Raw genomic sequence first — 56,792 nt, 5'->3', positions numbered from 1 at the left:
TCCCGGTCGAGACCTTGATCTGACTCGCTGTCCCCCATCACTACGTGGGGGGCGGGGGGGTTGACTCAACGCGGGGAGATTTTTCTCGGGAAGTTTCACAACTACCCGTGGGCGCGGGCGCGATGACGCGCGACCCGCTCCCGGTTGCCGCACGCCTCGCTGGAGCACCAGCGGCGGCGGTACCCCCGTGATGTGTCGAGATACACACGGCGGCACCCCTCCCCCTGGCACTGGCGCAGCCGGGCGCGGGTGACGGGGTCGGTGAGCAGGTCGACGGCGTCGCGGGCGACGGCCGCGAGGAGGGCGCCGCAGTCGGGCGGTCCGGCCAGGGCCCGTACGAGGCCGCCCGCTTCGCCGCGTACGGCGCGGGGCACCGGGGGCGGCGGGGCGGCGAGGGCGTTGAGGTGGTCCAGCCGGGGGGCGGCGTACCGCCCGTGGCCGGCGAGCTCGTCGCGCACCAACCGGTCGATGTCGCCCGCCAGTTCCGCGAACCGTTCCGCCCACCGCCCGTCGACCCCGTCCAGCGGTGTCCCCGCCGGTACGAGTCCGGCGGTGACGAGCCACCGGGCGAGCCGCCCCGCGTCGGGCGGCGGGTCGGCCACCGGGCCCGTCACGCCCATCAGATCCATCAGGTCCAGGCAGAGCCGCCCGGAGTGGAACCGCCATGCCACCATGCGTCCCAGAGTGCCCGCCCGCGCCCGCGACGGGAAGCCCGCCCGCGCGGCGGCACGCACGGAACACGGACGCCCTCGCCGAGTCCGGGCGCCGGCCGGGACGCGCACCGGGAGCACGACGCGCACCACGCCCGCGCCGGTCCTACGCGTCGGCGTACTTGGCGTCCGCCCCCGGGTCCAGGGCCAGGCGGTAGCCGCGCTTGACGACCGTCTGGATGAGCTTGGGGGCGCCCAGGGCCGAGCGGAGCCGGGCCATCGCGGTCTCCACGGCGTGCTCGTCGCGGCCGGCGCCCGGCAGGGCGCGCAGCAGGTCGGCGCGGGAGACGACCCAGCCGGGGCGGCGGGCCAGCGAGTGGAGCAGGGACATGCCGGCCGGCGGCACCGGGCGCAGCTCGCCGTCGACCAGGACGGCGTGGCCCCGGATCTCGATGCGGCGCCCGGCCACCGGCAGGGTCCGTGCCCGTGAGGGCAGTTCCTGGCACAGCAGCTGGACCAGTGGGCCGAGCCGGAAGCGGGCCGGCTGGACGGTGTCGATGCCGTGCGCCTGGAGCGGCAGGGCGGTGACCGGTCCGACGCAGGCGGCCAGCACGTCGTGGCGCAGCGCGTCGAGCAGTTCGGGCAGCAGGCCACGGTCCTGGGCGCGGGCCAGCAGCGAGGCGCCGGCCGGGGCGCTGGTGAACGTCAGCGCGTCCAGGGACCGGCCGACGGTCGCGTCGATGAGCCGGTCCAGGGGCGCGAGGTCCTCGGGCGGCATCCACCGGTAGACGGGGACCACCACGACCTCGGCGCCCGCGGCGCGCAGCGCCTCGACGAAGCCGGGCAGCGGCTCGCCGTGCAGCTGGAGCGCGATGCGCCGACCGGTCACGTCCTGACCGAGGAGCCGGTCCAGCACCTCGGCCATGGAATCGGAGACGGGCGACCACTCCTCGGTAAGCCCGGCCGCCCGTACCGCGCCCTTGACCTTGGGGCCCCGGGCGAGGACCTGCGCGCCGCGCAGCCGGTCGAGGAGCTCCTCGCCGTACCCCCAGCCGTCGGCCGCCTCCAGCCAGCCCCGGAAGCCGATCGCGGTGGTGGCGACCACGACGTCCGGGGCGTGGCCCACGAGGGCCTTGGTGGCGTCGAGGAGCTCGGCGTCGTCGGCCAGCGGCACGATCCGCAGCGCGGGGGCGTGCAGGACGGCCGCGCCGCGCCGCTCCAGCAGCGCGCCCAGCTCGTCCGCGCGGCGGGCCGCGGTGACGCCGACGGTGAACCCGGAGAGCGGGCCGTGGGAAGCGTGCTCGTGCTGGTGCATGACATCAGAGACTGGCAAGGATCCGTGTCGGTCTCGGTTCACCGGGGTTTCTCCCCCGTTACGTACCGCGCCGTCGCGTGCCACGTCCCTCACACCTCGGAGTAGCTGAGCCGCCGCTCGGCGGGCACCTCCACCGGGCGGCGAAGGTATACCGCCCAGGTGACGGTGAGGCAGGCGGCGTAGAAGAGGAGGAAGGCGACGAAGGCGGCGGTGCCGGTGCCGGCGGTCTGGAAGGACTGCCGGAAGGCCAGGTTGATGGCGAGCCCGCCGACCGCGCCGACCGCGCCGATCAGGCCGATCGCGGCGCCGGAAAGGCGGCGTCCGTACGCGGCGGCCTCCTCGCCCTCCAGGCCGATGGCGTGGGCCTTGGCCTGGAAGATGGCGGGGATCATCTTGAACGTCGAGCCGTTGCCGAGGCCGCTGAGGACGAACAGGGCGATGAAGCCGACGAGGAAGACGGTGAGCGACTCGGTCACGGAGGCGTGGACGACCACGCCGGTCGCGGCGGCCATGGCGACGAAGGTCCCCACGGTGATGCGGGCGCCGCCGTGCCGGTCGGCGAGGGAGCCGCCCAGGGGCCGGATCAGGGAGCCGAGCAGCGGCCCGATGAAGGTGAGGGACGCGGCCTGGAGCGGCGTGCGACCGAACTGGGTCTGGAGCACCAGGCCGAAGGCGAAGCTGTAGCCGATGAACGAGCCGAAGGTGCCGATGTAGAGGAACGCCATGATCCAGGTGTGGGCGTCCCTGACGGCCTCCTTGACGGCGCCGGTGTCGTTCTTCACGGGCGCCAGGTTGTCCATGTGCAGCGCGGCGCACACGGCGGCGACCACGATCAGCGGCAGGTAGATGCCGAGCACGACGCGCGGCTGGGCCGCCCCGGCCGTACCGATGACGAGCAGGCCGATGAGCTGGACGACGGGCACGCCGATGTTGCCGCCGCCCGCGTTGAGGCCGAGGGCCCAGCCCTTCTTGTGGAGCGGGAAGAAGGCGTTGATGTTCGTCATCGACGACGCGAAGTTGCCGCCGCCGACTCCGGTGAGGGCGGCGACCAGCAGGAAGGTGGTGTACGACGTGCCCGGTTCCATCACGGCGTACGCGGCGCCCGTGGGGAGCAGGAGCATCAGCGCGCTGAAGATGGTCCAGTTGCGGCCGCCGAAGCGGGCGACGGCGAAGGTGTACGGGATCCGGATCACGGCACCCACCAGCGTCGCCACCGCGATGAGGGAGAACTTGCCGGCCGGGTCGATGCCGTACTCCGGTCCCATGAACAGGACCATCACGGACCACAGCGACCAGATGGAGAACCCGATGTGCTCGGAGAAGACGGAGAAGAGCAGGTTGCGCTTGGCGATCCGCTCGCCCTTCTCCCGCCAGAAGGTCTCGTCCTCGGGGTCCCACCGCTCGATCCACCGGCCGCCCATCGCGTACCTCCACTGTGCTGTCGGTCCTGAATCCCGTCAGGACCGACGCTAGGGAGGATGCGTTTCAGCCCGGTCATGTGAGGTGACCGGGCTGAAACCTTGCGCTCACCCGACGCTCGGGCTCACTGTGAGCGGCGCGCCTTCTTCGGGGCGCCGTTCGGCCAGAGCCGGGGGCTGCGCTTGGCGGCGACGTCCTCCAGCCACCCCACAGTCATGATCATCAGGCCGATGAGCGGGAAGACCACGATCAGCATGAGCACGGTGTACGCGCTCTCGATGTAGCCGGAGTAGGTGGGCCAGACGCCGGGGATCCGGAACAGCAGGTCGATGACCGGGATGGTGGCCATGATCAGCAGGTTGTGCCAGAGGTAGATCGTCACGGCCCGGTTGTTGGCGAGGGTCACCAGGGTGTCCCACCCGGCCAGCTTCCCGGGCAGTTCCTTCCAGGACGGCGAGTACTGGAGCAGGATCACGCAGAAGCCGAACGACCAGGTGGCCTGGGCGAGCGGGATGTCGTTGAGGTCCCAGCCGTCCGGGCCGAGGTGCCCGGACGCCCACCACAGCCCGAAGGCCATGATCAGCGTGGACCCGGACACCGAGATGTACCGGGGGACCTTCTGGAAAAGGCCCTCGTTGTGCGCGAAGCCCAGCACCCAGCAGGAGCCGTAGCAGGCGAAGTCGGTGACGGCGTTCCCGGTCTCGCCGGGGATCTTGATCAGGCCGGTGCCGACGATCGCGGTGAGGCCGAGCGGGGCGAGGAGCGTCACCCACGGCAGCTTGCGGAACGCCCGCAGCAGCAGCGGCGAGGCGATCACGAACCACAGGTAGGCGCGGATGTACCAGAGCGGTCCGGCGGCCTGCACGGCCCAGGTGTCCTCCAGCAGACCGGCCTTGTCACCGCTGTGCCAGGGGTAGGGCGGAGCGCCGATCGGGAAGACGTAGGTGGCCAGCTTGGCGAACCACCACAGGCCCTCCTCCTTCAGCGGCTTCCAGCCGAAGTAGAACATGATCGGTACGACGGTGAGCGAGAACGCCCACATGGGCGGCAGCAGCCGCCGGACGCGGCCCCGGATCACGCCCCACGCGGGCCGCGACAGCGAGCGCGCCATGAGCGAGCCGGCCAGCGCGAACATCACGCCCATGGAGGGGAAGAGGACGGTCAGCCAGGCCCAGCCGAAGATGTGGTAGACGATCACGCGGACCAGGGCGATGGCGCGCAGCAGGTCGAGGTAGCGGTCGCGGCCGGGACGCGCCGCCGCCGGGGCGGGGCCGCCCGCGACGGGCGCCTTGTGCCGCGCGCGCGGTATGCCGCCGGTGGTCTCCGGCGCGGTCATGGTCGCCGTACCGGCGCCGGACGCGTCGGCGTCGTACGCGGCCGATCCCGTACCGGGGCCCGGTGCGGTGCCGAACGCGTCGGCGCCGGAGCCGTACGGGCCGGGCCCTCTGCCGGGGCCCGGTGCGGTGCCGAACGCGTCGGCGCCGGAGCCGTACGGGCCGGGCCCCGGGAAGGGGGTGTCGTCCGGCGGGCGGTTGCTGGGGGGCGTCATGCGACAGGACTCCGATCGTCACCGCTGCGCCGCTGGCTCGGTATGGAGCCGGGCGCCTCCACCACACCGGTCCGGCGCAGCTTCTGCCAGCGCAGCCGGCCGCCGGTGAGGGCGGTGATCCAGGACTGGAGCAGCACCACGTACATGAGCTGCCGGTACAGGAGCTGCTGGAGGGGCAGCGAGATGAGGTGGACCATGCGCTCCCGGTCGAGCCGGAAGGCGTACGCGGCGCACACGGCCTGGATGGCGAGGACGCCGAGCCAGGCGACGACCGTCTGGCCGGTGGGGCCGAAGACCAGGCCGTACAGCAGGAACACGTCGATGAGCGGCGCCAGCAGCGGGAACAGCACCATGAACAGCGACACCAGCGGCAGACCGACCCGGCCGAACCGGCCGGACGGGCCGCTCTCGATCAGGGCGCGGCGGTGCTTCCAGATGGCCTGCATGGTGCCGTACGACCAGCGGTAGCGCTGGGACCACAGCTGCTGCACGGACTCCGGGGCCTCGGTCCAGGCGCGGGCCTTCTCCGCGTACACCACGCGCCAGCCGTCGCGGTGCATGGCCATGGTGATGTCGGTGTCCTCGGCGAGGGTGTCCTCGCTCATGCCGCCGACCCGGTCCAGGGCCTCGCGGCGGAACGCGCCGACCGCACCGGGGATGGTGGGCATGCAGCCCAGCAGGTCGTACATCCGGCGGTCGAGGTTGAAGCCCATCACGTACTCGATGTGCTGCCAGGCCCCGATGAGGGAGTCGCGGTTGCCGACCTTGGCGTTGCCCGCGACGGCGCCGACGCGCGGGTCGCCGAACGGCTGCACCAGCTCGCGGACGGTGGACGGCTCGAAGACCGTGTCGCCGTCCATCATCACGATGATGTCGTAGCGGGCGTTCCGGATTCCGTTGTTGAGCGCCTCGGGCTTGCCCGAGTTGACCTGCCGCACCACGCGGACGTTCGGCAGCCACATGTTCTCGACGATGTCGGCGGTGCCGTCCGTGGAGCCGTCGTCGATGACGATGACCTCGATCGGGTGGTCACTGGCCATCAGGGAGCGCACGGTGTTCTCGATGCACTCCTTCTCGTTGTACGCGGGGACCAGCACCGTGACCGGCTCGGTGACCGGGGCGCCCCAGGTGAAGCCGCGCCGGCGCACCTTGCGGGCGTGCGCGGAGGACAGCAGCAGCATCAGGCCGAAGCGGCCGATGACGAGGACGCCGATGACGGCGAGGCCGCCGACCAGCACCGTGGTGGTGTGCTCGGAGACCGCGACGGCGGTGACCCAGGCGTTGCCCTTCCACAGCTCGAAACCGGTGACCGGGGTGTGGGCGCTGGGCGCGCCGAGCGCCTCGGTGAGGACCGTGAACTCGTACCCGCGCTTCTGCATCTGCGGCAGGAAGCGGTCGAGCGCCTCGACGGTCTGGGAGCGGTCGCCGCCCGAGTCGTGCATCAGCACGATGGAGCCCTGGGTGCCCCGGGGCGTGGCGCGCTTGATGATCGCGTCGACGCCGGGGCGCTTCCAGTCCTCGGAGTCGGTGTTGTTGAAGGCGGTGATGTAGCCGCGGGTGCCGATGTACTGCGTGACCGGCCAGGACTCGTTGTCCAGGGCGTCGGAGAACGACGAGTACGGCGGGCGGAACAGGGAGGTGCGCACGCCGGCGGCGCCGGCGATGGCCAGCTGGTTCTGGGACAGCTCCCAGTCGATGCGGTTCTTCGTCTGGAAGGAAAGGTCGGGGTGGTTGAAGGTGTGCAGGCCGACCTCGTGGCCCTCCCTCACCATCCGTTCGACCAGGTCGGGGTAGCGCGAGGCCATGGTGCCGGTGACGAAGAAGACGCCGTGCGCGTCGTATTCCTTCAGCTTGTCCAGGACGCGCGGCGTCCAGACCGGGTCCGGGCCGTCGTCGAAGGTGAGGACGAGCTTCCGGTCGGGCACGCTCAGCGCCTTGGGGGCGTCCGGGTCGCGCGCGTCGATGACCGGTCCGCCCTTGAGGATGTCCTCGGGCACCCGGTCGTAGGAGACCGGAGGGCGGACGCGGTGGTCGGCGAGGATCTCGCTGTGGACGTAACCGCGCAGCATGAGCATCGCGAGGAGCGCGACCAGAAAGAGCGAGGGCAGCAGATAGCGCATGGGCAGCCTGCGCCGGCGGACGCGCCTCTGCTTCTGCGCGCGCCGCCTGCCGGGGGAAGTCATCTATTGTGCGCCTTCCGCGGCCATTTGCTGGCCGCCGCTGTCTCCGACCGGCGGGTCGGTGGGTTCTTCCGTCGGGGGCGTCGGGGGGGTGTCCGTAGGATCCGGATCCGGCGTCTCGGGAGGGGTGACGGGCGGCGGCGGCTGGGTGGTTCCGCCGTCGGTGGGCCGGTCGGGGATGGGCCGGTCGGCGGGCTTCTCGTCGACGCCGGTGCCCGCTGCGGTTCCCGGGCTGGGCGTGGCGTCCGGTGCGGACGACGCGCCCGGGCGGGGGGCGGTGGGCACGCCCTGGGTGCCGCCGTCGACGGGCTGCGGGATGACCGCGCCCGTGGAGTCGGTGGGCGCGGGGGCGCCGGGTACGGCCCCGGGGGTGCCGTTGGAGGGCGTGTCGCTGCCGCTGGGCGCGGGCTCGACCTGGACGGTCTCGGTCTTCTTCTCCTCGGCGGGGCCGGGTATGAGCAACCAGGGGGCGGAGGAGTTGCCGCCGATGACGGAGACGACGAGCGTGATGGCGTACACCGCGCACGCGGTGGCGAGCACCCAGCCGAGCCGGCGGAACTTCTTGCTGCGGCGGCCGCTCTCGTCGACGAAGACCGGTCTGTCGGAGGGCTCCTGGTCCGCCGGACCGGGCCGCGCGGCCGAGGGCGGCGCGGAGGCGGCGGGCGGTACGGGCGCGGAGGTGCCCGTGGGTATGGTCATGGTCACGGCGGGGAGCTGGGCGGTCCGGGAGTCGGCGTCCCCGGCGGTGGCGAGCCCGGTGTCCAGGCCGTCCAGGCCGAGCGCGTCGGCCCGGTAGGCGATGGTCTCGTCCTCGTGGCCGGGGGCGGCGGCGGGGTACCCGCGGCCGTCGGTCGGGGGGGCGAAGTCCTGGGTCGCGTACCCCTGGCCGGTGGCGTGGGCGGGATCCATGGCGAAGTCGCTGTGGTCGCCCGGGTAGCCGGCCGGATGGCCGTGGCCGTCGGTGTGGGGGTGCGTGCCCGCGGGCTGGTAGCCGTGGCCGTCGGCCGGGTGTCCGGGAACACCGGCATGGTGGCCGGCGTCCTCGCCCCGGCGGCCGAACGCGTCGAAGCCGCCGGGCTGGACGGTGCTGCCGTGTGGCTCGTTCTGGCGCCCGTCCCAGGCACTTTCTCGCCAATTGTCCACTGCTGTACGCACATCCCCCACTGAACGGACCTTGGTGCGTACACGAACCATTTGGGTACTCGCACCGCACCGGGCCCCCACCCTGCCGGAGCGCCCCATCTTCACTGCACCCGGACAATGAATGTAGCGCACGCCTGTGACACCAGGGCTTATGGTTCATTGATTCGGGCACATGTGCGTCAAATCACCCTCGGTGAGCCACGCGTCGGCGGGTCTCTCCAGCCACCCCTCGGCCTCGGCCAGCGCGGCCGCCGCTCCGCGCAGCGCGGCGACGCCGGGGTGCTTCAGACCCTTGCGCCACACCAGTGAAACGGGTGAGAGCGGCACCGGGTCCACCAGCGGCCGGAGCACGCAGCCGGGCATGGCCGGAAAGTCCACGGCGACCAGGACCGGAGAGCGAGTTTTGGCCATGACCCGGCGGAACTCCTCGAACCCGATCGCCACCGGGGCCGGCGGGGCGACCCTGATGCCGCGCCCGGCGAAGAGCCGCTCGGCCAGGTCGGTCCACTCCCTGGTGGCGGGGTTCCCGGCGCCCGCGTACACGGACTCCCCGGCGAGTGCGTCCAGCTCCACCTCCGGCCGGCCGGCCAGCGGGTGGTCGTCCGGCAGCAGCACGGCCATCGGCTCCCACCGCACGGGCTGGGCCGACAGCCGGGCGCGGACGGCGGGCGGCAGCCCGGCGAACCGGCCGAAGGACACGTCCAGCCGTCCGGCGAGGATCTCCGCGGCCGCGCCGGTCAGCCCGCTCTCGTAACGGGCCATCAGCTCGCACTCCGGAGCCAGCTCGCGGGCCCGCGCCAGGACCCGGCCGCTGATCATGCCGTCGGTGTTGAGGTCCACCAGCAGGGGCCGCGCCCCGTCGGCGAAGGCGGCGCCCAGTTCGTCGTACGCGGCCAGCACGCCGTGCGCGTACGGCAGCAGCCGCTCCCCGTCCGCCGTGAGCAGCACCTGGCGGGTGGTGCGGGTGAACAGCTCGGCGCCCAGCTCCCGCTCCAGGCGCCGGATGTCCCGGCTGAGCGCCTGCTGGGCGACGTACAGCCGGGCGGCGGCGCGCGTGAAGTGCAGCTCCTCGGCGACGGCCACGAAGGAGCGCAGGAGCCGGGGTTCGAGATCGTGGGGCACGGGCCGAATTTACAACCAGGGTGCGTCAATGGGCCCCCAGGAGGTGTTGGACCGGCGACCGCCGGCGGCACGAGGCTGACCGCATGCCGCAGACCAACAGCGCCCCACCGCTCGCCCTGACCGCCGAGTCCCCCGTCCTCGCCCCCCGCTACCACGAGCCGGCGCCCGCCCCCGGGCCGCGCCGCGAGCCGCGCGGAACGCCGCCCCGCGAGCCGCGCGGGACACTCGCCTCCTACCGCCGCCTGTTCGCGACGCCGGGCGCCCGGGCCTTCACCGCCGGGAACCTCGTGGCGCGCGTCCCCATGGGCATGTTCAGCGTGAGCGCGGTCATCATGATCGCCGGGGAGTACGGCTCCTATGCCCTGGCCGGCGCCGTCACCGCCACCGGGCTCGCCGCCACCGCGCTCGTGGCGCCGTTCACGGCCCGCCTGGTCGACCGGTACGGGCAGGCGCGGATCGCCGTGCCCGCCACCGCGCTCGCCGTCCTCGGGTCGCTGGCCCTGCTGGTGTGCGTGCACCGGCACGCGCCCGCGTGGACACTGTTCGCCGCCTACGCCGCGACCGCGACGACGCCGAACACCGGCGGCATGTCCCGCGCCCGCTGGGCGCACCTGCACCGCGACGACCCCGCCGCGCTGCACACCGCGAACGCCTTCGAGCAGGCCGTCGACGAGCTGTGCTTCATGGTCGGCCCGGTCCTCGCCGCGTTCCTGTGCGCCGCCCTGTTCCCGGAGGCCGGCACCCTGACCGGCGCGGTCCTGCTGCTCACCGGGGTGCTGCTGTTCGCGGCGCAACGCGCCACCGAGCCGCCCGTCGCGCCCCGCGCGGGTGGCGGGGGCACACCGCTGCGCACCCCGGGCATGCCGGCCCTGATGGCGGTGTTCCTGGCGACCGGCGCGGTCTTCGGGTCCATGGAGGTCGTCACGCTGGCGTACGTGGACGGCCCCGCGGCCGGCCCGCTGCTGGCGCTCCAAGCGGCCGGGTCGTGCGCCGCGGGTCTGGTGTACGGGTCGGTGTCGGTGCCCGGGGGCGACGTGCGGCGCCGGTTGCCCGGCTGCCTCGCCGCGATGACCGCCCTGATGGCGCTGCCGCTGCTGTCGGCGGCCGGTACCGGCTCGCTGCTCGCGCTGGGGGGCGCCCTGCTGGTCGCGGGGATGGCCACGGCGCCGACCATGGTGACGGGCATGTCGCTGGTCCAGCGCCTGACGCCGCCGGGACAGCTCAACGAGGGCATGACGCTCGCGGTCACCGCCCTGCTCGGCGGCATCGCGGCGGGCTCGGCGACCGGCGGCTGGGTGGCCGAGCACGCGGGCGCCACCGCCGGGTACGCCGTCCCGGTCGCGGCGGCGGCCCTCGCCCTCGTCCTGGCGGCGGGTGCGGGTACGACGAAGGCCCGGCTGCCGTGACGGCTGCCGGGCCTTGCGTCCACATGGGGTGACGGGTCCGGGGGGCATGCCCCCCGGAGGTACCGCTCGTGGAGATGGCGGGAATCGAACCCGCGTCCAACGGTGCAGAATCAGGGCTTCTCCGTGTGCAGTCCGCTGCGATTTTCTCGGCCCCGGAGATCACGCGGACAAGTCTCCGACGGGCTCAGTCACTGTTTGATTTCCCTCTGTACCCCGTGACCGGGTCTAGAGGTTTAGTTCCCTAGCTGATGCCAGGATCCGGGTCGGGAACAGCCCCGGGCTGACACTTCGCAGGCTCGCTACTTAGGCAGCGAGGGCGAAGGAATCGCGCTTGGTGTTGGCGATTATTTTTTGCGACATATGGTTTACGAGATCATTGCCGCTTCCTCGACACGCTTCCCCTGCTTCGACATCCGCTGTCGAAACCGATCATCCCCATGTTGATTTTTCAAACCGTGCCCCCGAGGGGGCGCGCCCCCTCTGTGAGGGGCAGATGCCATCGTACGTGACCAACGCCCGACGGTGCCAGCCCATTCCGTGCCGCCGGGCATCGGGGCGGAACCGTTCCGGACGGCGGGGCGGTCCGGTCAGGCCCGTTCCCGGCGCTTCACCGCCGAGATCACCCGCTCCGCCTCACGACGGTCCTGCTTCTCGCGCAGCGTCTGGCGCTTGTCGTACTCCTTCTTGCCCTTCGCCAGCGCGATCTCGACCTTCGCCCGGCCGTCCTTGAAGTACAGCGACAGGGGCACGATGGTGTGACCCGACTCCTGGGACTTGGACTCCAGCTTGTCGATCTCGTGCCGGTGCATCAGGAGCTTCCGCTTGCGCCGGGCGCTGTGGTTGGTCCACGTCCCCTGCGCGTACTCCGGCACGTGCACGTTGTGCAGCCAGGCTTCGTTGCCGTCGATCTGGACGAACCCGTCCACCAGCGAGGCCCGCCCCTGACGCAGCGACTTCACCTCGGTGCCGGTCAGCACCAGGCCGCACTCATAGGTGTCGATGATGGTGTAGTCGTGCCGCGCCTTCTTGTTCTGCGCGATCAGCTTGCGCCCTGTGTTCTTTTCCTTGGCCATAGTGCCGCCATTTTCGCACTACGAGCGGCCCCCGAGGCCACTCAATACTGTCCGGGCCCGCTCCTCGGCTCGGTCGGCGACCGCCACGTCGGGGACGATGCCACGGCCGTCCACGGTGTGGCCGGAAGGGGTGCGGTAGTGGCCGACGGTCAGCTCGGCGACCGAGCCGCCGGGCAGCCGGCTGGGCAACTGGACCGCGCCCTTGCCGAAGGTCCGGGAGCCGACCGTCACCGCCCGACCGCGGTCCTTGAGGGCTCCGGCGAGCAACTCGGCCGCGCTCATGGTGCCGCCGTCCACCAGCGCCACCAGTGGCCTGCGGGTGTCGCCGCCGGGCTGCGCGTACAGCGCCCGGTCCTCGCCGTGCACGTCGTACGTGGCGACGAGGCCGCCGTCCAGGAAGGCGGAGGCGGCCGTGACGGCCTCGGTGACCAGGCCGCCGCTGTTGCCCCGCAGGTCCAGCAGGACGCCGGCGCCCCCGGGAGCGGCGCGCACCGCGTCCCGCACCCGCCGGCCGGTGCCCTTGGTGAACGCCGCGACCCTGATCGTCAGCGCCCCGTCGGCCAGCCGCCGCACGGTGACGTCCTCGGTGGCGAGGCTGGCCCGGCGCAGCGTCTCGCTCCACGCGCGCGTGCCGCGCTGCACCCCGACGGCGACCGGCGAGCCGGGCGGGGCGCCCTCGCCGCGCAGCAGAGCGACGACCTCGGCGGCGGAGCGGCCGTCCACGGGGCGGCCGTCGACCGCGCGGATCCGGTCCCCGGCCCGCAGGCCCGCCCGGTCCGCCGGCCCGCCGCGCTGGACGCGGGCCACCTCGATCCGGCCGTCGGCGGCGCGGCGGGCGGACAGCCCCACGCCCGTGTAGCGCCCGTCGAGGGCCTGCTCGAACTCCTCGAACTCGCGCGGGTCGTAGACGACGCCCCAGCGGTCGCCGCTGCGGCTGACGACCTCCTTGGCCGCCTTGGCGCCGGACTTGCCGTCCGCCATGGCCTCGGCCGCCGCGCGGGCCAGCTCCCGCTGGTCGACCTGGTCCCGCCCGGCCCCGGCGCCCGCGACGGCCCGTGCGACGGGCCGCTCCGGCGGGTTCTCCTCGTGGGGAAGGCAGTTGGTGACCGCGGCGGCGACCAGGACGGAGGCGAAGACGAAGGTCAGGGCCGCCCCGCGGCTGCGAGCGCCGCGGGGCCGGGTACAGAACTCGGGGCCCAGCATGGCGCCCACTCTAGGACAAGGAAAAGGCGCCGTACGGTTGTTGGCCGCACGGCGCCACGGGCGATCGTCACACCTTCAGGTACTTGCGCAATGCGATGGCAGCCGCAAGGGAGGGCATCAGCAGGCCGATGACCACGACGAGCGGGAGCACCGTTATCACCGCGTCCCAGCCGATGAAGTTGACCAGCGGCATGCTCTGCGCCAGGTTCAGCCCAGCGTCGATCATGAAGTACCGGCCGACCAGCAGCATGGCGCAGGCCACGACGCCGCCCAGCAGGCCCGCCACGGCCGCCTCCATGATGAACGGCATCTGGATGTAGAAGCTCGACGCGCCGACCAGCCGCATGATGCCGGTCTCCCGGCGCCGGCTGAACGCCGAGACGCGCACCGTGTTGACGATCAGCATCAGGGCGATGACCAGCATCAGCGCCATGACGCACAGGGCGGCGACGTTCATCCCCCGCATCATCTGGAACAGGTTCTCCAGCGTCTGCCGCTGGTCCTGCACGGAGTGCACACCGGCCCGCCCGGCGAACGCGGTCGCCACGACCTTGTACTTCTCCGGGTCCTTCAGCTTGACCCGGTACGACTCCTGCATCTGGTCCGGCGTGATGATGCTGGCGATGGCGGTGTCGCCGTACTGCTCCTTGTAGTGCTTGTACGCCTCGTCCGCCGTCTCGTGGTGGACCTTCTCCACGATGTTGTCCAGCTTCTTGAGGTCGGCCTCGATCTCCTTCTTCTGCTGGGCCGTCACCGCGCCCTTGTTGCACGTGCCGCCGGCCGCGGCGTCGTTCTTGTTGCAGAGGTAGATCGTGACGTTGACCTTGTCGTACCAGAAGTCCTTCATCACGCTGACCTGCTCGCGCATGAGCAGCGCACCGCCGAAGAGGGCGAGTGACAGAGCCACGGAGACGATGACGGCGAAGGTCATCGTGAGATTGCGACGGAGGCCGACACCGATCTCCGACAGTACGAACTGGGCGCGCATCGCGTGCGTTCAGCCTTTCCTTGCTGCGGGGTGCTGCGGGTGCTGCTGCTCAGTGCTGGTAGCCGTAGACGCCGCGCGCCTGGTCGCGTACGAGACGGCCCTTCTCCAGCTCGATGACCCGCTTGCGCATCTGGTCGACGATGTTCTGGTCGTGCGTCGCCATGATGACGGTGGTGCCGGTGCGGTTGATCCGGTCCAGCAGCTTCATGATGCCGACGGAGGTCTGCGGGTCGAGGTTGCCGGTCGGCTCGTCGGCGATCAGCAGCATCGGCCGGTTGACGAACGCACGGGCGATGGCGACCCGCTGCTGCTCACCACCGGACAGCTGGCCGGGCATCCGGTCCTCCTTGCCGCCGAGACCGACGAGGTCGAGGACCTGGGGGACGGCCTTGCGGATCTCGCCGCGCGGCTTGCCGATGACCTCCTGCGCGAACGCCACGTTCTGCGCGACGGTCTTGTTGGGCAGCAGGCGGAAGTCCTGGAAGACGGTGCCGAGCTGGCGGCGCATGTGCGGCACCTTCCAGTTGGACAGCCTGGCGAGGTCCTTGCCCAGAACGTGCACCGTGCCGTGGCTGGCGCGCTCCTCGCGCAGGACCAGCCGCAGGAAGGTGGACTTTCCGGAGCCGGAGGAACCGACCAGGAAGACGAACTCGCCCTTCTCGATCTCGAGGGAGACGTCCCTCAGCGCGGGGCGGTTCTGCTTCGGGTAGGTCTTGGAGACGTTGTCGAATCGGATCACGGGTGCACCACGGTCGGCAGGGAGTAGGTGTGCGTGACCATACGCGAATGGGCATGCCGCGCGCAGTCGCCGTCCTGCCTTGCGCCTTTTGTCCGCGTGGGGTAGGAGCCCGGGACGAGGGGAATCCGACGGGGCGCGCCTAAACTCTCCGAAGCTGGCACAGTGGTAGGGGGAACGGATGCGTTTCCCTGAGCGTTGTGCGGAGAGAACTGTGTGCACAGTCCGCGTCAGTGCACGGTCCGCGTCTGCGGCTCCGCCGCGCGGGAGGAGGAGAGCGCATGACCTATGACCGATTGGTGTGCGCCAACTGCGCGGCGCCCGTCAGCGAGGGCCGGTGCCACGTCTGCCGGGCGAATCGGGAGCGACTCCAGCAGGACGGCCCCTTCGGTGGGCTGAACCCCATGGCCCTGCTGACGCTCCTGCTGATCATGGTCGCGGCGGTGGCCCTGCTGGCGCACCAGACCGCGTAGGGCTTCGCGTACGTCCGTCGTACGCATCTTGTACGCGTGGAAGGGCCCGGGCGGGCCGGTCATCGGCCGCCCGGGCCCTTCCGTCGCTCTACGGTGTTACGCGACCGTACGGCCGCCCACGAGGCGCGGCAGCATGCGGAAGCCGATGCCGCCCGCGATCATCGTCGCGGCGCCGATGAGCAGGAACGAGGTCTCGGCGGCGCCGGTCTCGGCGAGCTCCTCCTTGGCCTGACCCTGCTCGACCGGCTTGGAGCCGGCGGAGTCGGTGTCGGTGTTGTCGGCGCACTCGGCACCGTCGAGGTCGACGGTGCAGGTGCCGGCGTCGCCGCCGGTCACGGAGCCGGAGGTGCCGGAGCCGCCCGTGGCGGAGGTGCCGCCCTGGTTGCCGCCGTTGCCGCCGGAGGTGCCGGAGCCGCCCGTGGCGGAGGTGCCGCCCTGGTTGCCGCCATTGCCGCCGTTGCCGCCGGAGGTGCTGGTGCCGCCCTGGTCGCCGGTACCACCCTGGTCGCCCGTGCCACCCTGGTCGCCCGTGCCACCCTGGTCGCCCGTGCCACCCTGGTCGCCGGTACCGCCCTGGTCGCCCGTGCCACCCTGGTCGCCGGTACCGCCCTGGTCGCCGGTACCGCCCTGGTCGCCGGTACCGCCCTGGTCGCCCGTGCCACCCTGGTCGCCCGTGCCACCCTGGTCGCCCGTGCCACCCTGGTCGCCCGTGCCACCCTGGTCGCCCGTGCCACCCTGGTCACCGGTACCACCCTGGTCGCCCGTGCCACCCTGGTCACCGGTACCACCCTGGTCGCCCGTGCCACCCTGGTCGCCCGTGCCACCCTGGTCACCGACGCCGCCGGGGTCGCCGGTGCCTCCGGTGTCGTCACCGATACCGAGGCCGGCGTCCAGACCGTTCTCGTTCGCCTCGGCGCGGACGCCGATGCCGGCGACCTCGACGTCTATGCCGACCGCCGAGGCGGCGCCCGCCGCGGTCAGGGACGCTCCGGCTGCGATCACCGCACCGGCTGCGATCCGCGCCACGCGGACCCGCGTCTTCTTGGTCATCTGCCTGCTACCCCCAGTAGCTCATTCGTCGATGGAGCAGCGCTCGGGGCAGCGGACGCTGGGGGTCTTGCTCTCGCGCCCCCGGATCACACGCGCCCCAGTCATGCGCATGCCGCGCGTCAGCTTTCCCAGTTTTCGTATAAGCGTCAAGGCGGTTGCGCGCGCGATGCCCGAAATAATCACAGTTGCCTGGGGTGCAACGATGCAACTGTGACGTAAAAGGCGAACACCGGCCTGTCAAAGGCCAGTTTCCTTGTCGACAAAGCGAGGACAGGGCCAACAGAGCGCTTGCGGCAGCGAATTGCGCCCGCATACGCGAACGGCGCCGGACCGCCCATGCAAGGGCTGTCCGGCGCCAAGAGTTCCGCTGAACCCGGGGTGTCGTCCCGGGGACTACTTCTCCTGCTGCTTCCGCCAGCGGATGCCCGCCTCCAGGAAGCCGTCGATCTCGCCGTCCAGGACGGCCTGCGGGTTGCCGACCTCGAACTCCGTACGGAGGTCCTTGACCATCTGGTAGGGGTGCAGGACGTACGAACGCATCTGGTTGCCCCAGGAGTTGCCGCCGTCGCCCTTGAGGGCGTCCATCTTGGCCTGCTCCTCCTGGCGGCGCCGCTCCAGCAGCTTCGCCTGGAGGACGTTCATCGCGCTGGCCTTGTTCTGGATCTGCGAGCGCTCGTTCTGGCAGGAGACCACGATGCCGGTCGGAATGTGCGTGATGCGCACGGCCGAGTCGGTGGTGTTGACGCCCTGGCCGCCGGGGCCGGAGGCGCGGTAGACGTCGATGCGCAGCTCGGACTCGTCGATCTCGACATGGTCGGACGACTCGACGACCGGCAGCACCTCGACGCCGGCGAAGGACGTCTGGCGGCGGCCCTGGTTGTCGAAGGGGGAGATGCGGACCAGACGGTGCGTGCCCTGCTCGACCGAGAGCGTGCCGTAGGCGTACGGCGCCTTGACGACGAAGGTGGTCGACTTGATGCCGGCCTCTTCCGCGTACGACGTCTCGTAGATCTCCGTGGAGTACCCGTGCCGCTCGGCCCAGCGCAGGTACATGCGCTGGAGGCGCTCGGCGAAGTCGGAGGCGTCGACGCCGCCGGCCTCCGCGCGGATGTTGACCAGCGCCTCGCGCTCGTCGTACTCACCGGACAGGAGGGTGCGGACCTCCATCTCGTCCAGCGCCTTGCGGACGGAGACCAGCTCCGTCTCGGCCTCGGCGAGGGTGTCCGCGTCGTCCATCTCCTCGGCGAGCTCGAAGAGGACGGCGAGGTCGTCGATGCGACTGCGCAGCGCCTCGGTCTTGCGCACCTCGGCCTGGAGGTGCGAGAGCTTGCTCGTGATCTTCTGCGCCGCCTCCGGGTCGTCCCAGAGGGACGGGGCCGCGGCCTGCTCCTCGAGCACGGCGATGTCTGCCCTCAGCCTGTCGAGGTCCAGGACGGCCTCGATCGACCCCATGGTCGAGGAGAGGGACTTCAGCTCTTCGGATACATCGACGACTGCCACGACACCAGCGTAACGGCTGCGTGCGACAGCCAGGCCCTCCCGGGAGCCACTAGGGCTGTGACGGGGCCGACTGCTGGGAGTCCTGGGGCGGGGCGCCCGGGTCGTCCTCGCCGGTCGCCAGGTAGCCGCCGACCCCGGCGGCGGTGAGGAGGGCGAGCGCGGCGATCCCGAGGGTGATGCGGCGTTTGCGCACCGCTTCCGACTTGTGCCGGGCGGAGCCGGGCCGCCGCCCGCCGGCGGGGCGGGGGGCGCGGGCGGTGCCGCGGGGGCCGCCGGAGAGCTCGTCGGGGGCCGGGACGCGCATCGAGGTGTGGGTGTCCCGGTTGGAGTCGGTGGAGGAGCCCGGCACCAGCGGCACGGCCGTCCGGCGCGGGGCGTTCGGGAGCGTCGGGTACGGGTCGTCCTCGTACGCCTCGGCGGCGGGCTCGGCGTCCGGCTCGTCCACGTCGAGCGGTGGCATGCCCGCGACGAGCGGCAGCAGGTCGTGCAGGCGGGCGGCGAGCTCGGAGGCGCGCAGCCGGGAGGCGGGTGCCTTGGCGAGGCACTGGACGATCAGCTGCCACAGCTCGTCCGGGATGCCGGGGAGCGGGACGACCGTCTCGGTGACGTGGCGGCGCAGCACGGCGCCGGGGTGGCCGCCGCCGAACGGCGTGAAGCCGGCGAGCAGCTCGTACAGCACCGTCGCCAGGGCGTAGATGTCGACGGCCGCTCGCGGCGGGAGTCCCTCGACGATCTCCGGGGCCACGTAGTCGGGTGTGCCGATGACACGGGTGGACTTGGTGCGGCCGGGGGTGTCGATCAGCTTGGCGACGCCGAAGTCGGTGAGGAGGGCGGGGTGGGCGCCGCCCGGCCCGAGCGGGCCCTCCATGTCGAGCAGGATGTTCTCCGGCTTGACGTCGCGGTGGACGACCCCGGCGGCGTGCGCGGCGGCCAGGGCGTCGGCGACGTCGGCGACGATCGAGACGGCCGCGGCGGGGGCGAGCCGGCGCTCGCGGTCCAGCCGGGTGCGCAGGTCCGTGCCGCGGACCAGGTCCATGACGAGGGCGAGGTCGTCGCCGTCGACGACCAGGTCGCGGACGGCCACCACGCGCGCGTGGTCCAGCCCGAGCAGGGCGGTGCGCTCCTGGACGAAGCGTCCGACCAGTTCCTGGTCGGAGGCCAGGTCCTCGCGCAACAGCTTGATGGCGACGGGGCCCTCCGGGCCCTCGCCGAGCCACACCGTTCCGGCACTGCCCCGTCCCAGGATCTGGTGGGCGGTGTACCGGCTGCCGATCTTCCGTGCCAAGACTGCTCCCTCAGCGGCTGGCGTTCCCGACAAAGTTACGCGGGCCCGGGCGCCGGTATTCACCACCGAGGAGAAATCACTCCTCGGAAGTCGACAAAACGACAGGATTACTGTCCTGCGGGCGTGTTGCCGGTGGAGCCGGAGCTGTTGCCGAGGTCGGAGATCCAGTCGGACACCGTCGACACCCCGTCGCTGATGGCCTGCCAGTAGCTCTTGCCCTCGGCGACCCAGTCCTGGAGCGGGGTCAGCTCCCAGATGAGCCAGCCCGCCACGACGAACAGCACGATCGTGAACAGGCAGCCCTTGAGGCAGCCCAGGCCCGGGATGCGCATCGGGTTGGCGCTGCGCCGCCTGGGCTCACGCGGCGGGCGCGGGGCCGGCTGCTGGGGCTGCTGCGGCTGGTGGTGCTGCGGCGCGTACTGCTGCTGCGGAGGCGGCGGCGCGTACTGCTGCTGCGGGGGCGGCGGCGCGTACTGCCGGCGCTGCGGCGGGTTCGGTCGGCGGCGCTGGTGCTGCGGCGGGTACGGCTGCTGCTGCGGCGGCTGCTGCTGGTGCGGGGGCGGCTGCGGCGGCTGCTGGGGCGCCTGGCGCTGCGGGCGGCGGCGCAGCGGGTCCTGGCTCGGGTCCAGGTACTGCACCTGGGTCTGCTCGTTGCGGTCGCGGGCGGCGCGCAGCTGGCTCTGCCAGGGATGCGGCTCCTCCGGCTGCGGCTGCCCGTCGGGGCGCGGCGGGACGGGCGGCATGACCGCGGTCGGGTCGGCGGCGCCGTGGCCGCCGCCCTGACCGCCGGCGCCGCTGGTGGGCAGCACGCTGGTGGGGGCGGCCGGGTCGTACTGGCCGGCGTTGCCGGGGAGGACCTGGGTGGGGTCCGCCGCCCCGGGGGTCTCCGGGACCGGTGCCGGCGCCGGGTCGGGGGCGAGCAGCGCGCCCACGCCCTCGGCCGCCTCGATCTGGGCGGGTGTGGCGTGCACGCCGATGCCGGAGGCGACGGTACGCAGCCCCCTGGCCAGGTTCTCGGCGCTAGGGCGGCGCTCCGGGTCCTTGCCGAGGCAGCGCTCGATGACGGTCCACAGGGGCCCCGGGACCGTGGAGGGGCGGCGGGGCTCCTCGCTGAGGTGGCGGTGCAGCACCTCCAGCGCGGTGCCGCCGGCGAACGGCGGGCGGCCGGTGACCAGCTCGTAGAGCAGGATGCCGGCGCCGTAGATGTCCACGGCGGAGGTCTGCGGGCGGCCTTCGGCCGACTCGGGCGCCACGTACGCGGGCGTGCCGACGAATTCGTGCGTACGGGTGAGGCCGGGGCTGTCCGCGAGGCGCGCGATGCCGAAGTCGGTGAGCATCGGGTGCATCTGGCCGTCGCGCTCGGCGAGCAGCACGTTGGCCGGCTTCAGGTCGCGGTGGACCACGCCGTCGGCGTGGCTGGCGGCGAGCGCGTCGGCGATCTGCGCCGTGAGCAGTGCGGCGGCGACCGGGCTGAGCGGGCCGTTCTCCCGGATGTAACGGTGCAGGTCGGGGCCGTCGACCAGGTCCATGACCAGGGCGAGGAGGTCGCCCTCGACGACGAGGTCGCGGGTGCGCACGATGTTGGGGTGGGTGAGGCGGAGCAGGACGGAGCGTTCCCTGAGGAAGCGCATCACCACGTCCGCGTCGTTCGCGAGCTCCTCCTTGAGGACCTTGATCGCGACGGTCTCGCCGGGCTGACCGGCCACGGCCGCCTCGGCGCCCGCGGTCTCACGCTGGCGGGCTCGCCAGACGGTGCCCGTGGCGCCGCGCCCGAGCGGCTCCTCGAGCAGGTACTTGCTGCCTACCGGCCGCACGTCATGCGCTCCCTGCGATCGTGGTCCTTGCCTGTCCGGGCACCCTCTCGGGTCCGCCCGGTGTCGCCCCACTGTAGTGCCGGAGGGTGGCACACCGGCGGGTCGTCCTCCGCTCCCGTTCGACCCTGCAAGACGCGTGCGAAGGGGGCTCGGTTGCCAGGGTGACACGACTCGCGGCGGCGCACATGATCGCAAGGCGTACCCAAGCAGGCGTTTCGCCGACCACCTCCGATCGATCAAGATCATTTTTTGGTGGGCCGGGGACGAGTTGTCAGTCCCAGGTGGGAGGATGCCCCCAGCACGGCGCATCGCGGGGTCGGGAGCCCCGTGGTCCGTGCCGACCTGACCGGACGACGCGTCCGCGGCGGGTGGGGGGAGATCGAGACGGGCCATTCCCTCCCCTGCCGGGCGCGCCGCGCAGAAGGGACCGCTGACGGCGATGCAGATCCGGCTGACCGTCCTCGCGGCGCCGACCGGCGGCCAGGCCGCGGGGCGCGCCTGTGACGTGCTTGTCACCGCCCCGGCCGGGACCGCGCTGGCCGCCGTCGCCTCCGGGCTGGCGGCCGCCGTGTCGGGCGCCGACCCCTCGGGTGCCGTCGTGCTCCACGCGGGTGGTGAGCGGCTGGACCCGCAGCGCCGCGTGCTGGGCGAGCCACCGCTGGTGGACGGAGCGGTGCTCTCGCTCCAGGTGCCCGGCGAGGACCACGCCCCGCTGGACGGCGCGGCGGCGCGGCTGCACGTGGTGGCCGGTCCGGACGCCGGAGGGGTCCACCTGCTGCACCCGGGCCAGATCCGCATCGGTCGCTCCGCCGACGCCGACGTGCCCCTCGACGACCCGGACGTGTCCCGCCTGCACTGCGCGGTGACCGTCACGGACGGCGGGCGGGTCACGGTCGCGGACCTGGGCTCCACGAACGGCACCACCCTGGACGGCGCCGAGGTCGGCACCCGCCCGGTCCGCCTGACGCCGGGGGCCCTGCTGCGGCTGGGCGAGTCGTCGCTGCGGCTGACGACGGACGCGCACCCGGCCGACGGCGCCCCGCTGGCCACCGCGCCCGACGGCGACGGACACCTCCGGGTGTCCCGCGCGGGCGCGGCGCCCGGCCGGACGGAGGACGGCCCGGCGGGCGCCGCCGGTGACCCGCGCGTGCCGCGGCAGACGGCCCGGCCCGCCCCGGACGTGGCCGGCCGGGCGGGGCACGGCGGCGGGACCGGTGCGTACGGTGCCGCACCCGTGGCCGACCCCTCGGCGGTGGCCGGCTCACGGCAGGCCACCCCGGCGCGCGGCACCCCCGTGGGCGCCACCCTGAGCGTCACCGGCGACGCCCCGGCGGAGGACGCCCCCGCGAACGCCGCCACGCCCGGAACCGGCACCCCCGGCGCCGGCACCCCCGCTCGCAAGCGGGGCATAGGGGCCTGGGCGCGACGGCTCGCGGGCGGACGGCCCGACGGGCCCGCCGAGCCGCCGGAGGGGCCCGGACCCACGGCCCTCGGGGGCGGCGCCGTCCACGAGACCTGGCCCGACCCCGCCACCGTGCTGCTCACCGCGCTCGGCCCGGGGCCGCGCCTGTGGGAGCGGGGCCCCGCTCACCCGGAGGCGCTGGCCGTGCGGCTCGGCACCACCGAGCGGGCCGACCTGCCGGCCGTACCGGTCACCGTGGGCCTGCGCGAGGCAGGGTCGCTCGGGCTCGCCGGGCCCCGCGCCCGGCTCCTCGGTCTGACCCGCTCCGTCGTGGCCCAGCTCGCCGCACTGCACGCGCCCACCGACCTGGAGATCGTGCTGATCAGCAGCGCGGGCCGCACGCACGAGTGGAGCTGGCTCGGCTGGCTCCCGCACGTGCGCCCGGCCCACGGTCAGGACTGCCGGCTGCTGCTCGCGTACGACCGGGAGCAGGCGGCCGCCCGGACCGCCGAGCTCACCCGGCGGCTGGACGACGGGCCGCTCGGGCCCGGCTGGGCCGGCGCCGACCGCAGGGCCGTCGCGGAGGCCGCCGAGCGGCACGGCGCGACGGACGGGACGTACACGGTGGTCGTCGTGGACGGCGATCCCGGTTCGGCCGCGCTGCGCGAGACGACCGCCCGGCTCGCCGGTGCGGGCGCGGCGGCCGGCATCCATCTGGTGTGCCTGGCCGAGACGCCGGCCGCCTCGCCGCTGTCCCCGGTCACCGAGACGTACGAGACGGCGTGCGCCGCGTCGCTCGCGTTCCGCGAGTGCGGAGCCGCCGCGCTGCTGTCGGGCGACGTGGCGACCGCGCTGCGCCTGATGCGTACGGCGGACGGCCGGCCCGCCGGTCACGGCACGGTCGGCACCGTCGACGCGGTGTCCACCGCCTGGGCCGAGCGGTTCGCCCGGGCGCTCGCCCCGCTGCGGGCGGAGCGCGACGAGCACGCCGGGAGCCCCTGGGCCGGCGGCACCGCCCCGCAGGGCCGCGCCGCCGTACCCCTGCCGCCGTCCTCCCGGCTCCTGGACGAGCTGGGGCTGGCCCGCGCGACCCCCGCGTCGCTGATGGCCCGATGGGCGTCGGCCCCGGACGGCACCGCCGTGCTGGGCACCGGCCCGCGCGGGCCCCTGTCGGTGGACCTCACCACGGAGGGCCCCCATCTGCTGATCGAAGGCCCGGCGGGCAGCGGGCGCACGGAACTGCTGCGTTCCGTCGCCGCGTCCCTGGCGGCCGCGTCCCGCCCGGACCGGCTCGGCCTGCTCCTCGTCGACGGCGCGGGCGGCGAACGCGGCGAGGGCCTCGCGCCCTGCACCGAGCTGCCGCACGCCACCGAGCACCTGGTGGCCTCCGACCCGGTCCGGATGCGGGAGTTCGCCCAGGCGCTCGGGACGGAGCTGAAGCGCCGGGCGGAGCTGCTCGGCCGCCAGGAGTTCGCCGAGTGGCACACCCAGCGGGAGGTCGCGGACCGCATGGTCGGCCCCCGGCGCCCCCTGGACCAGGACCCCCGCCGCCCCCTGGACCCGGCCCAGGGCCGCCCCGGGGAGCCGGACGGCGCCGACGCGCCGTCCACCGGCACCCTGCGGCTGCGCCCCGCCGCCCGTACCGCACCGGACGAGGTGCCGCCCCCGCTGCCGCGCCTGGTCGTCCTGGTCGACGACTACGACGCGCTGGTCGCGCCCGCGCTCGGCAGCCCCGGGCGCCCCGCGGCCGGGTCGGTGGTGCGGGCACTGGAGGCCGTGGCCCGCGACGGCCACCGGCTGGGCGTGCACCTGATGGTGACGTCCGCCCGGCCGGACCGCACGGCCGACACGGAGCTGGCCCGCCGGGCACGGCTGCGGGTGGTGCTGGACGCCCCGCCCGCCTCCCCCGGGCCGGACGTCCCGGCCCCGGGGCGCGGCCGGCTGGGGCACCCCGACGGCCGCGTGACGCCGTTCCAGGCCGGCCGGGTCACCGGGCGCATCCCCCGGACGGCCACGCAGCGGCCCACCGTGGTGCCGCTGGAGTGGGAGCGCATGGGCGATCCGCCCACCCGGCGCCCGGTGCGCGAGCTGGGCAACGGCCCGACGGACCTGGCGCTGCTGGCCAGCGCGCTGGATCGGGCGGCCCGCTCGGTCGGCGCGACGCCGTTGCCGCCGCTCGTGCCGGCCCCGCAGACGTGACGGACGGACGTCACGGCCGGCCGGGCTCGCCCGCCCCCGGACGGCCGTCGTGCGCGCCACCGGGCGAGCCCGCCGCGGACTCCTGGCGGCCTGACGCCACGTCACGACCCGATCACGAAACCCGACTTGACACGGAAGGCGGTATTGCGGCCCCCCTGCACCGGGCGTAGACCTGACGGACGGGACGGGTACGCGCACGGAAGAGACGGGGCAGTGATGCGCACAACTCTTCGAACACGCAGGGCACTGAGGGCACTGAGGGCACGCAGCACAGGCGCGGCGGGCGGAACCGGCGCGGCGGGCGAGGCGGGCACGGCCCGTACGGCGGCCACGGCTCGCGCGTCACGCGAGGCACGCACGGCACGCCGGGCCTCCGTGGCGATGGCGGCCCTCTGCGCCCTCGTCCTCGCCGGCTGCGGTGACGGCGACGGCGGCGGGGGCGGCCCCGAGCCGGACAAGGACACGAAGACCGGCGCGGCGAGCGTCCGGCTGCCGAAGCTGGACGGCCAGAAGGTACAGGTCGTGGCGGTGTGGACGGGCCCGGAGCAGCAGGCGTTCACGAAGGTGCTCGACGAGTTCGAGAAGCGCACCGGCGCGGAGGTCGTCTACGTGCCGACGCAGGACGCGATGCTGAACTACATCGGTACGAAGATCGCGGGCGGTGCCCCGCCGGATGTGGCCATGCTCCAGCAGGTGGGCGCGCTCAAGCAGGCCGTGCAGCGCAAGTGGGCCAAGCCGGCCGGCCCGGAGGCCAAGGCGCAGCTGGCCAAGAACTACTCCCGGGGCTGGCAGGACCTCGGGGCGGTGGACGGCACCCAGTACGGCGTGTACTTCAAGGCCGCGAACAAGTCGCTGATCTGGTACAACACCGCGGTCTTCGAGAACGCGGGGGTGGCGGAGCCGAAGACGTGGAAGGAACTGCTGTCCACCGCGGAGACGGTCTCCGCGTCCGGTGTGACGCCCTTCTCGGTGGGCGGCGCGGACGGCTGGACCCTCACGGACTGGTTCGAGAACGTCTACCTCTCGCAGGCGGGTCCGGAGAAGTACGACCGGCTGGCCGCTCACGAGATCCCGTGGACCGACCCGTCCGTCAAGCAGGCCCTCACCACCCTCGCCGAGGTGTTCGGCAAGCCGAACCTGATCGCGGGCGGTGCGGCGGGCGCGCTGCAGACGGAGTTCCCGGCGTCCGTGACGCAGACGTTCACCGGCGGGGGCGCGCCGAAGGCCGGGATGGTCTTCGAGGGCGACTTCGTCTCGATCAACATCGCGCAGACCGAGGCGAAGATCGGTACGGACGCGAAGGCGTTCCCGTTCCCGGCGGTGGGCGCCGAGGCGCCGGTGGTGACCGGTGGGGACGTGGCGGTCGCGCTGACCGACAAGCCCGCCACCCAGGCGCTGCTGACGTTCCTCGCCTCGCCGGACGCCGCGCGGATCTGGGCGGGCGAGGGCGGTTTCATCTCGCCCAACAAGGCGATGGACGTGGCGGCGTACCCGAACGACGTCCAGCGCGACATCGGCAGGGCGCTCATCGCGGCGGGTGACGACTTCCGCTTCGACATGTCGGACCAGATGCCGCAGTCCTTCGGCGGCACGCCCGGCAAGGGCGAGTGGAAGGCGCTCCAGGACTTCCTGAAGAACCCGAAGGACGTCGCGGGTACGCAGGCGAGGCTGGAGGCCGACGCGGTCAAGGCCTACAAGGGCAAGAGCTGACGCCGTGACGGCGCCGGCAACGGGGGGCGCGGCGGCCGTGCGGCCGGCGCCCCCGGGTTCGCGCAAGAGCGTCACCGGCACCCGCGTGCTCGTCGCGGCCGGCTTCCTGCTGCCCGCGCTGGTGCTGCTGGGCGCGCTCGTGGTCTACCCCATCGGGTACTCGGTCTACCGGTCCTTCTTCGACCAGGCGGGCAGCGGCTTCGCCGGCCTGGACAACTACGTCGAGATCTTCACCGACGACACCATCCTCACGGCCGTCAGGAACAACGCCGTCTGGGTGGTGGTCGCGCCGACCGTGGCCACCGCCCTCGGGCTGATCTTCGCGGCCCTCACCGAACGGGTGCGGTGGGGTACGGCGTTCAAATTGATCGTCTTCATGCCGATGGCGATCTCGATGCTGGCCGCCGGGATCATCTTCCGGCTGGTGTACGAGCAGGACCCGGACCGCGGGGTCGCCAACGCCGTCTGGGTGGGTGTGCACGACACGTTCACCGAGTCGGCGGGCTACCCGAGGGCCCGGCCGCTTCCCGTCCACCCGCTGGAGGCGGCGGGCGGCGGGGCGTTCATCACCAAGGAGCCGGTACGGGCGGGCACGCCCGCCCTGCTGCCCCTGATCGGTGTGGCGCCCCCGGACATGCCGGAGGACGCCGCGCCCGCGAAGGCCCCGCGGCCGTCCGGCGAGGGGATCGCGGGGACCGCCTGGCTGGACTTCACCCGGGGCGGCGGCGGCACGCCCAACTCCGTCGACGCCGAGGAGCTGGGGCTGAAGGGCCTGAAGGTGGAGGCGGTCAAGGACGGCCGGGTCGTCGCCACGGCGTCGGCGGCCGCCGACGGCACCTTCACCCTGCCCGAGGTGGCGGACGGGGCCCTCCTGCGGCTGCCGGAGAGCAACTTCCGGGAGCAGTACAACGGGGTGGACTGGCTCGGCCCGTCGCTGGTCACCCCGGCGATCATCGGCAGTTACGTGTGGATGTGGGCGGGCTTCGCGATGGTGCTGATCGCCGCCGGGCTGGCGGGCCTGCCGCGCGAGCTGCTGGAGGCGGCGCGGGTGGACGGCGCCAACGAGTGGCAGGTCTTCCGCCGGGTGACGGTCCCGCTGCTGGCGCCGGTCCTCGCGGTCGTCCTGGTCACCCTGATGATCAACGTACTGAAGATCTTCGACCTGGTGTTCATCATCGCGCCCGGTTCGGTCCAGGACGACGCGAACGTGCTCGCGCTCCAGCTCTACCGCTCCTCGTTCGGCACGGACGCGCACCTGGGCGTGGGCAGCGCCATCTCCGTACTGCTCCTGCTGCTGGTGATCCCGGTGATGTTCTTCAACATCCGCCGCATACGGAAGGAGGCCCGGCGATGAGCGGCAGCAACCGGCGGAGCCCCGCCGCACGGGTCGCCGCGCAAGTCGCCTCCCGGGCCGGTGGCGGGGCGATGCGCGTCTTCCTCGTCCTCGTCGCGCTGTTCTGGCTGATGCCGACGGTGGGGCTGCTGCTGTCCTCGCTGCGCGATCCCGCCGACATGAACGCCAGCGGCTGGTGGAAGGTGTTCACGGCCCCGGCCCAGCTGACCACCACCAACTACGCCCGCATCCTCGAGAACGACACCATCACCGGGTCCTTGATGTCCACGGTCCTGATCACCGTGCCCGCGACCGTCCTGGTCGTCGTGATCGGGTCGCTGGCCGGGTACGCGTTCGCATGGCTGGAGTTCCCCGGCCGGGACTGGTGGTTCCTGGTGGTCGTCGGGCTGCTGGTGGTGCCGGTGCAGGTGGCGCTCGTCCCGGTCTCGGAGCTGTTCGGGGCGGTAGGGGTCTTCGAGACGACGCTCGGGGTCGTCCTGTTCCACGTGGCGTTCGGCCTGCCGTTCGCGATCTTCCTGTTGCGGAACTTCTTCGCGGAGATCCCGCGCGAGCTGCTGGAGGCCGCCCGGCTGGACGGGGCGGGCGAGATCCGGCTGTTCACCCGGGTGGTCATGCCGCTCGGCGGGCCGGCCATCGCCTCGCTGGGCATCTTCCAGTTCCTGTGGGTGTGGAACGACATGCTGGTGGCGCTGATCTTCGCGGACTCCGAGTCACCGCCGATCACGGTCGCGCTCCAGCAGCAGGTGCGGCAGTTCGGCAACAACGTGGACATCCTGGCGCCCGGCGCGTTCGTGTCGATGGTGATACCGCTCGCCGTGTTCTTCGCCTTCCAGCGGCAGTTCGTCTCCGGTGTGATGGCGGGCGCGGTCAAGTGACGTACGGCCGGGGCGCGTCCGGCCGAGGTGCGGGTGAGCCACCGGGTCCCCCGTATGCCACGGCGGGCGTAACCCGGTCGGTTCATCCGACGTTCCCGGGCCATGCCCCGGTTCAGCGTCATCGTCCCCGCGTACAAGGTCCAGGCGTATCTGCACGAGTGCCTGGAGTCGGTGCTCACCCAGTCCTTCGAGGACCTGGAACTGATCGCCGTGGACGACTGCTCGCCCGACGGCTGCGGGGCGGTGATCGACGACTTCGCCGCCCGCGACCGCCGGGTCGTCGCCGTCCACCTGCCCGAGAACGCCGGTCTGGGGCCGGCCCGCAACGCCGGGCTCGCCCGCGCGACCGGCGACTACGTCCTCTTCCTGGACGGTGACGACACCTTCGTACCGGGTGCCCTCCAGGCCGTCGCGGACCGCCTCAAGGAGACCGGCTCGCCCGAGCTCCTGGTGTACGACTACGCGCGCGTGTACTGGTCGGGCGAGGAGGTGCGCCACGAGTTCCGCAGCCACCTCAGCGAGGCCGGTCCTGCCCCGTTCCCGCTGACCGAGCGGCCGGGGCTGCTGAAGGTCCTGATGGTGGTGTGGAACAAGGCGTACAAGCGGGAGTTCCTGGAGCGCGAGGGGTTCGTCTTCGCACCCGGCTTCTACGAGGACACCCCGTGGACGTACCCGGCGCTGATGGCCGCCGGGTCGATCGCCACGCTGGACCGGGTCTGCGTCCACTACCGCCAGCGCCGCACCGGCTCCATCCTGCGCACCACCAGCCCCCGCCACTTCGACCTGTTCGAGCAGTACGAGCGGGTCTTCGCGTTCATCGACGCCCGTCCCGAGCTGGCGCGCTGGCGGCCGGTGCTGTTCCGGCGCATGGCCGACCACTTCACCTCCGTGTTCTCCGCCCCCGGCCGCCTCCCGCACGGCAGCCGCGCCGACTTCTTCCGCCGCGCCCGCCGCCACTACCGCCGCTTCCGGACCATGGGCGCCACACCGAAGTTCACCACCCGGCTGCGGCACGCCCTGGTCCGGCTCGGCTGCCACCGCACGTACCGCGCGATCATGGCCGCCCGCGTGTTCCTGAAGCGGGCCGGTCGGTACTCCTCGTGGACCGCCCGGGCGGTGCGCGGCGCACTGCTCCAGCTGCACTACCGGATCCAGCTGTGCCTGCCGGTGCGGGAGGACCGGGCGGTGTTCGCCGCCTACTGGAACCGCGGCTACGCCTGCGGCCCGGCCGCGATCGAGGAGCGGGTGCGGGAGCTGGCCCCGCACGTGCGGACCGCCTGGATCTGCGCGCCCGAGCACGCCCACACGGTGCCGCCCGCGACGCGCCGGCTGCGCCCCGGGTCGGCGGCGTACTGGACGGCGCTGGCCCGCTCCAAGTACCTGGTCAACAACGTCAACTTCGACCGGCGGCTGGTCAAGCGGCGCGGCCAGCTGCTGATCCAGACGCAGCACGGCACGCCGCTGAAGCACATGGGCCTGGACCTCCAGTACCGCCCGGCGGCCGGGCGGGGCATGGACTTCGCGCAACTGCTGCGCAACATCGACAAGTGGGACGCCCTGGTGTCCGCCAACCGGCACTCCAGCCTGGTCTGGGAGCGGGTCTATCCGGCCGCCTACCGCACCCTGGAGTTCGGCTCGCCGCGCAACGACGTCTTCCAGCGCGCGACCGCCTCCGACGTCGCCCTGCTGCGCCAGTCGCTGGGCGTCCCCGAGGGCCACACGGCGATCCTGTACGCCCCCACGTACCGCGACTACGCGCACCCCCAGCCGCGCCTGCTCGACCTGGAGCGGCTGCTCCTGGCGCTCGGGCCGCGCTTCGTGGTCCTGGCCCGCCCGCACCCCACGCACGGCTCGCCGATCGCCGCGCACGGCAGCAACCCCCGGATCATCGACGTGTCGGGGCACGGTTCGGTGCAGGAGCTGTGCCTGGCGTCGGACGTGCTGCTGACGGACTACTCGTCGCTGATGTTCGACTACGCGGGCCTCGACCGGCCGATCGTCGTGCACACCGAGGACTGGGCGGCGTACGACGCGACCCGCGGCACCTACTTCGACCTGCGGGACTTCCCGCCGGGCGCGGTCGCCCGCACCGAGGACGAGCTGATCGACATCTTCGTCACGGGCCACTGGCGCGGGTTCCGCTCCACGCAGCTGCGGGCCGCGTTCCGGGCGCGCTTCTGCCCGTACGACGACGGGTACGCGGCCGAGCGGGTGGTGCGGCACCTGTTCCTGGGCGAGGACCCGGCGGCCCTGCCGCCCGTGGTCCCGCCGGAGGACCGCTGCCCGGCCCCGTCGCTGGGCGGGGCCGGGGCGGCGCTGTTCCCGGCGCCGCGCTAGGGAGTGTCCTGCCGGATCGTGCCGGGGCTCACGACGCTAGCGGGTGCCCGCCAGGGCCTTGGCGGCGCGTCGCACCGGGCCCTTGCGCACCACCGGGCCCAGCAGCCGGCCCACCACTCCCCCGGGCCGCCAGCACAGCTGGAGCCGCCCCGCCTCCCGGCCCTCCGGCTCGACCAGGACGCGGTGGCGACCGGCCCCGGCGACCTCGAACGGCGTGAAGTCCAGCGGTGCGAGCAGCACCCCGGGGGTGCCGGCACCCCACCCCGCCCCCCGGCCCGCGCGCCCGCCCGCTCCCCCGACCGGACGCCCGTCGGTAACCTCCAGCACCGGGTGCCGCACGCCCCGGAAGCCGTGCGGCGGCAGCGTCGCGTCGGCCGGACGGAGCCGTACGGTGCCCTCGAAGACACCCCGCCCCGCCGGGTCCAGCCGCAGCGGCACGGTCAGCCGGCGCCCGGCGGGCGAGACGTGCAGGCGGGCCGGCAGCGGGGCGAGCGGGAGGCGCAGCGCCGGGTCGTAGGTGCGCACGGCCAGCTCCACGGTGTCGTCCTCGCCGCGCCCCACCCGGGTGATCTCGTGCCGGAACCGGGCGAAGGCGAACGGGCACCCGGCCAGGTCCAGCTCCGTCAGGTCCAGGTCGGCCCGCCCGGCCTCCGTGCGGGGCGGCACGCCGCCCCAGTACGTGCGCCCCCGGGCGTCCGTGACCGTCCGGCGCGGGCCGACGCCCTTGCCCAGGCCCCGGGCGGCGAGCCGCGCCTCCTCGTACCGCCCCTCGCGCAGCAGCCCCACCACGACCCGCTCGTCGCGCCGCATCCGCGTGAAGGCGGCGGTGGACAGGCCCTCCAGGTACGGCAGGACCTCGGCCGCGAACTCCGCGACCCAGGCCGGTTCCCGGTAGGGCAGGTCACCGGCGTACAGCCGCAGGTCGTGGGAGAGGAACTTGTGGTCCTTCTCCTGGCGCACCGCGTCCGGCACCTCCTGCTCGGCCAGGAAGTCGTCGATCAGCCGCGCGACGGTGATCCGGTCGCGGACGTTGGAGATCAGGTGGCGCCGGTTGGAGATGGTCGCGGTGTCCGCCGTCGCGTGGGGCGCGATGTACCAGCGGTAGACCGGCTCGGTGAGGACGGTGAAGGCGCGGGCGAGGGTGTAGGCACGGGCGGTGAACAGCTGGTCCTCGTAGTGGAGTCCCTCGGGGAACCGCAGGGCGTGCCGGTCCAGGAACTCCTTGCGGTACATCTTGTTGGTGGACAGCGGCTCGAACAGCAGCCGCGGCTCGTCCCGCAGGCCCCGTACGGTGCGCCGCCGGGTGAACAGGTGCGCCATCCAGGGGGAGACGTCGCCGGTGTCGGTGCGCACCCGCTCGACCGCTCCCATGGCGAAGTCGAGGTCCGCCTCGGCGTGGGCGGCGAGCAGCAGTTCGCAGGCGCGCGGCGGGAGTTCGTCGTCGCTGTCCAGGAACATGAGGAACGGGGCGCGGGCGGTCTCCAGGGCTCGGTTGCGAGGTGCGCCGCAGCCGCCGCTGTTGCGCTCCAGCCGCAGCACGCGGATCCGGTCGTCCTGGGCGGCGAGTTCGGCGGCGACCCGGGGGGTGGCGTCGGTGGAGTGGTCGTCGCTGATGACGATCTCGATGTCGCGGTGGGTCTGGGCACGTACGGAGGCGACGGCGCGCGGCAGCCGTTCGGCGTCGTCGTGGACGATGACGATGACCGTCACGTCGGGCTGGGCGGTCATGGGCGGGTGGCCTCCTGCGGCGTGGGGGCGGGGGTGCGCCGCTCCAGCGGCAGGACGGGCGGCAGGCTCTCCTCGCCCTCGCCGAGGAAGACCCGGCGGACGACCCGTTCGGCGGCGCGCCCGTCGTCGTACTCGCAGAACCGCAACCGGAAGTCGTGGCGCTGTTTGGCGGCCGCCTCGTCGCACCAGGTGCCGTCGCGCAGGATCTCGGTGAGTTCGTCCTGGTGGCGGGTGATGTGGCCGGGTGGTTCGGCGGTGATGTCGAAGTAGACGCCGCGGGTGGCGGTGTACGTCTCCCAGTCGTCGGTGTGCAGGACGATGGGCCGGTCGAGGTTGGCGTAGTCGAACATGATCGACGAGTAGTCGGTGATGAGCGCGTCGGCCGCGAGGGCGAGTTCCTCGACCGGGTCGTAGCCGGTGACGTCCAGGACGCGGTCGTGACGGGGGCCGGGCAGCCGCTCGTGGAAGTAGTGGCCGCGCACCAGCAGGACGGTGTCGTCGCCGAGGGCGTCCGCGAGCCGGGGCAGGTCCAGGCGGGGCGTCCAGCGGGTGCGGGGCTGGTGGTCGCGGTGGGTGGGGGCGTACAGCAGGGCGCGGCGGCCGGGTTCGATGCCGAGTCTGGCGCGGGCGGCCCGGACGTCGGCGGCGGTGGCGCGGTAGTGGATGTCGTTGCGCGGATAGCCGTAGTCGAGGGATCGGTAGCCGGCGGGGTAGGCGCGCTGCCAGGTCTCGGTGGAGTGGCTGTTGGCGGACAGGCTGTAGTCCCAGCGGTCGACGCGCTCCAGCAGGGCTTCGAGGTTGAGCCCCTGGGTGGCGGCCGGGTGGTCGCGCTGGTCGACGCCCATCCGCTTGAGGGGGGTGCCGTGGTGCGTCTGGAGGTGGACGGTGCCGGGGCGCTTGACGACCCCTTGGGGGAAGTTGACGTTGTTGACCAGGTACTTGGCGCGGGCGAGGACGTCCCAGTAGCGGGGGGTGCCGGTCACGACGTGGTCGGTGCCGGGCGGCAGCAGGGGGACGCGGTCGGGTTCGACGATCCACACCTGGTGGATGTCCGGGGCGAGTTCGGCCAGTTCGGCGGCGATGGCGGCGGGGTTGCAGTGGACGCCGCGCCCCCAGTACGCGGAGAAGACGGCGAGGTCCTGGTCGATGCTCCGGCGCAGCCTGCCCCGGTAGCGGCGGCGGGTGCGGAGGGCCGTGACCTGCTCGGCGCCGGCGGCGGTGGCGGCCTGGACGGCGCGGCGCCTGTCGTTGGCGATGCGCAGCAGGCGGTAGCCGAGGTGGGCGCCCCGGCCGAGGAGGAGGTGGCGTACGCCGTCGAGGCCGCCGGGCCGGTGGTGGCCCTCGGGGCGGAAGCGGGCGGTGTGGCGGGCGGCGCGCCGGAAGTACTCGGTGAGCAGGGCGGCCGGCAGTTCGTCGCGCCGGGCGAGGGTGGCCAGGTAGTCGCCGACCATCCGGTCGTAGAGCCGGGTGCGCAGCGCGGGGGGCGCGGCGGCGGCGTGGGCCAGCTGGTGGAGGCGTTCGTACTGGCCGAAGGCGGCGAAGTGCTGTTCGGGGCCGGCGGCGCGGCGCTGGCTGGGGCGGTCCTTGTGGCGGACGACGCCGACGGTGGTGCAGGCGGTGATCCGCCGGGCGAGGAGGAGGACGGCGTACGAGAGGTAGAGCTCGTCGTGTCCTTCGGTGCCGATGAGCTCGGGGTGCTCGGCCAGGAGCCGGGCGCTGACGAGGCGGTTGCCGAGGAGGGGCGCCAGGTCGAGGAGGGCGGGCCGGTCGGCGAGGGTGGTGGGGCCGTCGGCGCCGGTCTCGGCGAGGAGGAGGGTGGAGTCGCTGGGCACGGCGTCGTTCCACCAGTGGGCGTGGTGGTGGTCCAGGAGAACGACGTCCGGCGCGTCCCGGAGGGCGTCGAGCCGGGCGGTGAGGGCGGTGGCCGCGCCGTCGGGCAGCCGGTCGGTGGCCGGGTGCAGGAAGTGCAGGTACGTCCCGGTGGCGGTGCGGGCGGCGGCGGCCCGGGCGGTGGCGGGCGGTGCGTCCGGGGCGACGGGCACCACGGTGACGCGGGGGTCGCGCAGTTCGTGGCCGGCGACGAGGGCCCGGGCGGGCCGGTCGGTGCCGGGGACGGTGACGACGATGTCCAGGTCGGGCGGGGTCTGCGCGGTGACGCTGTCCAGGCAGGTGCGGAGCCGGCTGAGGGGGGCCTGGCCGGACACGATGACGCTGAGTGCGGGCATGGGCGTTCGGTCCTTCCGAAGTGGGTCAGTTCCGTCGGCCGAGGAAGACCGTCAGGAGGCCGGTGACCACGAGCAGCGAGCCGGCCCGGGTCCACACCGAGGTCCGCTCGTGCAGCGGCGTGGAGCCGGCCGGCACGGTCAGCGGCCGGCCGAGGGCGTTGAAGGGGTACGCGATGGACAGCGGTACCCGGGCCGGGGTGGACATCCAGGCGACGGCGGAGATCGCGAACACGGCGGGGCCCAGCACCACCCAGGGGGTGGTCGCGGCGCGTACCGCCGGCGGGCCGCCGGCCTTGGCGGCGCCGGTGGCGGCGGCCCGCATGCCGTACTTGAGCATGATCTGGCCGGCTGCCGTGGAGAGGACCGCGAACAGCGGCAGCACCAGGCCGGGCGGGGTCAACGTCCGCCTCTCAGACGCCGACGCGGTGGGTGGAGGTGTCCACCGGGACGAACTGGCGGTTGAGGATGTCCTGGACATCGATGTGCTCCCCAGCGATGATCGTCCGCGCCGCATGCGGGGTGAGCAGTGCGACGTACTGGTAGCCGAAGAGGGTCGGGCGCAGGCGGGTCAGGAGCTTCGACACCCCGCCGAGGACCGTGGACAGCGGTCCGCCGCCGAGCACGGACCAGAAGGGCGCGCCGGTGGCGCCGATGGACAGCACGTCGTAGCCGGCGGCCCGCACGGTGCGGCGGAGGCTGGCGCGGCTGAAGAACCGCAGGTGGGTCTCGTCGAGGATGCCGCGCCGGTCGTAGTCGAAGATGCCGAGGGCGACGCGCAGCCGTGAGTACCAGTGGCCGAAGTTCGGTACGGACAGCAGGACGTGCCCGTCGGGGCGCAGGACGCCGCGCAGCTCGGCGAGCAGGCGTTCGGGGCGGGAGAGGTGCTCGATGACGTCGCCGGCGACGACGTAGTCGTACCCCTCGCCGATGTCCTCGGGGAGCCCCTCCTCCAGGTCGGCGAGGAGGAAACCGCCGGAGCACCTGTCCCGTACGCCTTCGACCTCGACGCAGTCGATGCCGGTGACCGTGTGGCCGAGGGCCTCCAGGCGTTCGGCGAACGCGCCGCCGGAGCAGCCGACGTCGAGGACCCGGCCGGGCGGCAGGCCGCGCATGCGGTCCAGGATGACGGCGTGCGAGGAGCCGTCGCCCTCCTTGAAGGCGTACTCGACGGGCTTGGGGATCCACCCGCACGTGCCGAACCCCTTCTTGGCGAGCCGGTACTCGAGGACGTCCTTGACGACGTCCTTGGCGTATCGCAGGCCGTTGACGTAGCAGATCTCGTCGCCGTAGTAGGTGGGGATGGGGATCTCGCGGATGCGCATCCCGGCGTCGGCCATCTGCACGATGATCTGGGTGTCGAAGTCGAAGGCGTCGGTGTTGCGCTCGATGGGCAGCCGTCGCAGGGCATCGACCTGGTAGGCCCGGTAGCCGGAGTGGAACTCGGTCAGCTCCGATCCGAGCAGCGCGTTCTCCAGCCGGGTCAGGATCCGGTTGCCGAGCCACTTGTAGAGCGGCATGCCGCCGCGCAGGGCGTCGCGGGGCCGCATCATCCGCGACCCGAACACGGCCTCGCAGTCGCCGCGCACGAGCGGTTCGACCATCTGCGGCAGCAGTTCGGGGGCGTACTGGCCGTCGCCGTGCAGCAGGACGACGATGTCCAGTCCGCGTTCGGCGGCGAGGGCGTAGCCGGCCTTCTGGTTGCCGCCGTACCCGAGGTTCTTGGTGTGCCGCATGACGACGGTCGGCGGCATCCCGTCGAGCTGGGACCAGCGGCAGCCGGCGGTGAACGTCGCGTCGTGGCTGGCGTCGTCGAGGATCAGGATCTCGGCGATCCTCGGCCGGAACTCGGCGGGGATCCGGTCGAGGGTCTTCTCCAGCGTCGCCTCCGCGTTGTACGCGACCACCAGGATCCCGATCCTGGGGCTGCTGCTTCGGCTGCTGTGGCCTTCCGTCACGGGCTTCTCCACTCTCGCGGGGGGATCGGGGCGGGTCAGTCGGCGTGGGGAGCGGGTGCGGCCCCGGCCCCGCCCCGTGCGTCGGGGCCCGCCCCGGCGGTCGCGGCGGGTGCCGGTGCGGCGGGGCCGGGGGCGGCCGGAGCGGCGCCGGGGGGCTCGGCGCCGGGCGCGGCGGCCGCGAGGGCTTCGGCACCGGCGGTCGTGGGGGCGTGCCGTGCCGGGGGGAGCACCGCCGCCGGGGCGGGTGGGCGCCCGGCCCGCAGGGTCGCCCGGACCGCCGAGGCGACGCACACGGCGAGGACCGCCCAGCCCAGGGCGCCGAAGGCCATCTCCGTGTCCGTCCAGTGCACCGGGCGCTGTCCGGAGTAGACCGACGCGGCGACGGAGCCGACGACGATCCCGTACGCCATGCCCTGCCACAGGCCGACGACGAACAGCCCGGCCGCCGGCCACGCCAGGTACTGGACGCCCGACGCGGTGCTCAGCAACAGCAACAGCCCGAGCGTGGTGGCGACGGCATGCGGCGCGTCGGCCGGGCGCCGCCACGCCAGCCAGACGCCCACGGCCATGATCGCGGCGACGATCAGGAAGTGGCCGTCGCCGCGCAGCATCTGGACGTACGGTTCGGGCACACCCGCCCAGCGGGCGAAGCGGACGAGGCCCCAGAAGCTGAAGTTGCCGCCCGCGTACTCCAGGACGTTCGCCTTGAGGCCGCCCGGCACGAGGGCGACGACCGGCCCCCACACGGTGAGGAACAGCGCGGCGAACCCGGCCGTGAAGCGCAGCAGGACGGGGCGGCCCCCGGCGCGCAGCGCGGTCGCGAAGAGCAGCGGCACGGCGACGACCGGGATGAGCTTGACGCTGACGCACAGCGCCGCCGCGAGCCCGGCCGCGACCGGGCGGCCCCGGTCGACGAGCAGGTAGGCGGCGGCGAACGCGAACATCACGGCGACCGAGTCGGTGTTGCCGTGGTAGCCGGAGGTGGCGACGAGCACCGGGCACAGCGCCGCGCCGAGCGCGCAGCACACGGCCGTGCGCAGCCGGGCGGCCCGTCGCCGCACGATCGCGAACACCAGCAGCACGGTGACGAAGTCGGCGAGACACGCCGGGAAGCGGATCAGGGGCCGCCAGGGCACCCCCTGCTGGGCGAGCCACTCCAGTCCCAGCAGCATCCAGCCGGCCAGCGGCGGGTGGTTGTAGACCGGCAGCCACGGCAGCTGCTCGGCGTAGACGCGTACCGGGTCCGTCCGGGCGATGGCCCGAGCGAACCCCCAGAAGAACCGCACGTCGGCGGGACCGCGCGTGTGTGCGGCGAGGGCCATTTTCGACAGGAACGCGACCAGCGCGACAGCGACGACGACGATCCGGGCTTTCCGTACGTCTCGGGACATAGACGACATTCGGACGTTCATGGTTGTCGAACGTAGCAATACCGACCATGCGTAGCGAAGCACCTATTAACACACTTACTAGGCACATCAGTTCACCGGATGGGTGCGGAATGGGCGTTGTGTGGGTGTTTCGGTACCGGGGCGGACTTGCCGAATCACACGTATGGCCCAGGAATCGACGTAATTCGTGGCGCTCAACTCTCGTTCACAACCTGCACCTTGTCCCCGTCAGCCCAGGCAGACAGGCAGGCCAGTGAAGTGAAAGCACTCGTACTCTCCGGAGGCGCCGGCACCCGGCTGCGCCCCATCACGCACACGTCCGCCAAGCAGCTCGTGCCGGTGGCCAACAAGCCGGTGCTCTTCTACGGGCTCGAATCCATCGCCGCCGCCGGAATCCGCGAGGTCGGCATCATCGTCGCCCCCGACACCGCCGACGAGATCCGGGCGGCCGTCGGCGACGGCTCGCGCTTCGGTCTCGTCGTGACGTACATCCCCCAGCACGCCCCGCTGGGCCTCGCCCACGCCGTACTGATCGCCCGCGAGTTCCTGGGCGACGACGACTTCGTGATGTACCTCGGGGACAACTTCATCGTCGGCGGGATCACCGACCTGGTCGAGGAGTTCCGCGCCACCCGCCCCGCCGCGCGCATCCTGCTGACGAAGGTGCCCGACCCGCGCGCCTTCGGGGTCGCCGAGCTCGACGTCGACGGGCGGGTGGCCCGCCTGGAGGAGAAGCCGGCGAGCCCCCGCAGCGACCTGGCGCTCGTCGGGGTGTACCTCTTCACCCCCGCCGTGCACCAGGCGGTGCGCGCCATCGAGCCGTCGGCACGCGGCGAACTGGAGATCACCGACGCCCTCCAGTGGCTCATCGACGAGCACCGCACCGTCACCTCGACCGTCGTCTCCGGCTACTGGAAGGACACCGGCAACGTGGCGGACATGCTGGAGGTGAACCGGTCCGTCCTGGAGCTGCTCAGCCCGTCCAACGAGGGGACCGTCGACGCCGCCACCGAGATCATCGGCCGGGTCCGCATCGGCGGCGGCGCCACCGTGCGGGGCTCGCGGATCGTCGGCCCGGTCATCATCGGCGCGGGCACCGTCGTGGAGAACTCGTACATCGGCCCCTCCACCTCCATCGCGGAAGACTGCCGCGTCACGGACAGCGAGATCGAGTACTCCATCGTGCTCAGCGGCTCCTCCCTGCACGGCGTGGGGCGCGTCGAGGCCTCCCTCATCGGACGTAACGTCGAGATCACCCCCGCCCCGCCCATCCCGGCCGCCCACCGCCTGGTGCTCGGCGATCACAGCAAGGTGCAGATCTCGGCATGAACACCGCCTCCCGTGTCCTGGTGACCGGCGGCGCCGGCTTCATCGGCTCGCACTACGTCCGTACGCTGCTGGGGCCCTCGGGCCCGCGCGGCACGGAGGTCACCGTCCTCGACAAGCTCACCTACGCGGGCAACCCCGCCAACCTGGACCCGGTGCGCGACCACCCGGGCTTCGCCTTCGTCCAGGGCGACGTCTGCGACCCCGTCCTGGTCGACAAGCTGGTCTCCGAGCACGACCAGATCGTCCACTTCGCCGCCGAGTCGCACGTCGACCGCTCGATCGCCGGCGCCGACGCGTTCGTACGCACCAATGTGCTCGGCACGCAGACACTGCTGGACGCGGCCGTGCGGAACCGTATCTCCACGGTCGTGCAGGTCTCCACGGACGAGGTGTACGGCTCGGTCGACACCGGCTCGTGGACCGAGGACCAGCCGCTGGCGCCCAACTCCCCGTACGCCGCGAGCAAGGCGTCGGCCGACCTGATCGCCCTGTCCCACCACCGCACCCACGGCCTGGACGTGCGCGTGACGCGCTGCTCCAACAACTACGGGCCGTACCAGTTCCCCGAGAAGGTCGTTCCCCTGTTCGTCACCCGGCTGCTGGACGGCGGCCGCGTGCCGCTGTACGGGGACGGCTCGCAACGGCGGGACTGGCTGCACGTCGACGACCACGTACGGGCCCTCGAACTGGTCCGCACCCGGGGCCGGGCCGGGGAGGTCTACCACATCGGCGGCGGCACGGAGCTGTCCAACCGGGAGCTGACGGACCTGCTGCTGGCGGCGTGCGGCGCGGACGGGTCCCGGGTGGACCACGTCGAGGACCGCAAGGGACACGACCGGCGCTACTCGGTGGACTGGACGAAGATCCGCGACGAGCTGGGATACCGGCCCGGCAAGGACTTCGCGACCGGACTGGCGGAGACGGTCGCCTGGTACCGGGACAACCGCTCCTGGTGGCAGCCCCTGCTGGACCGGGCGGCGCTGTGACCTGGGTCGTGACGGGCGCCGGCGGGATGCTGGGGCGGGACGTGCTGGCCTGCCTGGGGGACGGCGCGACCGGACTGACCCGGCACGACCTGGACGTCACCGACCGGGCGGCGGTGCTGGCCGCGCTGCGGGGGCTGCGCCCCTCCGTCGTCGTCAACTGCGCCGCGTGGACGGCGGTGGACGACGCCGAGTCGCGCGAGCCGGACGCGCTGGCGGTCAACGGGACGGCGGTGCGGCACCTCGCCGAGGCGTGCGCGCTCACCGGCAGCACCCTGGTCCACGTCTCCACCGACTACGTCTTCGACGGCCACGCGCGCGTGCCCTACGCCGAGCGCGCGGTGCCCGGGCCGCGCACGGCGTACGGGCGCACCAAGCTGGCGGGCGAGCGGGCGGTCCTGGAGGTCCTGCCCGAGCGCGGGTACGTGGTGCGGACGGCGTGGCTGTACGGGGCGGGCGGCGGCAACTTCGTCCGGACGATGATCCGGCTCGCGGCGGCCCGCGAGACGGTCGACGTGGTCGACGACCAGCGCGGCCAGCCGACCTGGAGCGCCGACGTGGCCGCCCGGCTGGTCCGGCTCGTGGGCGCGCCCCCCGGCGTCTACCACGCCACCAACGGCGGCGAGGGCACCTGGTGCGACCTGGCCCGGGAGACCTTCCGCCTGCTGGGCGCCGACCCGGCGCGCGTCCGCCCGGTCACGAGCGCGGCCTTCCCGCGCCCGGCGCCCCGCCCCGCGTACAGCGTGCTCGGGCACGCCCGCTGGCGCGAGGCGGACCTGCCGCCGCTGCGCGACTGGCGGGAGGCGCTGGCGCGGGCGTTCCCGGCCCTGCGGGCGGCCCCGCCCGGCTGAGGGCCGCCCGGCCGGACGGCCCGCCCGGCTGGAGGCCGCCCCGCCCGTCCGGGGCCGGACCGCCGCGCTCGCCGCCGGCTCCTCACGGCCGCCGCGCGGGGCGGAACAGCCACAGGGCGCCGGCGTTCAGGCCGGCGAGGAGCAGGCCGGCCGTGGCGACGGGCGACCAGCCGCGCCCCGCCACCAGGTCGTACGCGCACAGCGCGGTCAGCAGCAGACTCAGGACCAGTCCGGTCCTGGCGAAGCACCGGACGGCCCGCCCGGTCTCCGCGTCCAGCGTTTTCACCGGCCGGGTCATGGGATCAGCGGTTCATGGCGACGGTCGCGGGGTCGACCACCTGCCCGGCGGGCGGCTGGGCGACGTCGACCTTCTTGTTGTAGTCGGTGAAGAGCATCTCGCCGGGCGTCCTGCCGCCCTGCGACGTGGTCTTGAGGATGTACGGTTCGCCCTCCGTCGCCACGTACAGGGTGAGCTTCTCGCCGCCCGGCTGCCGCTTGTGGAGGGCGAGCGCCTCCTTGCCCTCGACGGTGGTGGTGGCGCCCTTCTCCATCCCCTTGCGCTGGGACTTGTCCCCGTCCAGCGCGGCCAGCGCGGCCTGCTTGTCGCACATCCCCTGGGTACCGGCCGTCTCGCCCGGCGCGCTCTTCACCCACTTGCCCTGGAGCTGGGCGACCGCCCTGCCGGTGCCCGGCTGCCCCTGGAGGGCGGTCTTCCAGAACCTCTCGTTGCCCTTGAGGTACACGGTCCGCCCGGTCTGCCGGACCTCGGCGGCGGCGCCCTGTCCGGACATCGTGCCGACGCAGTTGTCCTGCTCGTCGACCCGGAAGTCGACCGCGACGCTGCTCCCCCGCTGGTTGGCCGTGCCGGCCAGCCGGACCGACTCGGCGTCCCTGGTCGCCTCGACCGCCTTCGCCGCTATCTCGTCGGCGCTCTGCCCGCCGAAGGGCTGGTCCGGCCCGCTCTCGCCGCAGCCGGCGAGCCCGGTGACGCCCGCGCACACGAGGGCGGCCAGTAGGGCGTTCGTCCTCTTCCGGTTCTTCCCCATCACGACGTTCCTCCGCGGTTCCTCACGCTTCGCCGACGCGCCACGCGTCCGCGTCCTTCCCCTGCCCGGTCGCCCGGGCCTTTCCCACCCTTCCCGCGTCTCCGGCCGCGCCGACCGCCCCGGCCATGTGCCGCAGCCGGCGGTCACGGCGTACCGCGCTCCGGGTGAACCACCCCAGGAACACCGCCGAGAACACGGCGTAGCCGGCGGCCACCCGCCCGTCCGCCGTCAGGGCGACGCCCACCGCGACGAGCCCGATCAGCGCGTACATCCCGGCCGCCACCCAGCGCCAGTGCCGCGAGGCGTGCAGCCGGTGCGCCACCAGTCGCGCCATCGCCTCCCGCTCGCCCGGGTCCCCGGGCACCTCGCCGCTCCGCAGCTTCTGCTCCAGCGCCACGACCGTCCGGTCGGAGCCGCCGGTCACCCGCTTCTCCCTGTGCCGGCGTACGTGGACGACGGCGACCCCGCCGAGGGAGAGCACGGTGACCCGGACGAGCACCTGCCACCACGGCCGCCCCGGAGTGATCAGCATGATCAGCGCGCTGGCGGCGACGAGGGAGAGCAGGACCGTCGCCCACAGGTGCTCACCGAGCCACGCGTTGAGACGTCTCATCCCAACTCCCGGATATCCGAAGCTTCTTGACTTCGACCCGTGTGCCCGGGAAACGACCGGCCATGACAACCGGGGGCCGGGGCCGTTGCCTCCCCGGTCCGGGGGTACACGGGGGTGGCAAGTCCCGGACGAAAAGGAGACACGATGGCCGACTCGTCGATGAGGGCCGTGGGCTGGGCCCGGTGCTTCCCCGTGTCGGGCGGCATTCGGGCCGGGCGGAACTGGGCCCGTGAGCATCTGGAGTCGCTGGGGTGGACGGAGGACGACCCGGAGACGGTGGACGACGTCCTGCTCACGGTGTCGGAGCTGATCACCAACGCCCACGTCCACGCGCACAGTTCCGCGCAGCTCGTACTGACCTGGGACAGCCGGTGTCTGCACGTCAGCGTCCACGACGACGGCGGTGGGGTGCCCGCCCCGCGCAGTCCCGACACCACCTCACCGGGTGGCCGGGGCCTCGCCCTCGTCGACGCGCTGTCGGACCACTGGCACACGCACGCCCAGCAGCACGGAAAGACCATCACCGCCTGCTTCATCCCGGCGGGCGCCTCATGAGAACGCGGAAGGCCCGCCCCGAAACGGGGCGGGCCTTCCGCGTGCTGAAACGGTGATTCAGTGCCGGAAGGCGTCCTTGGCGTTTTCCTTCGCCTGCCGCAGATCACCCTTGGACTGCTCGGCGCGTCCTTCGGCTTCCACGCGCTCGTTGCCCGTGGCGCGCCCGAGCGTCTCCTTGACCTTGCCCTTGGCCTTTTCGGTCCGGGCCTGCGCCTTCTCGTCCGCTGCCATCGGAATCACACTCCCACACTATCGACTACGGGATTGCTGTGACGTGTTGCCGGAAATCCCGCGGCACAAACACGTGGAGGAAATCTTATTTCTGCCGTGTGATCTTCTTTATGCCGGGCACAAGCTGTCTCGGAGGTTGATAACCATGGTCCCGCTTCTTCTCGTTCTTCTTCTCGCCCTGATTCTTTTCGGTGCTGGTTTCGCCCTGAAGGTTCTCTGGTGGGTGGCGGCCATCGTGCTGGTCGTCTGGCTGGTCGGCTTCCTGGTCCGCCCCGCCGGTCACGGCGGCGCACGCGGCCGCTGGTACCGCTGGTAGCGCTTGCGGACACTGACAGCGCGTCACCCGGATGCCCGGGTACCACCTCGACCGAGGTGGTACCCGGGCATCCGGGCGTTCCGGGCGCGCCGGACGGGGGGCGGGATCAGTGGCGCGTCGCCGGGACGCGCGGCGGGGCGGCGGTCGCCGTGGCGTCGGCACGCAGCCCCGCGTACCAGTCCGAGCAGGCGTCGTACGACGGCAGCAGTCCGGCCCGTTCGGCCTCGGCGAGCGTGGGCGCGGCGGCGTCCTTCGCGGAGAGCACGGGGGTGAGGCCGGCCGGCCAGCCGATGGCGAGGTCCGGGTCGAGCGGGTGGACGCCGTGCTCGCGGGCGGGGGCGTAGCCCCGGGAGCAGAGGTAGACGACGGTCGCGTCGTCGGTGAGCGCCATGAACCCGTGGCCGAGCCCCTCGGCCAGGTGGACCGCCCGGTGCTCCCGGTCGTCCAGCCGCACCGCCTCCCAGGCCCGGTAGGTGGGCGACCCGGTGCGGAGGTCGACGACCACGTCCATGACGGCGCCGCGCACGCACGTCACGTACTTGGCCTGGCCCGGCGGTACGTCGGCGAAGTGCACGCCCCGCAGGGTGCCCCGGGTGGAGACCGAGCAGTTCGCCTGGGCGAGCCCGAGCCCGTACCCGGCCGCCTCGTGGAGTGCGGGCGCCCTGAACCACTCGTGGAAGCTGCCGCGGTCGTCCCGGAAGATCCGCGGCTCCATCACCCAGGCGCCTTCGATGCCCATCTCGCGCACGCTCGCCCACCGTCCTTTCGTGTCGGCAGGCTCAACCGCGCCGGGCGCCGGGCGTCACCGCGGGTGCCGCCGACCGGGTGACGTCAGGCCCGCAGCGCCGCGACCGCCGAGGCCGCCAGGTCGTCGAGGTACCCCTCCGGGAGCGGCGTGCGGACCACCACCAGGCGCCAGTAGAGCGGCCCGACGATCAGGTCCAGGGCTCGGTCCGGGTCGGCGCCCCCGGGCAGTTCACCGCGGGCGACGGCGTCGCGGACGACGAGCGCGGCCACGCCCTGCTGTCCGTCCAGCAGGGCCGCCTTGATGGTGTCGGCGATCTCGGGATGGCGGGCCGCCTCGACGAGGAGGTCCGGGATGACCTGCGAGGCGACCGGGTGGCGCAGCGCGTGCGCGGCGACCTCCAGCAGGGCGCGGACGTCCCCGTACAGCGAGCCGGTGGCGGGAGCGGGCAGGCCCTGGGCGGCGAAGGCGGTCAGCAGGTCGAGGACGAGCGACAGCTTGGACTTCCAGCGCCGGTAGACGGCGGTCTTGCCGACGCCCGCCCGCCGGGCGATGCCCTCGATGGACATCCGGGCGAAGCCGACCGCCGCCAGCTCCTCGAAGACGGCGGCGCGGATGGCTTCGGTGACGTCCTCCCGGAGTACGGCGGCTCCGGCGGGCTGCCGGCGGGGCGGCGGTGTGCTCATGCCCGGGATCATAGCGCCACCCCACGTGACGACGGGACGGTTGCGTTCCGACGTGGGGTCGCCCTACTCTCTCCGTAGCGACGAAACGGTCCCGTTCCGTCGCGCTCGCCGCACGCCGAGGGAGACCGCCTGGTGAGTACGCAGACACTCGCACCTCCTCCGGTGCGCCATCGCGAGGACGGCCGCGAGGAGGACCTCCGCGCGCTCGCCCTCCGGCACGGGCTCTCCGTCAGCGGGGCTCGGCCCTCCCTGCCCGACTACACCCGGCAGCTGTGGTCGAGGCGGCACTTCATCACCGCCTTCGCGACCGCCCGCCTCACCGCCCAGTACAGCCAGGCCCGGCTGGGCCAGGTGTGGCAGGTGATGACCCCGCTGCTCAACGCGGCGGTCTACTACTTCATCTTCGGCGTCCTGATGAACACCAGGGCCGGTGTTCCCGACTTCGTCCCGTTCCTGGTCACGGGCGTGTTCATCTGGACCTTCACCTCCAGTTCGATCACCGCGGGGACGCGCGCGATCAGCGGCAACCTGGGGCTCGTACGGGCCCTGCACTTCCCGCGCGCCAGCCTTCCGGTGTCGCTCGCGCTCCAGCAGCTCCAGCAGCTTGTCTTCTCGCTGTGCGCGCTGGTGCTGATCCTGTTCTGCTTCGGCGTCACACCCGGCTGGTCCTGGCTGCTGGCCGTCCCGGCCCTGTTCCTCCAGTCCCTGTTCAACACGGGCGTGTCGCTGGTGCTGGCGCGGCTCGCGGCCCGTACGCCGGACATCGCCCAGCTGATGCCGTTCCTGCTGCGCACCTGGATGTACGTGTCCGGGGTGATGTGGAGCGTCGAGCACGTCCTGGCGAACAACCACCTGCCGCACGCGGTGCTGCTGGTGCTGGAGTGCAACCCGGCCGCCGTCTACATCGACCTGGTGCGCTTCGCCCTCATCGACAGCTTCACCTCCGCCCAACTGCCGCCGCACGTGTGGGCGGTGGCGACCGGCTGGGCGCTGGTCGCCGCGGTGGGCGGGTTCATCTGGTTCTGGCAGGCGGAGGAGACGTACGGCCGTGGCTGACGCACAGACCGAGGAGCGGGTGCCGACCGTCGTCGCCGACGGGGTGCACATCACGTACACCGTCCAGGGCGCCGGCCGGGCGGGCCGGGGCAGCGCGACCGCCGCGCTGGGCCGGCTCCTCTCCCGTACCCGCACGGCGCCGGGCACCCGGACGGTCCATGCCGTCAAGGGCGTCAGCTTCGCCGCGTACAAGGGCGAGGCGATCGGGCTGATCGGCTCCAACGGCTCGGGCAAGTCCACCCTGCTCAAGGCCATCGCCGGGCTGCTCCCCACCACCGGGGGCCGGATCTACACCCAGGGCCAGCCGTCCCTCCTTGGGGTGAACGCCGCCCTGATGGGCGACCTGACCGGCGAGCGCAACGTCGTCCTCGGCGGCCTCGCGATGGGCATGTCGCGCGAGCAGGTCCAGGAGCGGTACCAGGAGATCGTCGACTTCTCGGGGATCAACGAGAAGGGCGACTTCATCTCGCTGCCGATGCGGACCTACTCCTCCGGCATGGGCGCCCGGCTGCGGTTCTCCATCGCCGCCGCCAAGTCCCACGACGTCCTGCTCATCGACGAGGCGCTGGCCACCGGCGACGCGAAGTTCCAGCGCCGCAGCCAGGAGCGCATCAGCGAGCTGCGCCGGGAGGCCGGGACGGTCTTCCTCGTCAGCCACAGCAACTCCACGATCCGCCAGACGTGCGACCGGGCGATCTGGCTGGAGGCCGGACGGCTGATGAAGGACGGCCCGGCGGGGGAGGTCGTTGACGCATATGAAGCACACACCAGGAAGAAATAGGCCATAGCGGGCTAAAGTGCCCAGCGATGACCATCTCCAGGATCAGCGCACGCCGCACGCCCATCTTCACGGACCGGTCCTCCGCTCTGCCGCTGACCGCCGTGTGGGCCTTCACGCGCGCCGGGATGCTCCTGCTCCTGTGGCGGGACACCCTCGGCATCGGCGGGATCGGCCGCGAGGTCTACCTGCTGTACCGGCACTGGTACCAGCACCTCTCGCAGGGCACGTTCCCGCCCGACGACGTCACCTGGCAGTACCCGCCCGGCGCGGGACTGGTGTTCCTGGCCCCGGGGCACGTCCCGGAGCTGACGTACTACCAGGCGTTCGTCGCCCTCACACTGCTCGCCGACGCCGTGGTCGCCCTCGCCCTCGCGCGGGCCGGGAGCAGCGGGGCGTGGCTGTGGGTGAGCGGCCTGCCGCTGCTCCTGCACCTGCCCCTGGCGCGGTACGACGTCCAGGTCACCGCCCTCGCGGTGCTCGGTCTGCTGGCGCTGCGGGGCGGGCACGCCCGGCTGGGCGGCGCGCTGGCAGGGCTGGGCGCCATGGTCAAGGTGTGGCCGCTGCTGATCCTGCTCGGCACGCCGCGGGGGTACCTCACGCGCCGCGCGTGGAGCTCGGCGCTGGTGGCGGCGGGCGTGCTGTTCGCGGTCCTCGCGCTCGGGTTCACGCACACCCTGGACTTCGCGCGCCAGCAGGGCAGCCGGGGCGTGCAGATCGAGTCGGTCGGCGGCACCGCCCTGTCGCTGGCGCGGCTGGCCGGGTGGTGGCCCGGGGAGGTGCGGTACCGGTACGGGGCCTTCGAACTGTCCGGGCCGTACGCCTCCAGCGTGGCCCACTTCGCACTGCTGCTCACCGCGCTGGCGTTCTGCTGGCTGCTGGTGTGGCGGGTGCGGTCGTGGCAGTGGAGCGCGGCGACCCCGGTGGACGCCGCGTTCACCGCGGTGCTGCTGTTCACCGTGACCAGCCGGGTGATCAGCCCCCAGTACATGGTGTGGCTGCTGGGCCTCGGGGCGGTGTGCCTGACCTGCCGGGACACCAGCCAGCGGGCGGTCGCGCTGCTGATGCTGCCCGCGGCGGCGCTCAGCGCGCTGGCGTACCCCGTGCTGTACGACGACGTCATCACCGTCACGCCGCTCGGCTGCCTGGTGGTGGCCCTGCGCAACGCGCTGCTGGTGGCCGCCGCGCTGCTGTCGTGCCGGCGGCTGTGGGCGGAGACCGTGCCGGGGCCGCCGTCGCTCAAGGGGCTGTGACACACGCGAAGGGGCGCCTCGCCGGTCCGGCGGGGCGCCCCTTCGTCACGTACCCCCGGGGATCAGCTGTGCGTCCGCAGCAGGGTCCGCATCGTGCGCATCGCCACCGACAGGTTCGCCAGGTCGAACGCGTCCGAGCCCTGGATCTCCTCCAGCGTCGTGCGCGCCCGGCCGAGGATCGCGGCGTTGCGCTGCTCCCAGGCCGTGAACCGCTCCTCGGGCGTCGAGGTGCCGTTCCCGGCGGACAGCACGTCCGCGGTGAGCGCCGCGTGCGCCGCGTACAGGTCCTCGCGGATGGAGGCACGGGCCATCGACTGCCAGCGGTCGGCGCGCGGCAGTTCGATGATCCGGTCCATCAGCTGGGTGATGGAGAGCCGGTCGGCCAGGTCGTAGTAGACCTCGGCGACCGCCATCGGGTCCTTGCCCGTCCGGTCCGCGATCGCGACGATGTCGAGCGTCGGGAACGCGGAGGAGAAACCGGCCACCCGCAGCGCCAGCTCCTCCGGGACGCCCGCCGACGTCAGCTCGGCGACGATCGACTCGTACCACTCCAGATCGGCGCCGCGCAGCATCTGCGGCAGCTTCGCCCAGACCTGCTCCACGCGCTCGGCGAAGAACTCGACGGTCTCGGCGAGCTGGACCGGCTGCGGCCGGTTGCCCAGCAGCCAGCGCGTACCGCGCTCGACCAGGCGACGCGAGTGCAGCCGGATCCGGGTCTGGACGTCCGCCGCGACCTTGTTGTCCAGCGCCTCGACGGCGTCCCACACCTCGCTGAGCCCGAAGATCGCGCGGGCGGCGGTCTGCGCGCGGACGATCTCCTCGATCGACGCGCCGGTCTCCTCCCGCAGCCGGTGCAGCAAGGTCGAGCCACCGGTGTTGACCACGTCGTTGACCAGCACCGTCGTGATGATCTCGCGGCGCAGCGCGTGGGCGTCGATCTGGTCGGCGAACTCCTCGCGCAGCTTCGACGGGAAGTACGCGTGCAGCAGTTCGCGCAGGTACGGGTCGTCCGGCAGGTCGGTGTGGATCAGCTCGTCCGCCACCGTGATCTTGGTGTACGCGAGGAGGACGGCCAGCTCGGGCTGGCTGAGGCCCCGGCCGGCGTTGAGCAGCTCGCGGATCTGGCGGTCGTTGGGCAGGAACTCCAGCGCCCGGTCGAGCCGGCCCTCGCGGCCCAGGCGGCGCATGAAGCGCTGGTGGGCGTGGAGGAGCGACGCGGACTGCTTGACGGCGTTGGCGAGCGCCACGTTCTGCGCGTAGTTGTTGCGCAGGACCAGGGAGCCCACCTCGTCGGTCATCTCGGCGAGGATCTTGTTGCGCTGCTTGACGGTCATGTCGCCGTCGGCGACCAGGCCGTTGAGCAGGATCTTGATGTTCACCTCGTGGTCGGAGGTGTCCACGCCCGCGCTGTTGTCGATGGCGTCGGTGTTGACCTTGCCGCCCTCGCCCTCCGGACCGCCCTTCCGGGCGAACTCGATCCGGCCGAGCTGGGTCAGGCCCAGGTTCCCGCCCTCGCCGACGACCTTGACCCGCAGGTCCTCGCCGTTGACCCGGATGGCGTCGTTGGCCTTGTCGCCGACGTCGCCGTGCGACTCGGTGGTCGCCTTGACGTACGTACCGATGCCGCCGTTCCACAGCAGGTCCACCGGCGCCTTGAGGATGGCCTGCATCAGCTCGGCGGGGGTCAGCTTGGTGACCGTCCCCTCGATGCCGAGGGCCGCCCGCATGTGCCCGTTGACCGGGATCGACTTGGCCGTACGCGGGTGGATGCCACCGCCCGGGGACAGCAGCCCCTTGTCGTAGTCGGCCCAGGAGCTGCGCGGCAGCTCGAACAGGCGGCGCCGCTCGGCGTACGAGACGGCCGCGTCCGGGTTCGGGTCGATGAAGATGTGCCGGTGGTCGAAGGCCGCGACCAGCCGGATGTGCTCGCTGAGCAGCATCCCGTTGCCGAACACGTCACCCGACATGTCGCCGACGCCGACGACCGTGAAGTCCTGCGTCTGCGTGTCGTGGCCGAGCTCCCGGAAGTGCCGCTCGACCGACTCCCAGGCGCCGCGGGCGGTGATGCCCATGCCCTTGTGGTCGTAACCGGCCGAACCGCCGGACGCGAACGCGTCGCCCAGCCAGAAGCCGTACGCGACGGCGACCTCGTTGGCGATGTCGGAGAACGTCGCGGTGCCCTTGTCGGCGGCGACGACGAGGTACGTGTCGTCCTCGTCGTGCCGGACGACGTCCGCCGGCGGGACGACCTCGCCCGCCACCATGTTGTCGGTGATGTCGAGCAGCGCCGAGATGAACGTCCGGTAGCTGGCGATGCCCTCCGCCAACCAGGCGTCCCGGTCGACGGCCGGGTCCGGCAGCTGCTTGGCCACGAACCCGCCCTTGGCGCCCACCGGCACGATGACGGTGTTCTTCACCATCTGCGCCTTGACCAGGCCGAGGATCTCGGTACGGAAGTCCTCGCGCCGGTCCGACCAGCGCAGGCCGCCTCGCGCGACCTTGCCGAAACGCAGGTGGACACCCTCGACACGCGGCGAGTACACCCAGATCTCGAACGCGGGGCGCGGCGCCGGCAGGTCGGGGATGGCCTGCGGGTCGAACTTCATCGACACGTAGTCGTGCGGCGTGCCGTCCTCCTTCTTCTGGAAGAAGTTGGTGCGCAGCGTGGCCTTGATGACCGTGAGGAAGGACCGCAGGATCCGGTCCTCGTCGAGCGAGGCGACCTGGTCCAGCGCACCGTCCAGCTCCTCCAGCAGCCCGTCGATCAGCTCGGTGCCGGCCCGCTGCCGCTCCGGCGACATCCGCGCCTCGAAGAGCGACACCAGCAGGCGGGTGGTGTGGACGTTGTGGCGGAGGGTGTCCTCCATGTAGTCCTGGCTGAACGTGGAACCGGCCTGGCGCAGGTACTTGGCGTACGCCCGCAGCACCATCGCCTGGCGCCAGCCCAGTCCGGCGCTGAGCACCAGGGCGTTGAACCCGTCGTTCTCCGCGCGGCCGGTCCAGGTGGCGGCGAACGCCTCCTGGAACCGCTCACGGGCGTCGTCGGCGAGGTAGTCGCCGGAGCCCGCGCCCGCGCCGTGCGGCATGCGCATGCCGAAGTCGTAGATCCACGCCTGGGTGCGGTCCGCGCAGCGCAGCTCGTACGGCCGCTCGTCGACGACCTCGACGCCCAGCCGGTTGAGGACGGGCAGGACGGCGGACAGGGAGATCTGGGCGCCGGTCTTGTAGATCTTGAACCGGCGCTCGCCCGGGCCCGCGCCGACGGGCTCGTACAGGGAGAGCGCGAACTCCTTCTCCCCCCGGATCAGCTGCTCCAGGTGGGTGAGGTCGGCCACGGCGGCGCGCGGGGTGTGGTCGGCCTTGTAGCCCTCGGAGAAGGAGTTGCCGTACCGGCGCAGCAGCTCGGCGGCGCGCTCCTCGCCCAGCTCGGCGTTGAGCGCCTCGGCGAAGCCGTCCTCCCAGGAGCGGGCGGCCTCGACGAGCCGGGCCTCGATGCGCTCGGAGTCGGCGTCGGTGAGCGGGGTCAGCTCGGTGCCCTGGGGGACGCGGACCACGAAGTGGAGCCGGGAGAGGATCGACTCGGTGTTCCAGGCGGTGAAGTCGACGCTGGTGCCGCCGAGCTCCTCCTTCAGGATGTCGATGATCCGCAGCCGGACGGTGGTGTTGAAGCGGTCCCTCGGCAGGTAGACGAGCGCGGAGTAGTAGCGCCCGTACTCGTCCTGGCGGAGGTAGAGCCGCAGCTTGCGGCGCTCCTGGAGGTAGAGCACGCTCGTGGCGATCGACTCCAGCTGGTCGACCGGCGTCTGGAACAGCTCGTCGCGCGGGTAGGTCTCCAGGATCTGGAGCAGGTCGCGCCCGTCGTGGCTGTTGGGCGAGAAGCCCGCCTTCTCCAGGACCTCGGCCACCTTGCGGCGGATCACCGGCACCCGGCGCACGGACTCCGTGTAGGCGGCGGACGAGAACAGGCCGAGGAAGCGGCGCTCACCGACGACGTTGCCGTCCACGTCGAACTTCTTCACCCCGACGTAGTCGAGGTAGGACGGCCGGTGCACGGTGGAGCGGCTGTTGGCCTTGGTCAGGATGAGCAGCTTGTGCTCGCGCGCCTTGGCGCGGGCGTCGCGCGGCAGCCGGTTGAAGGACGGCGAGACGGGGTGTGCCTCGTCGTCGCTGTGGTGCGGGTCGGAGCGGAGGATGCCGAGGCCGGTGCCGGGTACGGCGGCCAGCGCGTCGTCGCCGGTCAGCTCGTACTCGCGGTAGCCGAGGAAGGTGAAGTGGTCGTCGGCCAGCCAGCGCAGCAGCTCGCGGGCCTCCTCGACCTCGGAGTCGCGAAGGTCGTCGGCGATCGGCTCGCGGGGGAGGTCGTCGGCGATGCGCAGCGCGGCGTCGCGCATCTTCTCCCAGTCCTCGACCGTCTCGCGGACGTCGGACAGGACGCGCAGCAGGTCGGCGGTGATCTGCTTGAGGTCTGCGCGGTCGGTCTCGCGGTCGATCTCGACGTGGATCCAGGACTCGGTGAGGGCGTCGTGCGTGGCCTTCTCGTCACCGCTGTCGGGGAGCACCTCGATGAGCTTGCCGGTCACGTCGCGGCGGACGACGACCTGCGGGTGGATCACGACGTGGATGCCGCGGCCCTGCCGGGACAGCTCGTTGGTCACCGAGTCCACGAGGAACGGCATGTCGTCCGTGACCACCTCGACGACGGAGTGGCTGCACGTCCAGCCGTTCTCCTCGACGGTGGGCGTGTGCACCCGGACGCTGGCGGTGCCCTGGGGACGGTTCTCGGCCAGCCGGTAGTGGGAAAGGGCCGCGCCGAAGATGTCGACCGGGTCGCGGTCCGCGAGGTCCTCGGGGGCGGTGTGCAGGTAGTAGCGCTGGAGGTATTCGAGGACGATGTCCTGGTCCGGACGCCCCGCGTCCTCGGTCCCAGTCTGGAGTTGCCCCCCGACCGGGCTGTTCTCAGCTACCCGGGCGGCCCGTTCGAGCAGCTCGGCCTTGGCTTCGTCCAGCTTGGTCTGCATGTCCTCTGGCTCCTGTCGCGCGCCGTTGCGTGACGTAGGTGAAAGAAGTGACACAACGCCACGACGCGGGGTATCCGGTCGGAAACGACGTTATGCCGCGATGAGAGATGTCCGGGCCGTTATTGGCCAATTCTGGCGGCCGGGCCGGATGGAACGGGTCAGCGATCGTCCGGGCACGGTGGCACTCCGGACGCCGGCCGGGGGCTCCGCTGCCCCCATGGCGTATCGCGCTGATCACGGGTCCAGGCTATCGCTCCTGCCCCTGGGGCCGTCATGAGCCGTATGTGTACAAAAGCAGGCCCCGAAGTTTGACACTCTGGACAGCGACACGTCTCCTGATGGCACACACCTCGCACCACCTCCCAGCAGAGGCAGGCAGTGATGACCGTGAAGATCCTGATCGTCACCGGCGACGCGGCGGAATCCCTTGAGGTCCTGTACCCGTACCAGCGACTGCGCGAGGAGGGGTACGAGGTCCACGTCGCCGCCCCTGCCCGCAAGCAGCTCCGCTTCGTCGTCCACGATTTCGAGCCGGGCTTCGACACGTACACCGAGAAGCCGGGCTACACCTGGCCGGCGGATCTGGCGTTCTCCGAGGTCGAACCCAGCCGGTACGCCGCCGTGGTCATCCCGGGCGGCCGGGCTCCCGAGTACCTCCGTAACGACGCCGAGCTGCGCAAGATCCTGAAGTCCTTCTTCGATGCCGACAAGCCGGTCGCCCAGATCTGTCACGGCCCCCTGCTGACGGCCGCGGTCGGCGGCCTGGACGGCCGCCACGTCACCGCCTACCCCGCCCTGGAGCTCGACATGCAGGCCGCGGGCGCCACCTTCCAGGACACCGAGGTCGTGGTCGACGGCACCCTGGTCTCCGCCCGCGCCTGGCCCGACCACCCGGTCTGGATGCGCGAGTTCCTCAAGGTCCTCCGCGGCACGTCCCCCGCGAACTGACGGCCGCCGCGCGCCGGCCGCGCGCGGCGGAAGGGCCCGCGTCCCCGCGGCAGGACCCGCATCCCCGCCGCGCCGGCCGCGCCGCACGGGCGGTGCGGCGGTGCGGGCGGTGCGGCGGTGCGGGCGGGAACCCTCACCCCGCGCAGGTGCCCGCCCGGGGTTACGCCGCCAGCTCCTCCGCGACCGCCACCGCCTCCGCCAGGGTGTCCACGACCGGTACGCCGACCACCTCCAGGCTGGCCCGGCTGTGCGACCCACCGGTGTACAGCACCGCCTTCGCCCCCACGTGCGCCGCCGCCACCGCGTCGTCCGCCGCGTCCCCGATCACCACGATCCGCTCCGGCGGCACGTCCTTGAGCGCCACCAGGTGCCGGACCATGTGCTCCGCCTTGCCGGTCGTGGAGGCGCCGGTCCGCCCGTCCACCCGGACGAACCGCTCCTCTATGCCGTGCCGCCGCACGATCGGCAGCAACTGCTCGTGCGGGGCCAGCGACAACAGCGACTGGGTCAGCCCGGCGGCCTGACGCGCCGCGAGCAGCTCGGCGGCACCCTGCGCCAGGCCGCACACCTCGGCCCGCACCCAGTAGTGGCGGTGGAAGGCCTCGTCCATCACGAGCCACTCCGCCTCGGTCGGCAGCCGCCCCATCAGCTGCTCGTAGAAGAGCGGGACCGGCACCCGGTACAGCTCCCTGTACCGCGCGAGCGTGATCGGCTCCAGGCCGATCTCCTCGAACGCGGCGTTCGTCGCCCCGATCACCGCGTCGATGTCATCGAGCAGTGTGCCGTTCCAGTCCCACACCAGGTGGGTGCCGCGCTTCCCCATGCCCAAAAGGTACCGGCAGCGTCCGACAACGGACCCCGCCGTCCCCGGCCGGCCCGGTCAGCCGATCAGCGCGGGGATCTCCTGCACCCCGAACCACAGCAGTTCGTGGTCCTCCGCCCCGTCCACCACGAACTGCGCGTCGTCGTCCCCGTGGTCCGCCGCGCCCAGCGCCTCCGCCGCGGCGGCCACGTCCGCCTCGGCGTCGTCCGCGTCCGCGTGGACCGCCGCCGCCTTCGCCAGCGCCACCGCCCGCGCGATCCGCACCTCGCCCACCGACGAGGGGTCCAGCGACCCGTCGGGGTCGGCGACCGCCGCCCCGTCGGGTACGTCGACGGCCACGACGACCCGGCGCCGCGCCGCGGACGGATCGGCGGCCAGCATCCGCAGCGACGCCGCCGCCGCGCGGTTGAGCGCCGCGTACTCCAGCTCCTCGATGTCGTCCGACACGTACCACTCCCGCAGACCGGGCGTAACGGCGTACGCGGTCAGCGGGCCGGGGCCCAGCTCGCCCGCCTTGTGCGCCTGTGCGAGACCGGGGAGGGTCAGGGGGACGTAGACGCGCATGGCAGGTCGCTTTCGTAGTCGGGAGACGACCTCAGGATACGTGCGGAGTCCCCCTTCCGGGCCGGTGGCCGCCGGACCGTCCCGTCCACCCCACGCCTCGTGTCACCCGGCCCACCGCCGTGAACAGGCCCCCGACGTCACTCTGATAGGTGATCGGCCGATGAACTCGCCACCGGCCCGGGCACGGATTGCGGGCCCGCTCCCGGACCCCGTAGAAGATCACCAACGCAAGTTACCGCCCGGTAGAAAACCGGGTCCCACGCCACGGGGGCGATCACCATGAGCACCACCGCAACCAGGACGACGTCCGGCCCGGCCCGCCGCCGGAACCAGCGCGGCCCCGGCACGGCCCGGCCCGGCTCACCCCGCCCGGCCGCCGGCCCCACCACCGCACGCACCACCACGGACCGCACCGCCACCGCCCGCACCACCGCGACCGGCACCGCCACCGCCCCGCCGGCCCGGGGGCCGATCCCGCCGCACATCCTCTTCGCCGAGCGGCTGCTCGCCGTCCTCAGCGGGGAGCGTCCGGTCCACTGGATGCTCGGCCAGACCGTCGGCGACGCGTACGACCAGCTGATCCGGCTCGCGCCCACCACCCCCCTGCGCGCCCGGGGCGCACGTCCCGTGATCCGGCGCTGTGGCGGCTTCCCGCTGCGCCCGGGCGTGGTCGAGGCGTTCGCAAGCATCGCGGCGGGCGAGCAGGTCCGCGCGATGGCGTTCCGCCTGGAGCAGGGCACCGACCGCAAATGGCGCTGCGCCGCCGTGGAGCTCGGCGGCGAGCGCCTCTGACCGCACGAAAAACGGGGCCGGGGGGGGGGAGCCCCCCCCCCCCCCCACCCCCCCCCCCCCCCCCCCCCCCCCCCCAGAGGGGGACTCTTCTTGCTCCCCCCCCCCCCCTTCTCCCTCCCCCCC

At 72.9% G+C, this 56,792-nt stretch carries 46 protein-coding genes and 1 other RNA gene; 17 read left to right on the top strand and 30 right to left on the bottom strand.

Features of this window, described 5'->3' with window-relative positions:
* Nucleotides 1–101 precede the first annotated feature (101 nt).
* From AC07DW_RS18825 to AC07DW_RS18795, 7 genes are all read right to left on the bottom strand, one after another.
* A complete protein-coding gene (locus AC07DW_RS18825) occupies nucleotides 102–674 on the bottom strand; it encodes a CGNR zinc finger domain-containing protein (protein ID WP_478858771.1) in 573 nt (190 codons plus the stop codon).
* A gap of 142 nt (nucleotides 675–816) precedes the next feature.
* Nucleotides 817–1,965, bottom strand: coding sequence for a uroporphyrinogen-III synthase (locus AC07DW_RS18820; RefSeq protein ID WP_478858770.1), 1,149 nt, complete (start codon nucleotides 1,963–1,965; stop codon nucleotides 817–819).
* 89 nt (nucleotides 1,966–2,054) lie between these two features.
* Complete coding sequence (locus AC07DW_RS18815) at nucleotides 2,055–3,386, bottom strand: nitrate/nitrite transporter (protein WP_478858769.1); 1,332 nt, start codon at nucleotides 3,384–3,386, stop codon at nucleotides 2,055–2,057.
* A 122-nt stretch (nucleotides 3,387–3,508) separates the two neighbouring features.
* Nucleotides 3,509–4,720: an acyltransferase family protein gene (locus tag AC07DW_RS18810; protein WP_478858835.1), complete on the bottom strand. Its 1,212-nt coding sequence runs from the start codon at nucleotides 4,718–4,720 to the stop codon at nucleotides 3,509–3,511.
* Between the two features lie 209 nt (nucleotides 4,721–4,929).
* Nucleotides 4,930–7,116, bottom strand: coding sequence for a bifunctional polysaccharide deacetylase/glycosyltransferase family 2 protein (locus AC07DW_RS18805; protein WP_478858768.1), 2,187 nt, complete (start codon nucleotides 7,114–7,116; stop codon nucleotides 4,930–4,932).
* Nucleotides 7,117–8,268, bottom strand: coding sequence for a hypothetical protein (locus tag AC07DW_RS18800; RefSeq protein WP_478858767.1), 1,152 nt, complete (start codon nucleotides 8,266–8,268; stop codon nucleotides 7,117–7,119). It lies immediately after the preceding gene.
* A 144-nt stretch (nucleotides 8,269–8,412) separates the two neighbouring features.
* The gene (locus AC07DW_RS18795) at nucleotides 8,413–9,378 is read right to left on the bottom strand and encodes a LysR family transcriptional regulator (RefSeq protein ID WP_478858766.1); all 966 of its coding nucleotides are present in this window, start codon (nucleotides 9,376–9,378) and stop codon (nucleotides 8,413–8,415) included.
* 83 nt (nucleotides 9,379–9,461) lie between these two features.
* Here AC07DW_RS18795 and AC07DW_RS18790 point away from each other — a divergent pair, with 83 nt between their 5' ends.
* Entirely contained in the window at nucleotides 9,462–10,784 is a 1,323-nt protein-coding gene (locus AC07DW_RS18790; RefSeq protein ID WP_478858765.1) for an MFS transporter, read from the top strand.
* A gap of 66 nt (nucleotides 10,785–10,850) precedes the next feature.
* On the opposite strand, the gene ssrA is transcribed toward AC07DW_RS18790, so the two are convergent.
* The 5 genes from ssrA to ftsE form a co-directional block, all read right to left on the bottom strand.
* Nucleotides 10,851–11,221, bottom strand: a transfer-messenger RNA (tmRNA) gene (ssrA, locus tag AC07DW_RS18785).
* 150 nt (nucleotides 11,222–11,371) lie between these two features.
* The gene (gene smpB, locus AC07DW_RS18780) at nucleotides 11,372–11,857 is read right to left on the bottom strand and encodes an SsrA-binding protein SmpB (RefSeq protein ID WP_433182068.1); all 486 of its coding nucleotides are present in this window, start codon (nucleotides 11,855–11,857) and stop codon (nucleotides 11,372–11,374) included.
* Nucleotides 11,858–11,875: 18 nt separating this feature from the next.
* Complete coding sequence (locus tag AC07DW_RS18775; protein WP_478858764.1) at nucleotides 11,876–13,060, bottom strand: S41 family peptidase; 1,185 nt, start codon at nucleotides 13,058–13,060, stop codon at nucleotides 11,876–11,878.
* A 67-nt stretch (nucleotides 13,061–13,127) separates the two neighbouring features.
* Entirely contained in the window at nucleotides 13,128–14,048 is a 921-nt protein-coding gene (ftsX, locus tag AC07DW_RS18770) for a permease-like cell division protein FtsX (protein ID WP_189554848.1), read from the bottom strand.
* Between the two features lie 49 nt (nucleotides 14,049–14,097).
* On the bottom strand, nucleotides 14,098–14,787 hold the full coding sequence (gene ftsE, locus AC07DW_RS18765) for a cell division ATP-binding protein FtsE (protein ID WP_478858763.1): 690 nt from the start codon (nucleotides 14,785–14,787) through the stop codon (nucleotides 14,098–14,100).
* A gap of 278 nt (nucleotides 14,788–15,065) precedes the next feature.
* Here ftsE and AC07DW_RS18760 point away from each other — a divergent pair, with 278 nt between their 5' ends.
* The gene (locus AC07DW_RS18760; RefSeq protein WP_478858762.1) at nucleotides 15,066–15,257 is read left to right on the top strand and encodes a hypothetical protein; all 192 of its coding nucleotides are present in this window, start codon (nucleotides 15,066–15,068) and stop codon (nucleotides 15,255–15,257) included.
* A 96-nt stretch (nucleotides 15,258–15,353) separates the two neighbouring features.
* On the opposite strand, the gene AC07DW_RS18755 is transcribed toward AC07DW_RS18760, so the two are convergent.
* From AC07DW_RS18755 to AC07DW_RS18740, 4 genes are all read right to left on the bottom strand, one after another.
* Nucleotides 15,354–16,307 carry a hypothetical protein gene (locus AC07DW_RS18755; RefSeq protein WP_478858761.1) on the bottom strand — a complete coding sequence of 318 codons (954 nt, stop codon included), beginning with the start codon at nucleotides 16,305–16,307 and terminating at the stop codon, nucleotides 15,354–15,356.
* 393 nt (nucleotides 16,308–16,700) lie between these two features.
* Nucleotides 16,701–17,807, bottom strand: coding sequence for a peptide chain release factor 2 (gene prfB, locus AC07DW_RS18750; protein ID WP_478858760.1), 1,107 nt, complete (start codon nucleotides 17,805–17,807; stop codon nucleotides 16,701–16,703).
* A 49-nt stretch (nucleotides 17,808–17,856) separates the two neighbouring features.
* A complete protein-coding gene (locus AC07DW_RS18745; protein WP_478858759.1) occupies nucleotides 17,857–19,092 on the bottom strand; it encodes a serine/threonine-protein kinase in 1,236 nt (411 codons plus the stop codon).
* Nucleotides 19,093–19,199: 107 nt separating this feature from the next.
* Nucleotides 19,200–20,906, bottom strand: coding sequence for a serine/threonine-protein kinase (locus AC07DW_RS18740; RefSeq protein ID WP_478858758.1), 1,707 nt, complete (start codon nucleotides 20,904–20,906; stop codon nucleotides 19,200–19,202).
* A 439-nt stretch (nucleotides 20,907–21,345) separates the two neighbouring features.
* On the opposite strand from AC07DW_RS18740, the gene AC07DW_RS18735 reads away from it, so the two are divergent.
* The 5 genes from AC07DW_RS18735 to AC07DW_RS18715 all read left to right on the top strand — a co-directional run bounded on the left by AC07DW_RS18735 (nucleotide 21,346) and on the right by AC07DW_RS18715 (nucleotide 30,783).
* A complete protein-coding gene (locus AC07DW_RS18735) occupies nucleotides 21,346–24,507 on the top strand; it encodes an FHA domain-containing protein (RefSeq protein ID WP_478858757.1) in 3,162 nt (1,053 codons plus the stop codon).
* Between the two features lie 381 nt (nucleotides 24,508–24,888).
* Nucleotides 24,889–26,217 (top strand): ABC transporter substrate-binding protein, encoded by a 1,329-nt coding sequence (locus tag AC07DW_RS18730; protein ID WP_478858834.1) that lies wholly within the window; start codon nucleotides 24,889–24,891, stop codon nucleotides 26,215–26,217.
* 4 nt (nucleotides 26,218–26,221) lie between these two features.
* Nucleotides 26,222–27,571 carry a carbohydrate ABC transporter permease gene (locus AC07DW_RS18725; protein WP_478858756.1) on the top strand — a complete coding sequence of 450 codons (1,350 nt, stop codon included), beginning with the start codon at nucleotides 26,222–26,224 and terminating at the stop codon, nucleotides 27,569–27,571.
* Entirely contained in the window at nucleotides 27,568–28,446 is an 879-nt protein-coding gene (locus AC07DW_RS18720) for a carbohydrate ABC transporter permease (protein ID WP_478858755.1), read from the top strand. Before AC07DW_RS18725 ends, AC07DW_RS18720 begins: the two co-directional genes overlap by 4 nt.
* Before the next feature lie 102 nt (nucleotides 28,447–28,548).
* Nucleotides 28,549–30,783 (top strand): bifunctional glycosyltransferase/CDP-glycerol:glycerophosphate glycerophosphotransferase, encoded by a 2,235-nt coding sequence (locus AC07DW_RS18715; protein WP_478858754.1) that lies wholly within the window; start codon nucleotides 28,549–28,551, stop codon nucleotides 30,781–30,783.
* Between the two features lie 36 nt (nucleotides 30,784–30,819).
* Here the strand turns inward: AC07DW_RS18715 and AC07DW_RS18710 are convergent, their stop codons facing one another.
* From AC07DW_RS18710 to AC07DW_RS18690, 5 genes are read right to left on the bottom strand one after another with little or no spacing between them, the layout of a single operon-like run.
* Complete coding sequence (locus AC07DW_RS18710) at nucleotides 30,820–32,511, bottom strand: glycosyltransferase family 2 protein (RefSeq protein WP_478858753.1); 1,692 nt, start codon at nucleotides 32,509–32,511, stop codon at nucleotides 30,820–30,822.
* A complete protein-coding gene (locus AC07DW_RS18705; protein ID WP_478858752.1) occupies nucleotides 32,508–34,736 on the bottom strand; it encodes a CDP-glycerol glycerophosphotransferase family protein in 2,229 nt (742 codons plus the stop codon). Before AC07DW_RS18705 ends, AC07DW_RS18710 begins: the two co-directional genes overlap by 4 nt.
* Nucleotides 34,737–34,761: 25 nt before the next feature.
* Nucleotides 34,762–35,136, bottom strand: a complete 375-nt coding sequence (locus tag AC07DW_RS18700; RefSeq protein ID WP_478858751.1) for a hypothetical protein — start codon at nucleotides 35,134–35,136, stop codon at nucleotides 34,762–34,764.
* A 10-nt stretch (nucleotides 35,137–35,146) separates the two neighbouring features.
* Entirely contained in the window at nucleotides 35,147–36,691 is a 1,545-nt protein-coding gene (locus AC07DW_RS18695; RefSeq protein ID WP_478858750.1) for a methyltransferase domain-containing protein, read from the bottom strand.
* 35 nt (nucleotides 36,692–36,726) lie between these two features.
* Nucleotides 36,727–38,082, bottom strand: a complete 1,356-nt coding sequence (locus AC07DW_RS18690) for a glycosyltransferase family 39 protein (protein ID WP_478858749.1) — start codon at nucleotides 38,080–38,082, stop codon at nucleotides 36,727–36,729.
* Nucleotides 38,083–38,340: 258 nt separating this feature from the next.
* On the opposite strand from AC07DW_RS18690, the gene AC07DW_RS18685 reads away from it, so the two are divergent.
* Genes AC07DW_RS18685 through rfbD form a run of 3 tightly spaced genes read left to right on the top strand, consistent with a single transcriptional unit; the run spans nucleotide 38,341 to nucleotide 41,245 of the window.
* Entirely contained in the window at nucleotides 38,341–39,411 is a 1,071-nt protein-coding gene (locus tag AC07DW_RS18685; RefSeq protein WP_478858748.1) for a glucose-1-phosphate thymidylyltransferase, read from the top strand.
* Nucleotides 39,408–40,397, top strand: coding sequence for a dTDP-glucose 4,6-dehydratase (gene rfbB, locus AC07DW_RS18680; RefSeq protein WP_478858747.1), 990 nt, complete (start codon nucleotides 39,408–39,410; stop codon nucleotides 40,395–40,397). Before AC07DW_RS18685 ends, rfbB begins: the two co-directional genes overlap by 4 nt.
* Nucleotides 40,394–41,245, top strand: a complete 852-nt coding sequence (rfbD, locus tag AC07DW_RS18675) for a dTDP-4-dehydrorhamnose reductase (RefSeq protein ID WP_478858746.1) — start codon at nucleotides 40,394–40,396, stop codon at nucleotides 41,243–41,245. Before rfbB ends, rfbD begins: the two co-directional genes overlap by 4 nt.
* Before the next feature lie 82 nt (nucleotides 41,246–41,327).
* Here rfbD and AC07DW_RS18670 read toward each other — a convergent pair whose 3' ends face one another.
* Genes AC07DW_RS18670 through AC07DW_RS18660 form a run of 3 tightly spaced genes read right to left on the bottom strand, consistent with a single transcriptional unit; the run spans nucleotide 41,328 to nucleotide 42,904 of the window.
* Nucleotides 41,328–41,531, bottom strand: a complete 204-nt coding sequence (locus tag AC07DW_RS18670; protein WP_478858745.1) for a hypothetical protein — start codon at nucleotides 41,529–41,531, stop codon at nucleotides 41,328–41,330.
* Nucleotides 41,532–41,547: 16 nt separating this feature from the next.
* Nucleotides 41,548–42,291, bottom strand: a complete 744-nt coding sequence (locus AC07DW_RS18665; RefSeq protein WP_478858744.1) for a hypothetical protein — start codon at nucleotides 42,289–42,291, stop codon at nucleotides 41,548–41,550.
* Between the two features lie 22 nt (nucleotides 42,292–42,313).
* Entirely contained in the window at nucleotides 42,314–42,904 is a 591-nt protein-coding gene (locus tag AC07DW_RS18660; RefSeq protein WP_478858743.1) for a hypothetical protein, read from the bottom strand.
* Nucleotides 42,905–43,048: 144 nt separating this feature from the next.
* Between AC07DW_RS18660 and AC07DW_RS18655 the strand changes: the two genes are divergently transcribed.
* On the top strand, nucleotides 43,049–43,459 hold the full coding sequence (locus tag AC07DW_RS18655; protein ID WP_478858742.1) for an ATP-binding protein: 411 nt from the start codon (nucleotides 43,049–43,051) through the stop codon (nucleotides 43,457–43,459).
* Nucleotides 43,460–43,516: 57 nt separating this feature from the next.
* On the opposite strand, the gene AC07DW_RS18650 is transcribed toward AC07DW_RS18655, so the two are convergent.
* Complete coding sequence (locus AC07DW_RS18650; RefSeq protein WP_478858741.1) at nucleotides 43,517–43,690, bottom strand: CsbD family protein; 174 nt, start codon at nucleotides 43,688–43,690, stop codon at nucleotides 43,517–43,519.
* 145 nt (nucleotides 43,691–43,835) lie between these two features.
* Between AC07DW_RS18650 and AC07DW_RS18645 the strand changes: the two genes are divergently transcribed.
* Nucleotides 43,836–44,006, top strand: coding sequence for a hypothetical protein (locus AC07DW_RS18645; RefSeq protein WP_064072138.1), 171 nt, complete (start codon nucleotides 43,836–43,838; stop codon nucleotides 44,004–44,006).
* A gap of 106 nt (nucleotides 44,007–44,112) precedes the next feature.
* On the opposite strand, the gene AC07DW_RS18640 is transcribed toward AC07DW_RS18645, so the two are convergent.
* Together AC07DW_RS18640 and AC07DW_RS18635 are read right to left on the bottom strand one after the other, a co-directional pair.
* A complete protein-coding gene (locus AC07DW_RS18640) occupies nucleotides 44,113–44,745 on the bottom strand; it encodes a dTDP-4-dehydrorhamnose 3,5-epimerase family protein (RefSeq protein ID WP_478858833.1) in 633 nt (210 codons plus the stop codon).
* A gap of 92 nt (nucleotides 44,746–44,837) precedes the next feature.
* Nucleotides 44,838–45,437: a TetR/AcrR family transcriptional regulator gene (locus AC07DW_RS18635; RefSeq protein WP_478858740.1), complete on the bottom strand. Its 600-nt coding sequence runs from the start codon at nucleotides 45,435–45,437 to the stop codon at nucleotides 44,838–44,840.
* 132 nt (nucleotides 45,438–45,569) lie between these two features.
* On the opposite strand from AC07DW_RS18635, the gene AC07DW_RS18630 reads away from it, so the two are divergent.
* The 3 genes from AC07DW_RS18630 to AC07DW_RS18620 are packed head-to-tail and all read left to right on the top strand — an operon-like array spanning nucleotide 45,570 to nucleotide 48,524.
* Nucleotides 45,570–46,493, top strand: a complete 924-nt coding sequence (locus AC07DW_RS18630) for an ABC transporter permease (protein WP_478858739.1) — start codon at nucleotides 45,570–45,572, stop codon at nucleotides 46,491–46,493.
* Nucleotides 46,486–47,274, top strand: a complete 789-nt coding sequence (locus tag AC07DW_RS18625) for an ABC transporter ATP-binding protein (protein ID WP_478858738.1) — start codon at nucleotides 46,486–46,488, stop codon at nucleotides 47,272–47,274. The genes AC07DW_RS18630 and AC07DW_RS18625 overlap by 8 nt, the downstream gene beginning before the upstream one ends.
* 26 nt (nucleotides 47,275–47,300) lie before the next feature.
* Nucleotides 47,301–48,524 carry a glycosyltransferase 87 family protein gene (locus AC07DW_RS18620; RefSeq protein ID WP_478858737.1) on the top strand — a complete coding sequence of 408 codons (1,224 nt, stop codon included), beginning with the start codon at nucleotides 47,301–47,303 and terminating at the stop codon, nucleotides 48,522–48,524.
* 62 nt (nucleotides 48,525–48,586) lie between these two features.
* Here the strand turns inward: AC07DW_RS18620 and AC07DW_RS18615 are convergent, their stop codons facing one another.
* Entirely contained in the window at nucleotides 48,587–53,542 is a 4,956-nt protein-coding gene (locus AC07DW_RS18615; RefSeq protein WP_478858736.1) for an NAD-glutamate dehydrogenase, read from the bottom strand.
* Nucleotides 53,543–53,923: 381 nt separating this feature from the next.
* Here AC07DW_RS18615 and AC07DW_RS18610 point away from each other — a divergent pair, with 381 nt between their 5' ends.
* Nucleotides 53,924–54,490 (top strand): DJ-1/PfpI family protein, encoded by a 567-nt coding sequence (locus AC07DW_RS18610; protein WP_478858735.1) that lies wholly within the window; start codon nucleotides 53,924–53,926, stop codon nucleotides 54,488–54,490.
* Nucleotides 54,491–54,650: 160 nt separating this feature from the next.
* On the opposite strand, the gene AC07DW_RS18605 is transcribed toward AC07DW_RS18610, so the two are convergent.
* On the bottom strand, nucleotides 54,651–55,313 hold the full coding sequence (locus tag AC07DW_RS18605; protein WP_478858734.1) for an HAD family hydrolase: 663 nt from the start codon (nucleotides 55,311–55,313) through the stop codon (nucleotides 54,651–54,653).
* 57 nt (nucleotides 55,314–55,370) lie between these two features.
* Nucleotides 55,371–55,877, bottom strand: coding sequence for a DUF6912 family protein (locus AC07DW_RS18600; RefSeq protein ID WP_478858733.1), 507 nt, complete (start codon nucleotides 55,875–55,877; stop codon nucleotides 55,371–55,373).
* A 279-nt stretch (nucleotides 55,878–56,156) separates the two neighbouring features.
* Here AC07DW_RS18600 and AC07DW_RS18595 point away from each other — a divergent pair, with 279 nt between their 5' ends.
* Nucleotides 56,157–56,669, top strand: coding sequence for an Rv3235 family protein (locus AC07DW_RS18595; protein ID WP_478858732.1), 513 nt, complete (start codon nucleotides 56,157–56,159; stop codon nucleotides 56,667–56,669).
* The last annotated feature ends 123 nt before the right edge of the window (nucleotides 56,670–56,792 follow it).

It is taken from the genome of Streptomyces sp. NPDC045701, assembly GCF_056432045.1.
This window is presented reverse-complemented; position numbering and strand designations above follow the sequence as displayed.

What these genes read in the sequence shown, in the direction of transcription:
- AC07DW_RS18715 (WP_478858754.1), top strand. Translation starts at nt 28,549, where the DNA reads ATGCCCCGGTTCAGCGTCATCGTCCCCGCGTACAAGGTCCAGGCGTAT.
- AC07DW_RS18615 (WP_478858736.1), bottom strand. Translation starts at nt 53,542, where the DNA reads ATGCAGACCAAGCTGGACGAAGCCAAGGCCGAGCTGCTCGAACGGGCC.
- AC07DW_RS18600 (WP_478858733.1), bottom strand. Translation starts at nt 55,877, where the DNA reads ATGCGCGTCTACGTCCCCCTGACCCTCCCCGGTCTCGCACAGGCGCAC.
- AC07DW_RS18650 (WP_478858741.1), bottom strand. Translation starts at nt 43,690, where the DNA reads ATGGCAGCGGACGAGAAGGCGCAGGCCCGGACCGAAAAGGCCAAGGGC.
- AC07DW_RS18690 (WP_478858749.1), bottom strand. Translation starts at nt 38,082, where the DNA reads ATGTCCCGAGACGTACGGAAAGCCCGGATCGTCGTCGTCGCTGTCGCG.
- AC07DW_RS18705 (WP_478858752.1), bottom strand. Translation starts at nt 34,736, where the DNA reads ATGCCCGCACTCAGCGTCATCGTGTCCGGCCAGGCCCCCCTCAGCCGG.
- AC07DW_RS18660 (WP_478858743.1), bottom strand. Translation starts at nt 42,904, where the DNA reads ATGAGACGTCTCAACGCGTGGCTCGGTGAGCACCTGTGGGCGACGGTC.
- AC07DW_RS18595 (WP_478858732.1), top strand. Translation starts at nt 56,157, where the DNA reads ATGAGCACCACCGCAACCAGGACGACGTCCGGCCCGGCCCGCCGCCGG.
- AC07DW_RS18825 (WP_478858771.1), bottom strand. Translation starts at nt 674, where the DNA reads ATGGTGGCATGGCGGTTCCACTCCGGGCGGCTCTGCCTGGACCTGATG.
- AC07DW_RS18635 (WP_478858740.1), bottom strand. Translation starts at nt 45,437, where the DNA reads ATGAGCACACCGCCGCCCCGCCGGCAGCCCGCCGGAGCCGCCGTACTC.
- AC07DW_RS18640 (WP_478858833.1), bottom strand. Translation starts at nt 44,745, where the DNA reads ATGGGCATCGAAGGCGCCTGGGTGATGGAGCCGCGGATCTTCCGGGAC.
- AC07DW_RS18790 (WP_478858765.1), top strand. Translation starts at nt 9,462, where the DNA reads ATGCCGCAGACCAACAGCGCCCCACCGCTCGCCCTGACCGCCGAGTCC.
- AC07DW_RS18730 (WP_478858834.1), top strand. Translation starts at nt 24,889, where the DNA reads ATGGCGGCCCTCTGCGCCCTCGTCCTCGCCGGCTGCGGTGACGGCGAC.
- AC07DW_RS18820 (WP_478858770.1), bottom strand. Translation starts at nt 1,965, where the DNA reads ATGCACCAGCACGAGCACGCTTCCCACGGCCCGCTCTCCGGGTTCACC.
- AC07DW_RS18620 (WP_478858737.1), top strand. Translation starts at nt 47,301, where the DNA reads ATGACCATCTCCAGGATCAGCGCACGCCGCACGCCCATCTTCACGGAC.
- AC07DW_RS18805 (WP_478858768.1), bottom strand. Translation starts at nt 7,116, where the DNA reads ATGACTTCCCCCGGCAGGCGGCGCGCGCAGAAGCAGAGGCGCGTCCGC.
- AC07DW_RS18735 (WP_478858757.1), top strand. Translation starts at nt 21,346, where the DNA reads ATGCAGATCCGGCTGACCGTCCTCGCGGCGCCGACCGGCGGCCAGGCC.
- ftsX (WP_189554848.1), bottom strand. Translation starts at nt 14,048, where the DNA reads ATGCGCGCCCAGTTCGTACTGTCGGAGATCGGTGTCGGCCTCCGTCGC.
- AC07DW_RS18760 (WP_478858762.1), top strand. Translation starts at nt 15,066, where the DNA reads ATGACCTATGACCGATTGGTGTGCGCCAACTGCGCGGCGCCCGTCAGC.
- AC07DW_RS18720 (WP_478858755.1), top strand. Translation starts at nt 27,568, where the DNA reads ATGAGCGGCAGCAACCGGCGGAGCCCCGCCGCACGGGTCGCCGCGCAA.
- smpB (WP_433182068.1), bottom strand. Translation starts at nt 11,857, where the DNA reads ATGGCCAAGGAAAAGAACACAGGGCGCAAGCTGATCGCGCAGAACAAG.
- AC07DW_RS18605 (WP_478858734.1), bottom strand. Translation starts at nt 55,313, where the DNA reads ATGGGGAAGCGCGGCACCCACCTGGTGTGGGACTGGAACGGCACACTG.
- AC07DW_RS18810 (WP_478858835.1), bottom strand. Translation starts at nt 4,720, where the DNA reads ATGACCGCGCCGGAGACCACCGGCGGCATACCGCGCGCGCGGCACAAG.
- AC07DW_RS18710 (WP_478858753.1), bottom strand. Translation starts at nt 32,511, where the DNA reads ATGACCGCCCAGCCCGACGTGACGGTCATCGTCATCGTCCACGACGAC.
- rfbB (WP_478858747.1), top strand. Translation starts at nt 39,408, where the DNA reads ATGAACACCGCCTCCCGTGTCCTGGTGACCGGCGGCGCCGGCTTCATC.
- AC07DW_RS18775 (WP_478858764.1), bottom strand. Translation starts at nt 13,060, where the DNA reads ATGCTGGGCCCCGAGTTCTGTACCCGGCCCCGCGGCGCTCGCAGCCGC.
- AC07DW_RS18665 (WP_478858744.1), bottom strand. Translation starts at nt 42,291, where the DNA reads ATGGGGAAGAACCGGAAGAGGACGAACGCCCTACTGGCCGCCCTCGTG.
- AC07DW_RS18610 (WP_478858735.1), top strand. Translation starts at nt 53,924, where the DNA reads ATGACCGTGAAGATCCTGATCGTCACCGGCGACGCGGCGGAATCCCTT.
- AC07DW_RS18755 (WP_478858761.1), bottom strand. Translation starts at nt 16,307, where the DNA reads ATGACCAAGAAGACGCGGGTCCGCGTGGCGCGGATCGCAGCCGGTGCG.
- AC07DW_RS18815 (WP_478858769.1), bottom strand. Translation starts at nt 3,386, where the DNA reads ATGGGCGGCCGGTGGATCGAGCGGTGGGACCCCGAGGACGAGACCTTC.
- AC07DW_RS18655 (WP_478858742.1), top strand. Translation starts at nt 43,049, where the DNA reads ATGGCCGACTCGTCGATGAGGGCCGTGGGCTGGGCCCGGTGCTTCCCC.
- AC07DW_RS18645 (WP_064072138.1), top strand. Translation starts at nt 43,836, where the DNA reads ATGGTCCCGCTTCTTCTCGTTCTTCTTCTCGCCCTGATTCTTTTCGGT.